The following is a 57671-nucleotide window of genomic DNA, read 5'->3' on the forward strand; positions in this document are numbered from 1 at the left end:
GCAATGCCTTTGCCCTGATCGGTCAATTCACAGCACAGCCACTCGCCCTGGCAACTGACGTTCAATTTGATCGTTGTATCAGGCGGGCTGTACTTGACCGCGTTTTCCAACAGGTTGAACAAGGCGCGGGTCAGCAGGCCTTGGTCAGCGTTGATCAGACGCTCCTGGGATTGTTCATCCATTTGATGAAGCAACTTGATGCTTTTCTGCTGGGCGATGGGCAACGCCTGATCCAGCACGTCCAGTACCAGCATCGCGAACAGACTGGGCTGGAACTGGTAAGCCTCAGACTCGGCCCGCGCCAACAGAACGAAACCGTCAGTCAGATCGAGCGCCCGGCGTACCTGGCGCTCGATCTGCTCGAACAGCGGTGAGTCCGCTCCGGCTTGATGGCGATGCACATCGAGCAGGGCCAAAATCGCCGAATGCGGGGCGCGCAGATCGTGAGATAGAAAACGCAGCAAGACCCCGCGCTGTTCTTCTGCGGCGCGTTCGGCGCTCAGATCGGTGAGGCTCAGCAGCCAGCCGATGGGAGTATCGCCATCCACCGGCAGCAATGCCGCGCGCTCCAGACGCAAGCTGCGTTCCTTGTGATCGCGAAACTCCAGCAGCGTCAGGTCCGACAGCGCCGGGCGTGGTTCTGTGGACAACTCCGGGTAACCAAGGCGGGCCAGTTGCTTGAGAACGTCGTCGCCAACCAGAGGATGATCGAACAATACGCGGGCCTTGCGGTTTCCCAGCAGAATCTGCCCCTTGGGATCGCTGATCAGCGTCGCCACCGGCAGGTATTCCAGACCGTCGGCAATGAAGCGTCGAGTATCGCGCGTGCGGCTCATGGCTTGCTCCAGTGCCATGATCTGGCGCTGCAGCTGATCAGCGCTGGTGAATTGCGCACGACGGCGCTCCGGAAATACTTTCGGCTCGCGGTCCAGTCGCGCCAGCTCCCAGCCAAAGTACGTCAGCACCACGCTCAGGCGCCGCCAGTTCCAGATCAGGTAACCGAACAACATGCCGAGCGCTGCTGGAGTCGGTGACCACCAGTGCCTGACTTCCGCCAGCCCGGCGCTGGTCAGCAGCACACAAGCCACACCGCACGATGTTACCCAGATCGCCCAGCGCGGGCGCCACAGCAGCAATCCGAGTACGCAGGCTACCAGCCCTACCGAAAGCAACGCACTCCACATCGGTACCACGTCGTGCAGATTGATCTGCGCGCGATACGACAACAAGGCAGTCAGCGGCAACAGCACTAGACTTATCCACACCCACTCACGCACCAGCCGTCGAAACAGGCGCTGGACCTGACTCGGCTCGCGGCTTTCGCGTCGACGCGGGCTATTCATGGCAAACAGGGAGGTGGGCAGTGAATGGTTTCATGGACCACAGGTCTGAGGACGTAGATCCGAAGAATCATAGCGGACGTCGACCGATGATGGACGGCTTACTTTTACCGCACAGGCCAGACCGTTATGGTTGCCGGCCACTGCCCAAGCAACAAGGAACCCACGCGTATGCGCGTTGCGATACTGGACGATGAACCTGCCGAACTGCGGCGGGTCGAGCAAACCCTGCAGCAAATGGCTGCGGAGGGAGATCAACCTTGGTCGTTGCACAGCTTTGAACGGGGCGAGGACCTGCTGCGCCAATTGCGCCGGGACACTTTCGACCTGCTGATCCTCGACTGGCAACTGCCCGACCTGACCGGCCTGGCGCTGCTGCGCTGGACCCGCGAACACATGGAGTCGCCGCCCGCCGCTATCATGCTGACCAGCCGCGACGGCGAAAGCGATATCGTCCAGGCGCTGAACGCCGGTGCCGACGATTACGTCAGCAAACCGTTCCGCCCCAACGAGCTGAAAGCCCGAGTCGCCGCTGTACTGCGCCGGCACAGCCAGCAACGCAATAGCGCTGCCGAAGTCCTGAGCTTCAATGACCTGACCTTCGACGACGCCGAACTGAGCGTCACCCGCGAGGGCAAGGCCGTGGTCATGACGGAGCGTGAATACCGCCTGGCGCGCTGCCTGTTCAGTAACCTGGGTCGGCCGTTGTCGCGAGAGTACTTATACGAACGCTTCTGGCCCCACGAAGAAGTCGCTTCGTCGCGGCCGCTGGATACGCACATCTACCGCCTGCGCAACAAACTGGGGCTGACGGCGGATCGGGGTTGGCAGTTGCTGACGATTTATGGGTATGGGTATCGGTTGGAGAGTGTATCTGCGACAGCTGCTGACAGCATGATGCAGTCGTAAGGTGAATCGACCAGTCAAACTGGTCGATATTTGGCAGCCCGAGAGTGTCAGTTGACCAAAGGTGCACGCCAGTCATCTGAACCCGTCGTGCCGCAAATTTCATGCGTCCAGATGATTTTACGATACGTGAAATGTACGTCTTCCAACTGTGTGAAGTGCGCCATATTCATATCTTGGCAATTCGGCATTCTGGAATTCACTTCCACAATAACGGCGTCTACCAATTCAATACTGAAAAAATGTTCTTGTTTACCTGAAGCGGAAGTTCGATACCAGGCAATATGACAATTGTCCAAGACTTCGCCACTGGTCAAGGCGCTGAATATCAACGGGGATGCCTTGTCGAAAACCTTGGTAACCATGAGCGGCTTATGCACCCGCTGACCGGTGGGTTGGCCGGATTGAGGGTCACGTGGAATGATGATTTGATGGCTGAAAGCTTGTACCAAAATCTGATCTTCGTGCCCTTCCTGGTAGGTATTACCCACTGAATCTGCTGTAAAAGCTCCAGCACTGATTAAACCTTGTCGATTACCATTGATCGTCAAATACGCAGGTGTTGGCATAACTAAGTTCCCTGTTTGATTCTAGACACTGACAATGCTTCACCTGTGCCGTAGGGCAGTTAGCGAAGCGGCTGTAAGATAAATAGAACCGATCCAGATATATGTAGGAAGAGTCTCTCCTCTACGAAGGGATAGTCTTAAAATTTGCAGGATTTAATCCAACAAGAAAGAACCAAAAAAAAGCCAGCGCATAGCGCTGGCTTTTTTTTCGTGCGTTAGCGATGGGACGATGGATCAGAAATCCAGATTCGAAACCGCCAGAGCGTTGCTCTCGATGAAGTCACGGCGAGGTTCGACCGCATCACCCATCAGGGTGTTGAAGATCTGATCCGCGCCAATGGCGTCTTCGATGGTGACTTTCAGCATGCGGCGCACGCTTGGGTCCATGGTGGTTTCCCACAGCTGATCCGGGTTCATTTCGCCCAGACCTTTGTAGCGCTGGATGGTGTGGCGCTTGGTGCTTTCGGCCATCAGCCAGTCGAGGGCTTCCTTGAACTCGGTGACCGCTTTCTTGCGCTCGCCACGCTGGATGTACGCGCCTTCGTCGAGCAGGGTGCTCAGTTGAGCGCCGAGGGTGACGACGGTCTTGTAGTCGTTGCTGCCGAAGAAGTCGCGGTTGAAGGTGACGTAGTTCGACAAGCCGTGGGAGATCAACTCCACCTCTGGCAGCCACACGCCACGTTCACGGTCTTCACGCAGGCTGGCCTTGTAGACCAGGCCCGACTTCTCGACGGTGCGCAGACGCACTTCGTACTGGGCCAGCCAGTCCTGCATCTTGGCGTGGTCGCCGAGCATTTCCAAGCTCACGGCCGGCAGGTAGATGAAGTGTTCGGTCAGCTCCTGCGGGTACAGGCGGGACAGACGCTTGAGGGTCTTCATCACCATGCGGAAGTCGTTCACCAGACGCTCGAGTGCTTCACCGGAAATGCCCGGGGCCTCTTCGTTCAGGTGCAGGCTCGCATCTTCCAGGGCCGACTGCGTCATGTACTCTTCCATGGCATCGTCGTCTTTGATGTATTGCTCTTGCTTGCCTTTCTTGACCTTGTACAGCGGCGGCTGGGCGATGTAGATGTAGCCGCGCTCGATCAGCTCCGGCAACTGACGGAAGAAGAAGGTCAGCAGCAGGGTACGGATGTGCGAACCGTCGACGTCAGCATCGGTCATGATGATGATGTTGTGATAGCGCAGCTTGTCGATGTTGTACTCTTCGCGACCGATACCGCAGCCGAGTGCAGTGATCAGCGTGCCCACTTCCTGGGACGAGATCATCTTGTCGAAGCGTGCTTTCTCGACGTTGAGGATCTTGCCCTTCAGCGGCAGGATCGCCTGGGTCTTGCGGTTACGTCCCTGCTTGGCAGAGCCGCCCGCGGAGTCACCTTCCACGAGGTACAGTTCGGACAGCGCAGGATCTTTTTCCTGGCAGTCAGCGAGCTTGCCCGGCAGGCCGGCGATGTCCAGCGCGCCTTTGCGGCGGGTCATCTCACGGGCCTTGCGCGCCGCTTCACGGGCACGGGCCGCGTCGATCATCTTGCCGACGACCAGCTTGGCTTCGTTCGGGTTTTCCAAAAGGAAGTCGGAGAAGTACTTGCCCATCTCCTGCTCGACCGCGGTCTTCACTTCGGAAGACACCAGCTTGTCTTTGGTCTGCGAGCTGAACTTCGGATCCGGCACTTTCACCGAGATGATCGCGGTCAGACCTTCGCGGGCATCGTCACCGGTAGTCGCGACTTTGTGCTTCTTCGCCAGACCTTCCTGCTCGATGTAATTGTTCAGGTTGCGCGTCAGCGCGGAACGGAAACCCACCAGGTGAGTACCGCCGTCGCGCTGTGGAATGTTGTTGGTGAAGCACAACAGGTTCTCGTTGAAGCTGTCGTTCCACTGCAGGGCGATTTCCACGCCGATGCCGTCTTCACGCTGGATGTTGAAGTGGAACACCTGGTTGACCGCAGTCTTGTTGGTGTTCAGGTATTCAACGAACGCACGCAGGCCGCCTTCGTATTTGAACAGCTCTTCCTTGCCGCTGCGCTCATCCTTGAGGACGATGCCGACACCGGAGTTGAGGAAGGATAGTTCACGAATGCGTTTGGCCAGGATGTCCCAGCTGAAGTGAATGTTCTTGAAGGTTTCGCTGGAAGCCTTGAAGTGGATCTGGGTGCCGGTGGTTTCGCTGTCGCCAACGATGGCCATCGGTGCCTGAGGTACGCCGTGGACGTAGGTCTGTTCCCAGATCTTGCCGCTGCGGCGTACGGTCAATACCAGCTCTTCGGACAGAGCGTTCACTACCGATACACCTACACCGTGCAGACCGCCGGATACCTTGTAGGAGTTATCGTCGAACTTACCGCCAGCGTGGAGGACGGTCATGATGACCTCGGCGGCGGAAACGCCTTCCTCTTTGTGCACGTCTACCGGGATGCCACGGCCGTTGTCTTTAACGGTGATGGACTCATCCGGGTGGATGATGATGCTGATGTCGTCGCAGTGGCCGGCGAGGGCTTCGTCGATCGAGTTGTCGACCACCTCGAACACCATGTGGTGCAGACCGCTGCCATCGTCGGTGTCACCAATGTACATACCGGGACGTTTGCGTACGGCATCCAGGCCTTTCAGCACTTTAATGCTCGTTGAGTCGTACGTATTTTCTTCGCTCAATGCCTTCACTCCCGATGGTCGTGGGTCTGGGTGATACGGCCCTGTTCCACGTGGAACAGAGCGACTGGCGTTTCCGTCTGCCAGCCTTCCCTCAATAATTCGTGATCTACACAGGTAATGAAAACCTGGCAGCGTAAGTCTTCCAGCAAGCGGCACAGCGCGCGACGGTGGCTCTCGTCCAGCTCGGACGGCAAGTCATCCACCAGATAAATACACTGGCCGCGTCGGGCCTGGCTCACCAGATGCCCTTGGGCAATTCGCAAGGCACAGACCACTAGCTTCTGCTGACCCCGGGACAAGATGTCCGCGGCGTTGTGCGCGCCCAATCTAAGGCGCAAGTCAGCGCGTTGCGGTCCGGCCTGGGTATGACCCATTTGCTGGTCCCGGTGCACGGACCCAGCCAATACGGCACTCAATTCCCGGTCCTTGTCCCAGCCTCGGTAATAGCTGAGCGTCAAACCTTCAAGCTCAACCAGTTCGCTCAAGGTTTGTTCAAAGACTGGTTTCAAGGCTTTGATGTAAGCGCGGCGGTATTCATCGATTTCAGCGCTGGCCTGGCACAGTTCCCTGTCCCAAACCGCTTGCGAAACGGCGTCAAGTGTACCATGCCGCAGCCAGGAGTTTCTCTGGCGCAAGGCCTTCTGCAAACGCTGCCAGGTCGCCATGAAACGCGGTTCGACGTGGAACACACCCCAATCGAGAAACTGCCGGCGAATCTTCGGCGCACCTTCGAGCAGGCGGAAGCTGTCGGGGTTGATCAGTTGCAACGGCAGGATCTCGGCCAGTTGCGCAGCGCTGCGGGCGTTCTGCCCGTCGATGCGGATCTGGAACTCGCCCTGACGGTCGCGAGATATCCCCAGTGCACTGTGGCCACCCTCGGCCAGTTCGACCTGACCGAATACGGTGCAGGCAAGTTGCTCGTACTGGATAACCGGCAACAGCCGCGTGCTACGAAACGAACGGGCAAGCCCCAGCAGATGAATGGCTTCCAGAACACTGGTTTTGCCGCTGCCGTTGGCGCCGTAAAGAATGTTGATGCGGGGGGAGGGGGAGAAGGTCACCGGGTGCAGATTGCGCACCGCGGTGACCGAAACACGACTTAAGGACATCCAGAATCAGCTGATTACAGACGCATCGGCATGACAACATAAGCCGAGTCGTCATTGTCGGACTCTTGCACCAGCGCACTGCTGTTGGAGTCGGACAGGATCAGGCGAACCTGTTCGGTGGTCATCACGCCCAGCACGTCGAGCAGGTAGCTCACGTTGAAGCCGATTTCCAGCGAACCGCCGTTGTATTCAACGCCCACTTCTTCTTCCGCTTCTTCCTGCTCCGGGTTGTTGGCCTGGATCTTCAACTGACCGTTGGCCAGTTGCAGACGGATGCCGCGGTATTTCTCGTTGGACAGGATCGCAGTACGGCTGAACGCTTCACGCAGGGCCTGACGATCGCCCAGTACCAGCTTGTCGCCACCCTTCGGCAGAACGCGCTCATAGTCCGGGAACTTGCCGTCGACCAGCTTCGAGGTGAAGGTGAATTCGCCGGTGGTGGCGCGGATGTGGTGCTGACCCAGAACGATGCTGACGTTGCCATCCGGCTCGGTGAGCAGCCGCGCCAGTTCCAGAATGCCTTTGCGCGGCACGATCACCTGGTGACGATCCGGCTGACCGATATCGGCCTGCATCGAGCACATGGCCAGACGGTGACCGTCGGTAGCCACGGCGCGGATCACACCGGCCGAGACTTCCAGGAGCATGCCGTTGAGGTAGTAGCGCACGTCCTGCTGGGCCATGGCGAAGCTGGTGCGTTCGATCAAACGACGCAGCTTGCTTTGCTCCAGGCTGCAGGTCAGGGAACCCGGGCCTTCTTCAACCGTCGGGAAATCGTTGGCCGGCAGGGTCGACAGGGTGAAACGGCTGCGACCGGCCTTCACGACCAGCTTCTGCTCGTCGACCTTGATGTCGATCAGCGCGTCGTTGGGCAGGCTCTTGCAGATGTCCATCAGCTTGCGCGCAGGCACGGTAATGGAACCGGTTTCGGCCGGCTCTTCGAGTTGCACGCGACCGACCAGTTCGACTTCCAGGTCGGTACCGGTCAGCGACAGTTGCTGGCCATCGACGACCAGCAGCACGTTGGACAGTACCGGCAAGGTCTGTCGGCGCTCGACGACGCCTGCGACCAGTTGCAGGGGTTTCAACAGGGCTTCGCGTTGAATGGTGAAATGCATGGTCTAGTCCCTTGCCTTAATAAGCTGCGCTGGTGTTCATCAAGTGGTCAGTGTACGCAGCAGGTTCTTGTAGTCCTCGCGGATGTCCGCGTCGGATTCCTTAAGTTCGTTGATCTTGCGGCAAGCGTGCAACACCGTCGTGTGGTCACGACCACCAAACACATCGCCGATTTCCGGCAGGCTATGGTTGGTCAGCTCCTTGGACAGCGCCATGGCCACCTGACGCGGACGTGCCACCGAGCGCGAACGGCGCTTGGACAGCAGGTCGGAGATCTTGATCTTGTAGTACTCGGCGACGGTGCGCTGAATGTTATCCACAGAGACCAGTTTGTCCTGCAGTGCCAACAAGTCTTTCAGGGATTCGCGGATCAACTCGATGGTGATGTCGCGGCCCATGAAGTGCGAGTGGGCGATCACGCGTTTCAGCGCGCCTTCCAGCTCACGGACGTTGGAACGAATTCGCTGGGCAATGAAGAACGCCGCGTCGTGAGGCAACTCGACTTTGGCCTGGTCGGCCTTTTTCATCAAGATCGCCACGCGGGTTTCCAGCTCCGGCGGCTCGACGGCAACCGTCAGGCCCCAGCCGAAGCGGGATTTGAGGCGCTCTTCAAGGCCTTCGATTTCTTTAGGGTAGCGGTCACTGGTAAGAATGACCTGCTGGCCCCCTTCAAGCAGGGCATTGAAGGTGTGGAAAAACTCTTCCTGGGAACGCTCTTTACGGGCGAAGAACTGAATGTCGTCGATCAGCAGAGCGTCCACCGAACGGTAGAAACGCTTGAACTCGTTGATCGCGTTCAGCTGCAACGCCTTGACCATGTCGGCCACGAAGCGCTCGGAATGCAGGTACACGACCTTGGCATTCGGGTTCTTCTTTAATAGATGGTTACCCACTGCGTGCATCAAGTGGGTTTTACCCAAGCCGACGCCGCCATAAAGGAACAGCGGGTTGTAGCCGTGCTTGGGATTGTCCGCCACCTGCCAGGCCGCCGCGCGGGCGAGCTGGTTGGACTTGCCTTCGACGAAATTCTCGAAGGTGAAGGTACGGTTCAGGTAACTGGTGTGCTTGAGCGCGCCTTCGACCTGAACGGTGCGCTGTTCGGCGCGAACCGGGGCCTGTTGCGAGGCCGCACCGGCCATCGGGTCAAAGCTGTCGCGGGACGGCTCTTCACTGACTTCCTCGGTTTTCTGCGTCGAGCGCTTGGCCGGGGCCGCACTTGGAGCGGGCGCTGGCGTACTGGCCGGCGCGGTATTGGCCTGAGCCTGGGACACCTGCGCAGCGGCCAACGGCGCATTCGGCGCGGCACGCGGTGCCGAACTGCGTTTGCTGCCTATTAATAAGGAAAGCGCTGGCGCCATGCCGTTGCCGTGCTCATCCAGCAGTTCAAGGACGCGACCGAGGTACTTTTCGTTGACCCAGTCCAGCACAAAACGGTTCGGTGCGTAGACGCGCAACTCGTCGCCTTCGGCTTCGACCTGTAGTGGACGGATCCAGGTGTTGAATTGTTGGGCAGGCAGCTCCTCGCGCAAAAGCTCCACGCACTGCTGCCAAAGTTCCACTGACACGGATATCCCCTAAGTTGAAAGCCGGTGAGGCAAAAACAAGCGGCCATTGTAGCGGCGAGCTGTCCACTTATCCACATGCAGGTTGTGTGGTGACCATGATTAATCAATGCGTTAACCGGAAAAAAGGCGACCAACGGCGTGTGCATAAGCTCTGTGGATAACCGCCTCTGAGGGCACTGGACAACTGGGGGTGGAACTCGATGGATAACCAGCCTGTGGATAACAGGCCATTCCACACACAGGTTATCCGACAGCGCAGCACAGGCTGAACACGGTTTTCCACTGTAGTTGTCATTCTCTGTACATCATGCTGTACAAGGGCTGAAGATGGTTATCCACAGAAGAGCGCGGCCCTAGCTTTTACAAGCTTTACAGAAAAGCTTTAAATAATTTCCTTCTTTATTTTTATGTCTGGCAAACAGGTTTTCGGTTCCGGAAGCTCCAGAGATCTATTTATAAGGAAACGCTGGTTGGAAATTGACCTGAAGGCTTGCTTTCTCTAGAATCCCCGGTCTCTTAAAACGGGGGCCATTCCGGCCCGTTGTGGACGAACCAGGTAACACGACATGAAACGTACTTTCCAACCAAGCACTATCAAACGCGCTCGTACCCACGGTTTCCGTGCTCGCATGGCTACCAAGAACGGTCGCGCTGTCCTGTCGCGTCGTCGCGCCAAAGGTCGTGCGCGTCTGGCAGTTTGATAATCCGGTACTGGAGGTGAGTCAGGACTTCAGTCGGGAAAAGCGTCTGCTTACCCCCCGGCATTTCAAGGCAGTCTTTGACTCCCCTACCGGCAAGGTTCCGGGGAAAAATCTCCTGCTCCTTGCGCGCAACAACGATCTTGATCACCCCCGTCTCGGGCTGGTTATCGGGAAAAAGAGCGTAAAGCTCTCCGTCGAGCGCAATCGCCTCAAACGTCTGATGCGCGAATCGTTCCGTCTGCACCAGGATGCTCTGGTCGGCTGGGATATCGTTATCGTCGCGCGCAAAGGTTTGGGCGACGTAGAAAACCCCGAATTGATTCAGCATTTCGGCAAGCTCTGGAAGCGTCTGGCCCGTAACAAGCCAGTTCCAGCGGTCAAAACCGAAACTGTAGGGGTAGACAGTCCAGATGCGTAAACTGGCACTCGTTCCGATCCAGTTTTATCGCTACGCCATTAGTCCTTTGATGGCCAGTCACTGTCGTTTCTACCCCAGTTGTTCTTGCTACGCGTATGAAGCCATCGAAAATCATGGCCTTCTGCGCGGTGGCTGGCTGGCCTTTCGTCGTTTAGGTCGCTGTCATCCGTGGAATCCCGGTGGTTATGACCCGGTTCCACCTATCCCTACCTCCCGTTCTTCTTCGATGGCCGAGTAATCATGGATATCAAACGCACGATCCTGATCGTCGCCCTGGCAATCGTGTCCTACGTTATGGTTCTTAAATGGAACCAGGACTATGGCCAGGCTGCCCTGCCGACTCAGAATGTTGCTTCCAGTACGACTGCATCCGGTTTGCCGGACACCGTTCCTGGCAATAACGCTTCCGCCAGTGACGATATTCCGCGTGCCGCCAGCGATACCAGCGCACCTGTGGAAACTCCGGTCGCTGCCAGCAAGGATCTGATCCAGGTCAAAACCGACGTGCTCGATCTGGCGATCGATCCACAGGGCGGTGACGTTGCTCAACTGACTTTGCCACTGTATCCACGTCGTCAGGATCGTCCTGATGTGCCGTTTCAGCTGTTCGACAACGGCGGCGAGCGTACTTATCTGGCACAAAGCGGCCTGATCGGCACCAACGGTCCGGACGCTAGCCCGGCCGGTCGTCCGGTTTACGCCTCGGAGAAGAAAAGTTATCAACTGGCTGACGGTCAGGACCAACTGGTCGTCGACCTGAAGTTCAGCAAGGACGGCGTCAACTACATCAAGCGTTTCACCCTGAAACGCGGCCTGTATGACGTGACCGTGACCTACCTTGTGGATAACCAGAGTGCTCAGCCTTGGTCGGGTTCGATGTTCGCCCAACTGAAGCGCGACGCCAGTGCCGATCCTTCGTCGACCACTGCCACCGGTACCGCGACTTACCTGGGCGCCGCCCTGTGGACAAGTTCCGAGCCGTACAAGAAAGTGTCCATGAAAGACATGGACAAAGGTCAGCTCAAGGAAACCGTCACCGGTGGCTGGGTAGCCTGGCTGCAACACTACTTCGTGACTGCATGGGTTGCGCCGAAGGGCGAAAACAACATCGTTCAGACGCGTAAGGACAGCAAGGGCAACTACATCATCGGTTACACCGGTCCTTCGCTGACCGCTGCACCGGGCGCGAAAGTTGAAACCAGCGCCATTCTGTACGCCGGTCCGAAAAGCCAGGCCGTACTGAAACAGTTGTCCCCAGGTCTGGAACTGACCGTCGACTACGGCATTCTGTGGTTCATCGCCCAGCCAATCTTCTGGTTGCTGCAACACATCCACGCGATTGTGGGTAACTGGGGCTGGTCGATCATCTTCCTGACCATGCTGATCAAAGGGATCTTCTTCCCGCTGTCGGCTGCCAGCTACAAATCCATGGCGCGCATGCGTGCCGTTGCGCCGAAACTGGCTGCACTGAAAGAGCAACATGGCGATGACCGGCAGAAAATGTCGCAAGCCATGATGGAGCTGTACAAGAAAGAGAAGATCAACCCGCTGGGCGGCTGCTTGCCGATCCTCGTGCAGATGCCGGTTTTCCTTTCGCTGTACTGGGTTCTGCTGGAAAGCGTGGAAATGCGCCAAGCGCCATTCATGCTGTGGATCACTGACCTGTCGATCAAAGATCCGTTCTTCATCCTGCCGATCATCATGGGCGCGACCATGTTCATCCAGCAGCGTCTGAACCCGACTCCACCGGATCCGATGCAGGCGAAGGTCATGAAAATGATGCCAATCATCTTCACCTTCTTCTTCCTCTGGTTCCCTGCAGGTCTGGTGCTGTACTGGGTTGTGAACAACTGCCTGTCGATTGCCCAACAGTGGTACATCACGCGTAAGATCGAAGCGGCGACGAAAAAAGCCGAGGCGTAACTTACTCTGTGGATAACACCACTCAAAACGCCCCCTAGTGGGGCGTTTTGCTATCTGCCACATTTGTCTGGATTCCGGTTTATGAGCGCACCTCGTGAAACCATCGCCGCTGTCGCCACCGCTCAAGGTCGCGGCGGTGTCGGCATCGTCCGTATTTCCGGGCCGTTGGCCAGCGCTGCGGCCAAAGCCATCAGCGGCCGTGAACTGAAACCGCGTTACGCGCATTACGGTCCGTTTTTCAGTGCTGATCAGCAGGTACTGGACGAAGGTCTGGCACTGTATTTCCCGGGGCCGAACTCGTTTACCGGCGAAGACGTGCTTGAACTGCAGGGGCACGGTGGCCCGATCGTTCTCGATATGCTGCTCAAGCGTTGCCTGGAACTGGGTTGCCGTCTGGCTCGCCCGGGTGAATTCAGCGAGCGCGCGTTCCTCAACGACAAACTGGACTTGGCTCAGGCCGAGGCAATCGCCGACCTGATCGAGGCCAGTTCTGCACAGGCTGCACGCAATGCTCTGCGCTCCTTGCAAGGCGCGTTTTCCCAGCGTGTGCATAATCTCACCGAACAACTGATCGGCCTGCGCATCTACGTCGAAGCCGCCATCGACTTCCCGGAAGAGGAAATCGACTTCCTCGCCGATGGCCACGTGCTGAGCATGCTCGACAAGGTACGTGAAGAGTTATCCACCGTGCTGCGTGAAGCCGGGCAGGGCGCGTTGTTGCGAGATGGCATGACGGTGGTGATCGCCGGTCGTCCAAATGCCGGCAAGTCCAGCCTGTTGAATGCCCTGGCTGGCCGCGAAGCCGCGATCGTGACCGAAATTGCCGGCACCACCCGGGATATCCTGCGCGAACATATCCACATCGACGGCATGCCGTTGCACGTGGTGGATACCGCCGGTCTTCGCGACACCGACGATCATGTGGAAAAGATCGGCGTCGAACGTGCATTGAAAGCGATCACTGAAGCGGATCGGGTGCTGCTGGTAGTCGATGCCACCGCGCCGGAAGCTGCAGATCCGTTTGCCCTATGGCCGGAATTCCTCGAGACCCGTCCGGATCCGGCGAAAGTTACCTTGATCCGCAACAAGGCGGACCTGACAGGTGAAGCGATTGCCCTGGAAGTCAGCGACGATGGTCACGTGACCATCAGCCTCAGTGCCAAAGCCGCCGGCGATGGTCTGGAGTTGCTGCGCGAACACCTCAAGGCCTGCATGGGCTATGAGCAAACCTCGGAAAGCAGCTTCAGTGCCCGTCGCCGTCATCTGGAGGCTCTGCGCCACGCCAGTGCAGCGCTGGAACATGGTCGCGCACAGCTGACGTTGGCCGGTGCCGGTGAACTACTGGCCGAGGATTTACGTCAGGCCCAGCAATCTCTGGGAGAAATCACCGGGGCTTTCAGTTCCGATGACCTGCTTGGCCGGATCTTTTCCAGCTTCTGCATCGGTAAATGACTAAAGGGGCTGTGGACAATTTATCCACAGCCTCTTTTCGTTTCACCAGTTGTAAGACACCGTACCGAGCAAAGTGCGATCTTCGCCCCAATAGCAGCGGCCGGCGTCGTTGCATCCCGACACATATTCCTTGTCGAACAGGTTCTTGGCATTCAGGTCGACGCTCCAGTGCGAATCGATTTGATAGCCGATCGCCGCATCTACCAACGTGACGTCGCCGGCATCCAGCTTCCCGTACAGCGAAGGCGCGGTGTAGGCAAAAGCACTGTCGAAGTAACGCACGCCACCACCCACGTACAAACCTTTCAAATCGCCATCGAGGAAACGGTACTTGGCCCAGACCGACGCCTGATTACGAGGCACGCCGGTCATCTGGTGGCCTTTGACCAACGAGGTCGCCGCGTCCTTGGTAATCCGCGCGTCGGTGTAGGTGTACGCCGCTGTCACATTGAGGTTCTGGGTCAGATCGCTGTTGAGTTCCAGTTCCACACCTTTGGAACGGCTTTCGCCGACCTGGCGATAGGTCGACGTGGTCGAGTCGAAATAGGTGTCGTCCTTTTTGCGCAGGTCATATACCGACGCGGTGAACGCGGTATCCCAGCCGATCGGTTCGTACTTGAGGCCCACTTCGTATTGGCTGCTGGTGATCGGATCGAGCGGCGCGCCGGCATTGGATATCTGCTGCACCGGTACGAATGAGGTGGAATAGCTGACATACGGCGTCATGCCGTTGTCGAACTGGTACATCACGCCGCTCTGGTAGGTGAACTTCTTGTCCTCGGAACTGATGTCACTGCCCTTGGCCACCTTGTCGCGGAAGTCACTGTCGACCCAGTCCTGACGACCGCCAAGCAGAAACAGCCAGTGGTCATACTTGCTCTGGAGCTGTGCATAAACACCTTTCATCTGCTGCTCAAGCAAGGTGTTCTGCACCGCAATCGGTGTAGTCGGATCGCGCAAGTAAACCGGGTTGTAGATATCGATCGGCCCGACGATGCCGGCATTCCAGTCCTGATTGAACGAAGTGCGGTCGTAGCTGGCGCCGAACAGCACGGTGTTTTCCAGCTCGCCGACCTGGAATTTGCCTTCCAGTTGGTTATCCAGCGAATACACCATGGATTTGTTGAAGCGATCGTACGCGGTCATGTTCAGGCGCGTGCCGAAGCCTGCGTTATTGAGGTTGCCCGGCCACGTTTCATGGCGGGTGATCCGCGACTGCATGTAGCGCGAGTTCTGGCGGAACTGCCAGTCATCGTTGAAGGAATGGCTGAACTCATAACCGGTGCTCCAGGTTTCCCGTTCGAAGGTGTTCCAGTCCGGATCGCCAAGCATGGTGCCTTTGGATAGCTTGCCGTTGGGATTGCTCAGCAATGTGCCGGCCGCCGGCAGACCCAGTTCCATATTGGTGTGATCTTTCTGGTAGTTGGCCAGCAGGGTCAGGGTGTTGAAGTCGTCGAAATTCAGCGTCAGCGACGGGGCGATGTAAATGCGGTCATCCGGTACGTGATCAGTCTGGGTGTCCGACTTGCGCCCGAGCATCACCACTCGCCCCAGCACATTGCCGCTGTCGTTGAGTGGCCCGGACACATCGACGCCGATCTGCCGGCGATTATTCGAGCCATAACCCAGTTGCACTTCGCCACGAGGAACTGCGGTCGGCCGCTTGCTCACCAGATTCACCAGGCCGCCCGGTGCGTTTTCCCCATAGAGCAAGGACGATGGTCCGCGGAAAATTTCCACGCGCTCCAAACCGTAAGGCTCGGTGCTGGTGTCATAACGGTTGCCCTGTACACGCAGTCCATCGCGCAACAGGCCGTAGCCGTAATCGGTGGCGTTGAAACCACGAATGAAAAACAGATCGCCGGCCAGGCTGTCGCCCGCTGCAAACGGTGGGGCGAAGATGCCGGGAACGTAGCCGAGTACCTCGGTGAGCGTCTGAGATTTCTGATCTTTCATGCGCTGGGCGGTCACCACCGATACCGAACGCGGCGTTTCCGACAACGGCGTGCTGGTTTTCGTACCGATCCGGCTGTTCTGCACCTTGTAGCCGACGTCGGCGGCGTAATCCAGATCCATCGGATTGGCCAATTGCCCGTTGATGTTGGTCGGGGCCAGCTCCAGCAAATCATCATTGGGCATCGCCTGCAGAATGTAGCTACCCGGCGCTTGCGGTACGGCTTGCAAACCTGAGCCTTGCAGCAGTTGGGCGAATCCCTGTTCGACGGTGAAGTTGCCGTTCAGTCCGGTACTGCGTAAACGGCTGGTCTGCTGCGGCGAGAACGACAGAATCACGTTTGCAGTGGAGGCGAATTGGCTCAAAGCACTGTCCAGCGGGCCGGCAGCAATGGTGTAGCGCTGCGCGACCGTTGCCGCGAAGGCGTTATGGGTCATTACCAGGCAGGACGCGGCACTGGTCATCAGTAGGCTGTAGGCAATGCAGTGGTGGGAAAAACGCTGACGGAACGTGGGAAGACGCATGTGTGGATAAGCCCTGAAGGTGGCGAAGAGCCGCGTTTATCGCGATTACCTGTAGGGCCGGGTCAGGACAAAAAAAGATAACCCTGCTTTCGATTTTTTTCCCCAGGAAATTTTCAATCAGACGCTATGACTGATCGAGACCCAGTAACGGGTGAAGTAGCGGACGTTGATCGGTAACGAGGCCTGAAGATTGGCCAGCACGGCATCAGTGGAATCGAGCCGAAAGGTGCCGGATACCCGTAGATCCCGGGCACGAATATCGCAGTGCAGAACACCGCTGCGATAACGCCCCAGCTCTTCGATTACCTCGCCCAGCCGCGCATCCAGCACAATCAGCTGGCCGTTGGTCCAGGCCACTGCCGAGGATTTAAAGGGGTAAAGGACCCCGATATGCCGACTATCGAAATCCGCACCTTCGCCTGCTTTCAGGATCATCGCGCTCGTTGATTGATCAGCGGGTTGCACGCTGACCCGATCTTCCAGCACGCCGACCCGCGTTGAGCCCGACAACTTATGCACAGAAAAACGGGTACCCAACGCTTGAATCCGACCGTCCCGGGTTTCGACCAAAAACGGCCGCTGATCGCCGAGCTTGCCTGTCTGAATGAGGATTTCACCCGAGCGCAAACGAATCAGCCGTTTCGTTGCGTCGAAAGACACATCGATGGCCGTATCGGTATTGAGCTGGATCTGGCTGCCATCCGCCAATGAGATGTTACGACGCTGGCCAACGCCGGTTTTGTAATCAGCCCAGGCATTTCCGAGGGAGGTATGTTGTTGGGCGTTCCAGCCAAGGATCCCCGTCCCTGTCGCGAGCAGCAACAATTTCAGGATCTGGCGCCTTTGTTGGCCGGTATTCAGTGCGCGACGTTTCAAATCCAGCGGCAAAGTGCCGAGCTGACGCTGCAATTGTTCCATCTGGTTCCAGGCCGCCAGATGCGCTGGATCGCTATCTATCCACAGCTGCCAGGCTTTTTGATCGGCGAGGGTCGGCGGATCGGCCTGAAACTGCACGTACCAACTGGCAGCCGCTTCGAAAACCTTGCGGTTCGGTGCAGTGGCCATCAACGCTGCGCCATGATCAGGGCACATTCCGTCAGGGCGCGGATCATGTGCTTCTTTACTGTGGTCAGGGAAACCTGCAACTGCGCAGTGATCTGTTGATAGGTCAGACCGTCGATCTGCGAAAGCATGAAGATCTTCTGGGTTCGCGCGCCCAGACCGGCCAAGGCTTTATCCACAGCAATCAGGGTTTCGATGATCAGCGCCTTGTCTTCTTCGCTGATGGCGGTGGCTTCTGGTCGAGCAGCCAAGGTCTGCAAGTAGGCAACTTCGATGGCCTGTCTTCGATAGCGATCAATGACGAGGCCGCGTGCAATGGTCGCCAGATAATCCCGTGGTTCGCGAATCTGCGACGCATTACGTGCCGCGAGGATCCGCACGAAAGTGTCATGCGCGACATCGGCAGCATCGCAGGCGTCGTGCAGCTTGCCTTTCAGCCATCCATACAGCCACGAATGGTGTTGCTCGTAGATTTGCTCGATCGAAGCATGATGGGCGGGTAGGGACATGGGAGAAACTGACGAGTTAATGATAATGGATATTATTAGCCTCTGTTACGTTCTCTCACAATAGCCCTGTCACCTCCCTCTATCGGCTTCCTGCTCGTCATCGATCTCTCGGGGGGCGTTTTATTGCGTCCTGAAAAAACCGTTTGGTTGAATTTCTGTGGATTAAGCCCTGTGAATAACCGCCTCTGAGGTCAGTTGATAACAGGGCCGCAAAACTGGATATAACTGCCCCTGTGGATAACCATCCCATTCATCCACAGGCTTAAACCGGTTATCCAAGGGCCTCATTGCCACCTGGCCACAGGGTTTTGAAACTCTGTACACACTGAATAATAAGGCCTGTAGCAATCTATCCACAGAAAGGTCGGTCAGTAAGAATAAGCATTAAAACAAAGGTTTTATAAATTTCTCTCTTTTTTATTCTTTTAACCTCGAGTTCTCCACAGCTGGTTAAATTTTGTGCAAAGGGTTCTTTAGGAAGGGCGAAGTCCCTATACTTGTCGACCAGGTCCAGAAACCTGATCTCAAACTATTCCTGAATACCTACTTAAGCAGGCACGAGGTGCGTGGTGGATTTCCCTTCCCGTTTTGAAGTGATCGTCATCGGCGGCGGTCATGCCGGTACCGAGGCAGCACTGGCCTCAGCACGTATGGGGGCAAAAACCCTGTTGCTGACGCATAACGTGGAAACCCTCGGTGCCATGAGCTGCAACCCGGCCATCGGTGGCATTGGCAAAAGCCATCTGGTCAAGGAAATCGACGCCCTCGGCGGTGCGATGGCCATGGCTACCGATCTGGGCGGTATCCAGTTTCGCGTGTTGAACAGCCGCAAAGGTCCAGCCGTACGAGCAACTCGTGCGCAAGCCGACCGTATTCTGTACAAGGCCGCTGTCCGCGAGATTCTGGAAAACCAGCCGAACCTGTGGATATTTCAACAGGCCGCTGACGACCTTATCGTCGAGCAAGAGCAGGTACGTGGTGTTGTCACGCAAATGGGTCTGCGGTTCTTCGCCGATTCCGTGGTGTTGACCACTGGTACCTTCCTCGGTGGACTTATCCACATCGGTTTGCAGAATTTTTCCGGTGGTCGCGCCGGTGATCCGCCATCGATTGCCCTGGCACATCGTCTGCGTGAACTGCCACTGCGTGTCGGTCGCCTGAAAACCGGTACGCCACCGCGCATCGACGGCAAGTCTGTGGATTTCTCGGTCATGACCGAGCAGCCAGGCGATACGCCGATCCCGGTCATGTCGTTCATGGGCAACAAGGAACAGCATCCACGCCAGGTCAGTTGCTGGATTACTCACACCAACGCCCGCACCCACGAAATCATCGCGGCGAATCTCGATCGTTCGCCGATGTATTCCGCTGCCGGCGAAATCGAGGGCATTGGTCCGCGTTATTGCCCGTCGATCGAAGACAAGATTCACCGCTTTGCCGACAAGGAAAGCCATCAGGTGTTCATCGAGCCGGAAGGCCTGACCACTCATGAGCTGTACCCGAACGGGATATCCACAAGTTTGCCGTTCGACGTGCAATTGCAGATCGTGCAATCGATCCGCGGCATGGAAAACGCGCACATCGTGCGTCCGGGTTATGCGATCGAGTACGACTACTTCGACCCGCGCGATTTGAAATACAGCCTGGAAACCAAGGTGATTGGCGGTCTGTTCTTCGCTGGTCAGATCAACGGCACCACCGGTTACGAAGAAGCCGGTGCCCAAGGTCTGCTCGCCGGGGCCAACGCCGCATTGCGTGCGAAGGGCAAAGAAGCCTGGTGCCCGCGTCGCGACGAGGCGTACATCGGCGTACTGGTCGACGACCTGATCACCCTCGGTACCCAAGAGCCGTACCGCATGTTCACTTCCCGTGCCGAGTACCGCCTGATCCTGCGTGAGGACAACGCCGACCTGCGTCTGACCGAAAAAGGTCGCGAACTGGGTCTGGTCGATGACGCGCGTTGGGCGGCGTTCTGCAAGAAACGCGAAAGCATTGAGCTCGAAGAGCAGCGCCTGAAAAGCACCTGGGTTCGCCCGGGCACTCAGCAAGGCGATGCGATTGCCGGGAAATTCGGCACGCCGCTGACCCACGAATACAACTTGCTCAACCTCTTGAGCCGTCCGGAAATCGACTACGCTGGTCTGGTCGAAGTAACCGGGCAGGGCGCCGAAGATCCACAGGTCGCCGAACAGGTTGAAATCAAGACCAAATACGCCGGTTACATCGACCGTCAACAGGACGAAATCGCCCGTCTGCGCGCCAGTGAAGACACGAAACTGCCTGTGGATATCGATTACACCAACATTTCCGGTCTCTCCAAGGAGATCCAGAGCAAGCTCGGTGCGACGCGTCCGGAGACGCTCGGCCAGGCTTCGCGGATCCCGGGCGTGACCCCGGCGGCGATTTCGCTGTTGATGATTCATTTGAAAAAACGCGGCGCGGGCCGTCAGTTGGAGCAAAGCGCTTGAGTTCTAAGGTCACTTCGCAACACGCCGAAGAGTTATCCACAGGAGCCCGCGCGCTCGGTGTCAATCTCACCGCAGCCCAGCACGAATTGTTGCTGGGCTACCTGGCCCTGTTGATCAAATGGAACCAGGCCTACAACCTGACTGCAGTGCGCGATCCTGATGAAATGGTTTCGCGGCATCTGCTCGATAGCTTAAGCGTGATGTCGTTCATCGAAAACGGTCGTTGGCTTGACGTTGGCAGCGGCGGCGGCATGCCCGGCATTCCGTTGGCGATCCTGTATCCGGACTCGCAAGTCACCTGTCTGGACAGCAACGGCAAGAAAACCCGCTTCCTGACTCAGGTCAAACTCGAACTCAAACTTGATAACCTGCAAGTTATCCACAGCCGCGTCGAAGCGTTCCAGCCTGCCCAGCCATTCAACGGGATCATTTCCCGGGCGTTCAGCAGCATGGAGAACTTCACCAACTGGACTCGCCACCTCGGCGATGCCGACACGCGCTGGCTGGCAATGAAGGGCGTTCATCCGGCCGATGAGCTGGTAGCATTACCGGCAGACTTCAAACTCGATAGCGAACACGCCCTGGCCGTACCCGGTTGCCAAGGCCAACGCCATCTGCTGATACTGCGCCGCACGGCATGATTGGGAACACAAGCAAGAATGGCTAAGGTATTCGCGATAGCGAACCAGAAGGGTGGTGTGGGCAAGACCACCACCTGCATCAACCTCGCAGCATCCCTGGTCGCGACCAAGCGCCGGGTGCTGTTGATCGATCTCGATCCACAGGGCAACGCCACCATGGGTAGCGGTGTGGATAAACATGGCCTGGAAAACTCGGTCTACGACCTGCTGATCGGCGAATGCGATCTGGCACAGGCCATGCACTACTCCGAGCACGGCGGTTATCAATTGCTACCGGCCAACCGCGACCTGACCGCGGCCGAAGTGGTGCTGCTGGAAATGCAGATGAAGGAAAGCCGTCTGCGCAGCGCGCTGGCGCCGATCCGTGAAAATTACGATTACATTCTGATCGACTGCCCGCCGTCGCTGTCGATGCTCACCCTGAACGCACTGGTTGCCGCTGACGGGGTGATTATCCCCATGCAGTGCGAGTACTTTGCGCTCGAAGGCTTGAGCGACCTTGTGGATAACATCAAGCGCATTGCCGAACTGCTGAACCCGAACCTCAAGGTCGAAGGTCTGCTGCGCACCATGTACGACCCGCGGCTGAGCCTGATGAACGATGTTTCGGCGCAGCTCAAGGAACACTTTGGCGAACAGCTGTACGACACGGTGATCCCGCGCAACATTCGTCTGGCCGAAGCGCCGAGCTACGGTATGCCGGCATTGGCCTACGACAAGCAATCGCGCGGCGCGCTGGCCTACCTGGCTCTGGCGGGCGAGATGGTTCGCCGTCAGCGCAAAAATTCACGCATCGCCGCTGCCCAGCCAACTTAAGGAATCCCCATGGCCGTCAAGAAACGAGGTCTCGGACGTGGACTGGATGCACTGCTGAGTGGTCCGACCGTCAGCGCGCTGGAAGAGCAGGCGGCGCAGGCCGATACCCGTGAACTGCAACACCTGCCGCTGGATCTGCTGCAGCGTGGCAAATACCAGCCACGCCGCGACATGGATCCACAGGCGCTGGAAGAGCTGGCGCAGTCGATCAAGGCGCAAGGCGTGATGCAGCCGATCGTGGTGCGCCCGATTGGCGGTGGCCGCTTCGAAATCATCGCCGGTGAACGCCGCTGGCGCGCCAGCCAGCAGGCCGGCCAGGAAACCATCCCGGCAATGGTCCGGGATGTGCCGGATGAAACCGCGATCGCCATTGCGCTGATCGAGAACATCCAGCGTGAAGACCTGAACCCGATCGAGGAAGCCGTCGCCTTGCAGCGTCTGCAGCAGGAATTCCAGCTCACTCAACAACAGGTTGCCGAGGCTGTGGGTAAGTCCCGGGTGACTGTGGCTAACCTGTTGCGACTTATTGCACTGCCGGAAGTCATCAAGACCATGCTGTCCCACGGCGACCTGGAAATGGGTCACGCCCGTGCTTTGCTCGGTCTGCCGGACAATCAGCAGGTGGAAGGGGCGCGACATGTTGTCGCACGCGGCCTGACTGTGCGCCAAACCGAGGCACTGGTTCGTCAGTGGTTGAGTGGCAAACCGGAGCCTGTGGAAGCGGCCAAACCCGACCCGGACATCGCCCGGCTTGAACAGCGTCTGGCCGAGCGCCTAGGCTCTGCGGTGCAGATTCGCCACGGCAAGAAGGGAAAAGGTCAGCTGGTGATCGGTTACAACTCCCTCGATGAGCTTCAAGGTGTGCTCGCACACATCCGCTGAAACATTTCCTCATGTAGCGCGCAGTCGGAAATCACTACCTGACAGTTGAATAGGGGCAGAACCGCCCCTATACTCTGCGCGCATTTTGTCGGCACAAATTATGCCAAGTTATTGAATTTCGGCAGCCGACCATTGGAGAGCAATCGTGATGGAAACCCGCAAGCCAAACCGCCTGCCGTTCCATCGCCTGGCGGTTTTTCCGGTGTTGATGGCTCAATTTGTCATTTTGCTCATTGCCGCTTTGGCGCTCTGGCAATGGCACGGAGTCGTTGCCGGATACTCGGGACTTTGCGGAGGCCTGATAGCCTTGCTGCCCAATGTTTATTTCGCTCACAAGGCATTTCGGTTTTCCGGCGCCCGAGCAGCCCAGTCCATCGTCCGGTCATTTTATGCCGGCGAGGCAGGCAAACTGATTTTGACGGCAGTGCTGTTTGCACTGGTGTTTGCAGGTGTGAAGCCATTGGCGCCGATCGCAGTATTCGGCGCTTTCGTGCTGACTCAGTCGGTCAGCTGGTTCGCTCCCCTGCTGATGAGAACAAGACTTTCGAGACCTTAGGGCGTTTGAGGCAACCATGGCAGAAACAACCGCTTCGGGCTATATCCAGCACCACTTGCAGAACCTGACCTTCGGTCAGTTACCCAACGGCGGCTGGGGCTTTGCCCATACCGCAGCAGAAGCCAAGGAAATGGGCTTCTGGGCTTTCCACGTCGATACCCTCGGCTGGTCGGTCGCGCTGGGTCTGATCTTCGTTTTCCTTTTCCGCATGGCGGCAAAGAAAGCGACATCGGGTCAGCCAGGTGCTTTGCAGAACTTCGTTGAAGTATTGGTCGAATTCGTCGATGGCAGCGTGAAAGACAGCTTCCATGGCCGTAGCCCGGTGATCGCACCGCTGGCACTGACCATCTTCGTCTGGGTGTTCCTGATGAACGCCGTCGACCTGGTACCGGTCGACTGGATTCCTCAGCTGGCCATCCTGATCACCGGCGACCACCACATCCCGTTCCGCGCCGTGTCGACTACCGACCCGAACGCGACCCTGGGCATGGCGTTCTCGGTTTTCGCACTGATCATTTTCTATAGCATCAAGGTCAAGGGCATCGGCGGCTTCATCGGCGAACTGACCCTGCACCCGTTCGGCAGCAAGAACATCTTCGTTCAGGCCCTGCTGATCCCGGTGAACTTCCTGCTGGAATTCGTGACCCTGATCGCCAAGCCGATCTCTCTGGCCCTGCGTCTGTTCGGCAACATGTATGCCGGCGAGCTGGTGTTCATTCTGATCGCTGTGATGTTCGGCAGTGGCCTGCTCTGGCTGAGCGGCCTGGGCGTTGTTCTGCAGTGGGCGTGGGCGGTGTTCCACATCCTGATCATCACCCTGCAGGCGTTCATCTTCATGATGCTGACCATCGTTTACCTGTCGATGGCGCACGAAGAAAACCATTAAGAGCAGCCTCGGCTGATCTGATGTCCCTCCCGGTCAAACGGGAGGGGGCTCTTAACCGGGCCTCTGAAACGATTTGTTTTACCGCTTTAATCTAAAAAACCTAAACCATACGACGTAAAAGTCGGGAGGAAAGATGGAAACTGTAGTTGGTCTAACCGCTATCGCTGTTGCACTGTTGATCGGCCTGGGCGCACTGGGTACCGCAATTGGTTTCGGCCTGCTGGGCGGCAAGTTCCTGGAAGGCGCAGCGCGTCAGCCAGAAATGGTTCCAATGCTGCAAGTTAAAATGTTCATCGTTGCCGGTCTGCTCGACGCCGTAACCATGATCGGTGTTGGTATCGCTCTGTTCTTCACCTTTGCGAACCCGTTCGTTGGTCAGATCGCTGGCTAATTACCCGGATTCTTCCGAGTAATTTGGTGTGATGGACAACGTAACTGCGAGGTGTTGGCGTGAACATTAATGCGACCCTGATTGGCCAGTCCGTTGCGTTCCTGATTTTTGTACTGTTCTGCATGAAGTTCGTATGGCCTCCGGTCATCGCTGCTCTGCACGAACGTCAAAAGAAGATCGCTGATGGTCTGGACGCTGCCAGCCGTGCAGCTCGCGACCTGGAGTTGGCCCAAGAGAAAGCGGGTCAGCAACTGCGCGAAGCGAAAGCTCAGGCAGCTGAAATCATCGAGCAAGCCAAGAAACGCGGTAACCAGATTGTCGAAGAGGCTGTTGAAAAAGCCCGTGTCGACGCTGACCGTGTGAAGGTTCAGGCTCAAGCCGAGATCGAACAGGAACTGAACAGTGTCAAAGACAAGCTGCGCGCCCAAGTGGGCTTGCTGGCTGTCGGCGGCGCCGAGAAGATCCTGGGTGCCACAATCGATCAAAACGCGCACGCAGAGCTGGTTAACCAACTGGCTGCTGAAATCTAAGCGAGGGCGATCATGGCAGAACTGACCACGTTGGCCCGACCTTACGCTAAGGCGGCCTTCGAGCACGCTCAGGCCCACCAGCAACTGGCCAATTGGTCAGCCATGCTCGGCCTGGCTGCAGCGGTGTCGCAAGACGACACCATGCAGCGCGTGCTCAAGGCCCCGCGACTGACGAGCGCAGAAAAGGCCGCCACGTTCATTGACGTGTGTGGCGACAAGTTTGATGCCAAGGCACAGAACTTCATCAATGTCGTTGCCGAAAACGACCGTCTCCCGCTTCTGCCGGAGATCGCCGCTCTTTTCGACCTGTACAAGGCCGAACAAGAGAAGTCGGTAGACGTTGAAGTGACCAGTGCTTTCGCATTGAACCAAGAACAGCAAGACAAACTCGCCAAGGTTCTCAGTGCACGACTCAACCGGGAAGTGCGCCTGCAAGTTGCGGAGGATGCTGCCCTTATAGGGGGTGTCGTTATCCGCGCCGGCGACCTGGTTATCGATGGCTCGATTCGCGGCAAAATCGCGAAACTTGCCGAAGCATTGAAATCTTGAGTTTGAAGGGGCAGCAGAGCAATGCAGCAACTCAATCCTTCCGAAATAAGTGAAATTATCAAGGGCCGCATCGACAAGCTCGATGTGACCTCCCAAGCCCGTAACGAAGGCACTGTCGTCAGCGTATCTGACGGTATCGTGCGGATTCACGGTCTGGCCGACGTCATGTACGGCGAGATGATCGAGTTTCCGGGCGGCGTCTACGGTATGGCCCTCAACCTGGAGCAAGACTCCGTAGGTGCCGTTGTATTGGGCTCCTACCAGTCTCTGGCTGAAGGCATGAGCGCCAAGTGCACCGGCCGCATCCTCGAAGTTCCGGTTGGTAAGGAACTGCTGGGTCGCGTAGTCGACGCACTGGGTAACCCTGTTGATGGCAAAGGTCCACTGGGCAACACCGAGACCGACGCGGTCGAGAAAGTTGCTCCAGGCGTGATCTGGCGTAAGTCGGTAGACCAGCCTGTACAGACTGGCTACAAGGCTGTCGATGCCATGATCCCTGTCGGCCGTGGCCAGCGTGAGCTGATCATCGGTGACCGTCAGATCGGTAAAACCGCTCTGGCGATCGACGCGATCATCAACCAGAAAGACAGCGGCATTTTCTGCGTCTACGTAGCCATCGGTCAGAAGCAATCGACCATCGCCAACGTGGTTCGCAAGCTGGAAGAAAACGGCGCCCTGGCCAACACGATCATCGTGGCTGCCAGTGCTTCGGAATCTCCTGCGCTGCAGTTCCTGGCACCGTACTCCGGTTGCACCATGGGTGAATTCTTCCGCGACCGCGGTGAAGACGCGCTGATCGTTTATGACGATCTGTCCAAGCAAGCAGTGGCTTACCGCCAGATTTCCCTGCTGCTGCGCCGTCCACCAGGCCGTGAAGCTTACCCAGGCGACGTGTTCTATCTCCACTCCCGTCTGCTGGAGCGCGCATCCCGCGTTTCGGAAGAGTACGTAGAGAAGTTCACCAACGGCGCAGTGACCGGCAAAACCGGTTCCCTGACCGCACTGCCGATCATCGAAACCCAGGCTGGCGACGTTTCCGCGTTCGTTCCGACCAACGTGATTTCCATCACCGACGGTCAGATCTTCCTGGAATCGGCCATGTTCAACTCGGGCATCCGCCCTGCAGTGAACGCCGGTGTTTCGGTATCCCGTGTGGGTGGTGCCGCTCAGACCAAGATCATCAAGAAGCTGTCCGGTGGTATCCGTACCGCTCTGGCTCAGTACCGTGAACTGGCGGCATTCGCCCAGTTCGCTTCTGACCTGGACGAAGCGACCCGCAAGCAACTTGAGCATGGTCAGCGCGTTACCGAGCTGATGAAGCAGAAGCAATACGCACCAATGTCGATCGCTGACATGGCGCTGTCGCTGTATGCCGCTGAGCGTGGGTTCCTGACTGACATTGAAATCGCCAAGATCGGCAGCTTCGAACAAGCGCTGATTGCTTTCTTCAACCGCGATCACGCCGATTTGATGGCCAAGATCAACGTTAAAGGTGACTTCAATGACGAAATCGACGCTGGCATGAAAGCCGGTATCGAGAAGTTCAAGGCCACCCAAACCTGGTAAGCCGCAGCGGGAGCCGTGAGGCTCCCGCTTGCTAACCTGATAGGTGTTACATGGCAGGCGCAAAAGAGATTCGCAGTAAGATTGCGAGCATCAAAAGCACGCAAAAAATTACCAGCGCCATGGAAAAAGTGGCGGTCAGCAAAATGCGCAAGGCACAAATGCGCATGGCTGCTAGCCGTCCTTATGCGGAGCGTATCCGCCAGGTAATTGGGCATCTGGCCAACGCCAACCCGGAATACCGCCACCCGTTCATGATCGACCGCGAAGTAAAGCGTGTCGGTTATGTCGTCGTGAGCAGTGACCGTGGTCTGTGCGGTGGCTTGAACACCAACCTGTTCAAGGCCCTGGTCAAGGACATGGCGGTAAACCGCGAAAACGGCGTCGAGATTGATCTGTGTGTCGTTGGTAGCAAGGGTGCGGCCTTTTTCCGCAACTTCGGCGGTAACGTCGTTGCAGCTATCAGCCACCTGGGTGAAGAGCCGTCGATCAATGATCTGATCGGCAGCGTCAAGGTGATGCTGGATGCCTACCTGGATGGCCGTATTGACCGCCTGTCCGTGGTGTCCAACAAGTTCATCAACACCATGACGCAACAGCCTACCGTGGAGCAGTTGATTCCACTGGTGGCAACCCCGGATCAGGATCTCAAGCACCACTGGGACTATCTCTACGAACCGGATGCCAAAGAGCTGCTTGACGGCTTGATGGTCCGTTACGTCGAGTCGCAGGTCTACCAGGCGGTGGTCGAGAACAACGCGGCTGAACAAGCTGCGCGGATGATCGCGATGAAGAACGCTACCGACAACGCCGGTGATTTGATCAGCGATTTGCAGCTGATCTACAACAAGGCGCGTCAGGCTGCGATCACCCAAGAGATCTCGGAAATCGTCGGCGGCGCTGCCGCGGTTTAACGGTTCAAATATTCAGAGGATCCAGCTATGAGTAGCGGACGTATCGTTCAAATCATCGGCGCCGTTATCGACGTGGAATTTCCACGCGACAGCGTACCGAGCATCTACAACGCGCTGAAAGTAGTCAGCGCGGCCGAAACCACTCTGGAAGTTCAGCAGCAGCTGGGCGACGGCGTGGTTCGCACCATTGCGATGGGTTCCACCGAGGGCTTGAAGCGCGGTCTGGAAGTTACCGATTCCGGCGCAGCCATCTCCGTACCGGTCGGTAAAGCGACCCTGGGCCGGATCATGGACGTTCTGGGTAACCCGATCGACGAAGCAGGTCCGATCGACACCGAAGAGCGTTGGGGCATTCACCGTCCAGCGCCGTCGTTCGCTGAACAGGCAGGCGGCAACGACCTGCTGGAAACCGGCATCAAGGTTATCGACCTGGTTTGCCCGTTTGCCAAAGGCGGTAAAGTCGGTCTGTTCGGTGGTGCCGGTGTAGGCAAAACCGTAAACATGATGGAACTGATCCGTAACATCGCCATCGAGCACAGCGGTTATTCCGTGTTCGCCGGTGTGGGTGAGCGTACTCGTGAGGGTAACGACTTCTACCACGAGATGAAGGATTCCAACGTTCTGGACAAAGTGGCACTGGTTTACGGTCAGATGAACGAGCCGCCGGGTAACCGTCTGCGCGTAGCACTGACCGGCCTGACCATGGCCGAGAAGTTCCGTGACGAAGGTAACGACGTTCTGCTGTTCGTCGACAACATCTATCGTTACACCCTGGCCGGTACCGAAGTATCCGCACTGCTGGGCCGTATGCCTTCGGCAGTAGGTTACCAGCCGACCCTGGCTGAAGAGATGGGCGTTCTGCAAGAACGTATCACTTCGACCAAGGAAGGTTCGATCACCTCGATCCAGGCGGTATACGTACCTGCGGACGACTTGACCGACCCGTCGCCAGCGACCACCTTCGCCCACCTGGACGCCACCGTCGTTCTGTCCCGTGACATCGCTTCCCTGGGTATCTACCCAGCGGTAGATCCACTGGATTCGACTTCGCGCCAGCTGGATCCGAACGTAATCGGCCAGGACCACTACGACACCGCTCGCGGCGTTCAGTACGTTCTGCAACGTTACAAAGAGCTGAAAGACATCATCGCGATCCTGGGTATGGACGAGCTGTCGGAAGCCGACAAACAGTTGGTTAACCGTGCTCGTAAGATCCAGCGCTTCTTGTCGCAGCCGTTCTTCGTGGCTGAAGTCTTCACCGGTGCTTCGGGTAAATACGTTTCCCTGAAAGACACCATTGCTGGCTTCAAAGGCATCCTCAACGGTGACTACGACCACCTGCCAGAACAAGCGTTCTACATGGTTGGCGGCATCGAAGAAGCGATCGAGAAAGCCAAGAAACTGTAATCCCGGCGCCCGGCAACGGGCGCTAATTTAGGTTGAGGCAATCAGATGGCTATGACAGTCCATTGCGATATCGTCAGCGCGGAAGGGGAAATCTTTTCCGGCCTGGTCGAGATGGTGATTGCGCACGGTGCACTGGGTGATCTTGGTATCGCTCTGGGTCACGCGCCGCTGATCACTAATCTGAAGCCAGGTCCGATCCGCCTGATCAAGCAAGGCGGGGAAGCCGAGGTGTTCTACATCTCCGGTGGTTTCCTCGAGGTTCAGCCGAACATGGTCAAGGTGCTTGCCGATACCGTGCAACGTGCCGCCGACCTGGATGAAGCTCAAGCCCAGGCAGCTCTCAAGGCTGCCGAAGCTGCTCTGCACGAGAAGAGCGCAGATTTCGACTACGGAGCTGCGTCCGCACGTCTGGCCGAGGCTGCAGCTCAGCTGCGCACCGTCCAGCAGATCCGCAAGAAGTTTGGCGGTTAATCCGTCAGCCACTTGTTGTGCGATTGATAAAAAAGGGTAGCCTCGGCTACCCTTTTTTCTTTTCCGATTTTAACAACCCGGTCGCAGTTGCTGACCACCCAGGATTGGTAGCCAGTCATGTCTCTCGAAATCGTTATCCTCGCGGCAGGTCAAGGTACCCGTATGCGTTCGGCGTTGCCGAAAGTGCTGCACCCGGTTGCCGGCAATTCCATGCTTGGGCATGTTATCCACAGCGCACGGCAGCTCGATCCACAACGCATTCATGTGGTGATCGGCCACGGTGCCGATGTGGTACGTGAGCGTCTGGCGGCGGACGATCTGAATTTCGTGCTGCAGGACCAGCAATTGGGCACTGGTCATGCAACCGCTCAGGCTGTGCCGTTCATCAGCGCCGACACCGTGCTGATTCTCTACGGCGACGTGCCGTTGATCGAAGTTGAAACCCTGCAGCGCCTGCTCAAGCACGTCGTACCGGGCCAGATGGGCCTGCTGACCGTCGAGCTGGAAGACCCGACCGGTTACGGCCGCATCGTGCGCAACGCTGACGGCAAGGTCGCTGCCATCGTCGAGCATAAAGATGCCAGCGAAGCCCAGCGCGCAATCACTGAAGGCAACACCGGCATTCTCGCGGTCCCGGCCAATCGCCTGGCCGACTGGATGAGCCGCCTGTCGAATAACAACGCACAGGGCGAGTACTACCTGACCGACGTGATCGAAATGGCGGTCAGCGATGGTTTGGTGGTGGCGACTGAACAACCGCACGACCCGATGGAAGTGCAGGGCGCCAACGATCGCAAGCAACTCTCCGAGCTGGAGCGGCATTACCAGTTGCGCGCCGGTCGCCGTCTGATGGCGCAAGGCGTGACCCTGCGTGACCCGGCGCGTTTCGATGTGCGCGGCGTAGTCACCGTCGGTCGTGATGTGCTGATCGACGTCAACGTGATTCTCGAAGGTAATGTTTTCATCGAGGACGATGTGGTGATCGGTCCGAACTGCGTGATCAAGGACAGTACCCTGCGCAAAGGCGTGGTGGTCAAAGCCAACAGTCACATCGAAGGCGCAGTTCTTGGCGAAGGCAGTGATGCCGGTCCATTTGCCCGTCTGCGCCCGGGCACGGTGCTCGAAGCACGTGCGCATGTGGGTAACTTTGTCGAACTGAAAAATGCCCGCATGGGCGAGGGCGCCAAGGCCGGGCATCTGACCTATCTGGGCGACGCGGAAATTGGCGCACGCACCAACATTGGCGCGGGCACCATTACCTGCAATTACGATGGCGCCAACAAATGGAAAACCGTGTTGGGCGAGGACGTGTTCATCGGCTCCAACAACTCGTTGGTCGCTCCTGTGGATATCTCGTCGGGGGCAACCACTGCGGCTGGCTCGACCATTACGCAGAATGTGGATAACGCGCAGTTGGCTGTTGGTCGGGCGCGGCAGAAAAATATCGACGGCTGGAAGCGTCCGGAGAAGATCAAGAAGAGCTGAGTTATCCACAGCGGGCTTTACGATCAAAAGATCGCAGCCTTCGGCAGCTCCTACAGGAGGGCCGGGGGGCTGCGATTTTTTATGACCTGAGCTTGACGATTGAAAGGCAATAGGTTTTGATTGCTTCCGTTATCTTTCGAATCGAAACTTAAGTCGCCATGTCGAAACGCAACACGCCCCAACGCCGGCACAACATCCTCGCCTTGCTCAATGAGCAGGGCGAAGTCAGTGTGGATGAACTGGCCAAGCGCTTCGAAACCTCGGAAGTTACGATCCGCAAGGATCTGGCTGCGCTGGAAAGCCATGGTCTGTTGCTGCGCCGTTACGGCGGGGCGATCACCATGCCGCAGGAACTGGTCGCAGAACTCGGCCAAAGCGTTTCGAAGTACAAACAGGCGATTGCCCGTGCTGCCGTCAAACGCATCCGCGAACACGCCCGCATCATCATCGACAGTGGCAGCACCACCGCTGCGATGATTCCCGAGCTTGGCCAGCAGCCGGGTCTGGTGGTCATGACCAACTCCCTGCATGTCGCCAACGCCTTGAGCGAACTCGAACACGAGCCGGTGCTGCTGATGACCGGCGGCACCTGGGATCCACATTCGGAGTCCTTTCAGGGCCAGGTCGCCGAGCAGGTACTACGCTCTTACGACTTCGACCAGTTGTTCATTGGCGCCGATGGTATCGATCTGGTGCGCGGCACCACCACGTTCAACGAGTTGCTCGGTCTGAGCCGGGTGATGGCCGACGTGGCGCGGGAAGTGATCGTGATGGTCGAGGCCGACAAGATCGGCCGCAAGATTCCCAACCTGGAGCTGCCGTGGAGCAGCGTTCATACCCTCATTACCGATGATCGCCTGCCTGAAGATGCGCGCGATCAGATTCAGGCCCGCGGTATCACCGTGATTTGCGCGGCTGTCAGTCAGGAGAAATAAGCATGTGTGGAATTGTCGGCGCAGTAGCTGAACGTAATATCACCGCCATCCTGCTTGAAGGCCTCAAGCGCCTTGAATATCGCGGCTATGACAGCGCCGGTGTGGCAGTTTTCACCAACGACGAAAAGCTCGAGCGCATGCGCCGTCCGGGCAAGGTCAGCGAGCTGGAAGCGGCGCTGGCCGCACAGCCGCTGGTTGGCCGTCTCGGTATCGCCCACACCCGTTGGGCGACCCACGGTGCACCTTGCGAGCGCAACGCGCACCCGCATTTCTCCGGTGATATCGCCGTGGTGCACAACGGCATCATCGAGAACCACGAAGCCCTGCGTGAGCAACTGAAAGCGCTGGGTTACGTGTTCACTTCGGACACTGACACCGAAGTCATCGCGCACCTGCTGAGCCATAAACTCAAGGATCAGCCTGACCTGACCGTCGCGCTGAAAGCCACGGTCAAGGAACTGCACGGTGCCTACGGTCTGGCCGTGATCAACGCACAACAGCCGGATCGCCTGGTTGCCGCGCGCAGTGGCAGCCCGTTGGTGATCGGTCTGGGCCTGGGCGAGAACTTCCTCGCCTCCGACCAATTGGCCCTGCGCCAGGTGACTGACCGCTTCATGTACCTGGAAGAAGGCGATATCGCTGAAATTCGCCGCGATAACGTGCAGATCTGGGACGTCAACGGCAACGCCGTCGAGCGCCAGACCGTACAGTACAGCGACGGTGCCGAAGCCGCCGACAAGGGCGAATTCCGTCACTACATGCTCAAGGAAATCCACGAACAGCCGGTCGTGGTGCAGCGTACCCTCGAAGGTCGCCTGAGCAACAATCAAGTACTGGTGCAGGCCTTCGGTCCACAGGCTGCCGAACTGTTCGCCAAAGTGCGCAACGTGCAGATCGTCGCCTGCGGTACCAGTTACCACGCCGGCATGGTTGCGCGTTACTGGCTCGAAGAACTGGCTGGTATTCCGTGCCAGGTCGAAGTCGCCAGCGAATTCCGCTACCGCAAGGTGGTGGTGCAGCCGGACACCCTGTTCGTCACCATCTCCCAGTCCGGCGAAACCGCCGACACCCTGGCTGCGCTGCGCAACGCCAGAGAGCTGGGCTTCCTCGCCAGCTTGGCGATCTGCAACGTCGGCATCAGCTCGCTGGTGCGTGAGTCCGACCTGACTTTGCTGACCCAAGCCGGTCGCGAAATCGGTGTGGCTTCGACCAAAGCCTTCACCACACAACTGGTCGGCCTGTTGCTGCTGACCCTGTCGCTGGGTCAGGTCCGCGGCACGCTCGGCGAAGACGTTGAAGCCACGCTGGTGGAAGAGTTGCGTCGTCTGCCGACCCGTCTGGGCGAAGCGCTGGCGATGGACAGCACCGTGGAAAAAATCGCCGAGCTGTTCGCCGAGAAGAACCACACCCTGTTCCTCGGCCGTGGCGCGCAGTTCCCGGTCGCAATGGAGGGTGCCTTGAAGCTCAAGGAAATCTCCTACATCCACGCCGAAGCCTATCCGGCTGGCGAATTGAAGCACGGCCCGCTGGCGCTTGTGGATAACGACATGCCGGTGGTCACCGTGGCGCCGAACAACGAACTGCTGGAGAAGCTCAAGTCCAACCTGCAGGAGGTTCGCGCCCGTGGTGGTGAACTGATCGTGTTCGCCGACGAGAAAGCCGGGATGACCAACGGCGAAGGCACCCACGTGGTGCAGATGCCGCACATCCACGACATCCTTTCGCCAATCCTCTACACCGTCCCGCTGCAGCTGCTGTCGTACTACGTCGCCGTGCTCAAGGGCACCGACGTCGACCAGCCACGCAACCTGGCGAAGTCGGTGACGGTGGAATAAGTTATCCACAGCTGACATTGACCGCAAAAATCGCAGCCTCGGCTGCGATTTTTGTATCTGACTCGAGGACCTCCATGGACCGCTTCCAGGAAATGCAGATCTTCGCCACCGTGGCCCAGGAGCAGGGCTTCTCGGCGGCGGCGCGGCGTCTTGGCTTGTCCGCGGCCAGTGTCACCCGCGCCGTGGCGGCGCTGGAGCAGCGCATTGGTACACAGTTGCTGATTCGCACCACGCGCACTGTGCACCTGAGTGAGGCTGGTCAGCGTTATCTGGAAGATTGTCGGAGAATTCTCGCCGAGGTGCAGGAAGCCGAGGATTCGGCGGCCGGCAGTCACGCCCAGCCCCGCGGGCAATTGACGGTGACTGCGCCGGTATTGTTCGGCGAGCTGTTTGTCACACCGCTGATGGCGGCTTATCTGACGCAATACCCGGACGTTTCGATCAATGCGCTGTTGGTCGATCGGGTGGTGAGCATGGTCGAGGAGGGCATCGATGTCGCAGTGCGCATCGGTGAGTTGCCGGACAGCAATCAGCACGCGATCCGGGTCGGCGAAGTACGGCGGGTGATCTGTGGTTCGCCGGCCTATCTGGCTCGACACGGCCGTCCCGCGCATCCGCAGGCACTGGCCGGTGCGCCGGTGGTGGCGACCTCGGCCATCGGCCAGTTACGCAACTGGCCGTTTATGGATCAGGGCGAAGCGCTCAGCGTGCGACCCGAGCCTCGGCTGGTGGTCACCGCCAACCAGGCGGCGATTGCCGCAGCCTGCCTGGGGTTGGGGCTGACGCGAGTGTTGTCCTATCAAGTCGCCGGCAAGGTGGCCTGCGGTGAACTGGAAATTGTCCTCGCCGATTTCGAACTGCCGCCGCTGCCGATTCACGTGGTGTATCAAGGCGGACGCAAGGCGCCGGCGCGGGTGCGCAGTTTTGTCGACCATGCGGTGAAGGTGCTGCGAGAACATCCGGCACTGCAGAATGCGGCGTTATTTCATCAGGTGAAATAATCGATTGCGATTGCTGGTGATTCTGTTGCTTCAAGGATGGGTGGAAGATGGCCTCCATCGGTGCTGCCATCCCGAACAGCGCCCCCTCCAGCGGAGTCGACCATGCAAGCGATCAAACTCTACAACTTCCCGCGTTCCGGCCACGCCCATCGGGTGGAGCTGATGTTGTCCCTGCTGCAATTGCCGACCGAATTGATCCTGGTCGATCTGGCCAAGGGTGAGCACAAGCAGCCGGCATATCTGGCGATCAACAGTTTCGGTCAGGTGCCGGCGATCGACGATGATGGAGTGGTGCTGGCCGACTCCAACGCGATTCTGGTGTATCTGGCGCAGAAGTACGGCCACGGTCGTTGGCTGCCAACCGATCCGGTCGGTGCGGCACGGGTGCAGCGCTGGTTGTCGGCCGCTGCCGGGCCGATTGCTTTCGGACCTGCTGCTGCACGATTGGTGACGGTGTTTGGCGCACAGTTGAATGCTGAAGAAGCGATTACCCGTGCGCACAACCTGCTCAAGGTGATGGAGCTGGAGCTGGGCAAAACCCCGTACCTGGCCGGCAGCGAACCCACCATCGCTGACGTGTCTGCCTACAGCTACATCGCCCATGCGCCGGAAGGCAACGTGTCGCTGAACGACTACGCCAATGTGCGTGCCTGGCTGGCACGTGTCGAAGCCTTGCCCGGTTTTGTCGGCATGCCGCGCACGGTCGCCGGTCTGCAGAAGACAGCCTGAAGGTTCGGCCCGATCCGATCGAGTTATCCACAGTGCGCCGGCGGCGCGGGGAGATGCGTGATGGAACGTTCACCGTGGCACGCTGGCGAGCAACAACTGCAGGCCCATGTCGGTGTTGCCGAGCGCATGGAGGCCTTCGGCCGAAAAGTGATTCGCGACTGGATGCCGGACCAGCACCGCGCATTTTATGCGCAATTACCGTTCATGCTGTACGGCGCGGTCGATGCTGACGGGCGTCCATGGGCCAGCGTGCTGGAAGGCGCACCGGGGTTTGCTCATTCGCCTGATCCCGAGCACCTGCATTTCGTCAGCCAACCCGCTGCCGATGATCCAGCGCAATTGCGCAATGGCGAACCGATCGGGTTGCTCGGCATTGAATTGCATACTCGCCGCCGCAATCGCCTCAACGGTCATGTCGATAATCTGACCGCGCGGGGTTTTGAGGTGAGCGTGGATCAGGCTTTTGGCAATTGTCCGCAATACATTCAACTGCGCCAGTTCCAGCGCGTGCCGCTGAGCGATCCGCAGACTCGGCCCGCGCAGCACGGCGACGGTCTTGATGACGCAGCCAGAGCGATGATCGAAGGTGCCGACACCTTTTTCGTCGCCAGTTACGTCGACGCGGACGGACAAGGTGCGGTAGATGTTTCCCATCGCGGTGGGCAGGCCGGGTTTGTCCGGGTCGAAGGTAATCGCCTGACCATCCCGGATTTTGCCGGCAATCTGCACTTCAATACGCTCGGCAATCTGCTGCTCAATCCCAAGGCGGGCCTGCTGTTCATCGACTTTTCCACAGGCGATGTGCTGCAACTGAGCGGGCGGACCGAGATCATCCTTGAAGGGCCGCAGATAGAAGCGTTCCAGGGCGCCGAGCGCCTGTGGACATTCGAGGTAGAGAGGCTGGTGCGGCGCCCGGCGGCGCTGGCTTTGCGCTGGCGCTTCGACGGCGTGTCGCCCACCAGCCTGTTGACCGGCACCTGGGCTCAGGCCGATGCACGCTTGCAGGCCAAGGCATTGGGTGACCGCTGGCGGCCGCTGCGGGTGACCCGCATCGAAAGGGAGAGCCAGCACATCCGCTCGATCTATCTGCAACCGGACGACGGCGCGGGGATGCCGGTGTTTCAGGCCGGGCAGCACCTGCCGCTGCGCTTCACCCTGAACGGTGAAACGCATATCCGTACTTACAGCCTGTCGAGTGCGCCATCGGATGATTTCCTGCGCATCAGTGTGAAACGCGAGGGCTTGATCTCAGGCCATTTGCACCAGCAGATCCGGGTCGGCGATATCCTCGAGGCGCGGGCGCCACAGGGGCACTTCACCGTGGCACCGCTGGAACAGCGGCCGCTGGTGCTGCTGGCGGCGGGGGTTGGCATCACGCCGTTGCTGTCGATGCTGCGCGAGGTGGTGTACCAAGGCCTGCGCACCCGGAGGATTCGGCCGACGTGGTTGCTGCAGAGTTCACGCAGCCTGGCCGATCAGCCGTTTCGCCAGGAGTTGGATCGTTTGCTGGAAACTGCTGGCGATTCGGTACGGGTGATTCGCCTGCTCAGCCAGCCGGAAGCCGATGTGCACGAGGGCGAGGATTTCGACCGCCATGGGCGCATTGATGGGGCCCTGCTGCGCGATCTGCTGGAGGTCGAGGATTACGACCAGATCGATTTTGCCGTCTGTGGCCCCGGCGCCTTTACCCAAAGCATCTACGACAGCCTGCGTGAGCTGGACATTCGCGACGCGCGGATCCACGCCGAAACCTTCGGCCCGTCGACGCTCAAGCGCCAGCCGGACCCGGATGCGCTGGTCATCGAGCAACCACCGGCAGCCATCACGTCAGTGCCGGTGATGTTCGAACGCTCTGCCAAGGAAGCGCGCTGGCAGCCGGACGGCGGCAGTCTGCTGGAGCTCGCAGAAAGCCGTGGCCTGCGCCCGGAGTTCAGTTGCCGTGGAGGTTCGTGCGGCACCTGCAAGACGCGGTTGGTCAGTGGCGCGGTGAATTATCCACAGCCCCCGGCAGACATGCCGGAAGCGGGGCAGGTGCTGATTTGCTGCGCGGTGCCGGCGCAGAGCAAGCGGCCGTTGGTGCTGGATCTGTAATGCCCCCCTGTAGGAGCTGCCGCAGGGGATCGGTGTTGTGGCGGGTCAGGCGTAGGACAGGGCCTTTTCTTCGAGCAGTTCCTGGTACAACTCGGTCCACTTGCGGCCCATTTCGTCGGCGGTGAACAGCTGCCGGTAGCGCGCCTCGGCCTTGACGCCCATGGCCGCCGCACGCTCGGGGTCTTCCCAGAGGGTGCGCATCGCCTCGCGAAACGCCTGTGGATTGCTCGGCGGCACCACCAGCCCGGTTTCGTTGTGGATATTGATGTAGCTGGTGCCGGTGCCGATTTCGCTGGAGATCATCGGTTTGCCGTACATCGCGCCTTCGAGCAGCGAAATGCCGAACGCTTCGGAACGCAGGTGCGACGGGAACACGATGGCGTAGCTCAGTTGCAGCAGGGCGACCTTGTCTTCATCGCCCAGGCGCCCGAGGAAGTGGATATTGCGCAAACCCAGCGCGGCAGCCTGGGCGTGCAACTCCAGCTCGAGCGGCCCGGCGCCGACGATCACCACCGGATAATCCACATCCGTCAACGCGTCGAGCAGGATATGCAGGCCCTTGTAATAACGCATGACCCCGACGAACAGGAAGAACTTATCCCCAAGCTGCTGGCGCCAGCGATTCATCCGCTCGCGGTCGGCCTGTGGATAACCGGCCTTGTTCAAACCGTACGGAATCACCCGGGTCTTGTCCTGGAACTGCTGCAACACATCGCTGGTGTGCAGATAGTTCGGTGAGGCCGCGACAATCCGGTCGGCGCTGGAGAGGAAGCGGTTCATCAGCGGCCGGTAGAGTTTGAGCAGATGCTTCTGGCGAATGATGTCCGAGTGATAGGTCACCACGCTCGGTTTGTTCATGCCACTGGCGAAATGCACCAAGTCCATGAACGGCCACGGGAAGTGGTAGTTGACCACATCGGCTTCGGCGGCCAGTTCGCGAAACTGTTTGAACACGCTCCAGGAAAAACCGGTGGAGGCGAACTGGATGTCGAGTCTGGCGCGATGCACTTCGTGTTGACCCAGTTGCACCACCGGCGGGGACGGGTCAGCGCTGAGGGTCAGCACCTGGCCGTCGATGCCGTGATGCGCGCCGCTTTCGCAGAGCTGGAAAATCACTTGTTCGATGCCGCCGACCGAATCTGGCAGGTACGTCTTGAAGAAATGAAGAACTCGCATTCAGCCTCCCATGGCCTGGCGGTAGGCACTGGCGGTGGCCTGTGCGCAACGTTCCCAGGAAAATAGCCGCGTCCGGTGCAATCCGGCTTCTCGGCAGGCCTGCCAATGCGCTTGATCGTCGATCAGGCGGTTCAGCGCATCGCGCAAGCCGTGTGCATCGTCTGACTCAATGTAGTTGCCTGCCGGGCCGGCGACTTCCGGCATGGCTGAAGAACGGGTGAGAATCACCGGGGTGCCACTGGCCATGGCTTCCAGTACCGGTAACCCGAAGCCTTCATACAGCGACGGAAACACCAGCGCACGGGCGCCGGCCAGCAGTTGTGCGACCTGTTCATCCGGCAGATAGCCGAGCAGGCAAACGTGCCCTGAGGCCAGGGCCTGGCGCAGTTCGTCGCTGAACTGGGCCTGTTGCCAACCGGCCATGCCGACGATCAGCAACGGAAAACGCTGGCGCACGGCCTCCGGTAGCAGGGCGTGGGCACGCAGCGCCAGGCTCAGATTCTTGCGTGGCTCCAGGGTACCGACACACAGGAAGTATTCGCGCGCGGCGACGGCATGCGCCTTGAGCACTGCCTCGATGGCATGCGACTCCCGTGGATGAAAACGCTCGGCTACCCCCAGTGGCGCCACTACGAAACGCTCGGCCGGCAGACCAAAACAAGCCTGCGCCTCGTCGGCTATCGCCTGCGAGTCGGTGATGATCCGTTGCGCCTGTTGCACGCCAGCCGCCAGGCGCCGTTCGATTTCCTTGAGACGCGCCGCCGGTTGGCTGTCAGGAAAGTGCAGGTGGGTCAGGTCGTGCAGAGTGATCACGGTCGGGCCGTCGAAGGCCAGCGGCCACAGGCTTGGCTCGTGATACAGATCGATGCCTTGCGCACGGCCCTGATCGAAACGTTTCTGCTCCAGCCAGCGCCGTGCCTGATAGGCCCCGGGGATCTGCCGCAACAGTGGCGTCAGGCGCGAGTAGCCGGGCATGGCCGCTTCCGGCAAGGCCGAGCTCCAGCCCCAGCCGTGGAACAACGCCACCTCGACATCGGTTGTGTCGCGCAAGGCGCGGACCAGTTCGGCGACGTAATGGCCGATGCCGGTGCGTGGCGCCTGAAGAATCCGCGCGTTAAGAGCAATGCGCATGCTGGCCTTCGGATGCGGGCAGTGGATGGTTCAGGTTGCGCTCGATGCGCTGCACCAGTTGCGCGCTTGCTTCGCGCCAGCTCAGCCAGCGCCATTGGTCCAGGCTCATGGGCGCCGGAAACTGCCCCGAGCGCTCCATCCCGAGCACCAGGTCGGTAAGGCTCTGCGGGTTGTGCAGATCGAAATACGCCATGTAATCGCCGCCGATTTCGCGAAACACCGGGATGTCGCTGGCCATCGCCGGCAGCCCGCGCTGCATGGCTTCCACCAGGGGCAGGCCGAACCCTTCGACATGCGACGGGAATACCAGCGCCGTGGCGTGGGAATAGGCGTGCTCAAGGCTTTTGTCCGAGAGCGAGTTGAACATGAACAGGCGACGGTTCAGTTGTGGATGCTGGCGGATTCGCTCGATCAGCGCCTCGCACTTCCAGCCGATTTTCCCGGCAATGCACAAGCGCGCCCTGGAGCCGGCAGCCCAGGCCTGTTCGAAGGCATCGAGCAGGTAGGCGTGATTCTTGCGCGGCTCGATGGTGCTGACCATCAGGAATACCGGTTCAGGGGTCTTGAACAGGTTCAGCAGGTTGCGATCGACCTCCGCTGCGGCGTCGGTCAGGTCCAGTTCGGAACCGAGGTGGAAATAATCGAACCAGCGCTGCTGCACCTGTTGCGTGCCGATCCGGCGCAGCATCTCCTGGCGCACCTGATCGCGGATGGTGGTCGAGATCGCGACATAGCCATCAGCCGTGCGCGCGATCCAGTCGAACCAGTCGTTGAACACCTTGACCAGACCCGCGTCGCAAAACTGTGGATGGGTCAGCGGGATCAGGTCGTAGATCACCGAAACGATACCGACGCCGTCGCGTTTGAGTTGTTCGGCCAAGGGGAAAAAGTTGGCGTGCCAGGACGAGTCGAGCAATACCAGTTGATCGCCGGCCTGATGTTGCAATGGCACGCAGCGCTCGGGCACCGGCTTGCCCTTGAGCAGGCGCCCGAGCACGCGCATCGGCAGGCTGAAACAGGCGAACGCGGTGAGTCGGCAGAGTACGTACAACACTCGCCGGGTGAAATGTGACCGGCTGAAAGGCCAGCGTCGTTCCAGAGCGCGATGGCGCAGCCAGAAGCCGTTGGCCCATTGTTCGAGCTTCACCCGCAGGCTGGTCAGATTGATTTTCGGGGTTTTGATCGGCGCCAGGCTTTTAACCTGATACAGAGCGCCGTCGAGCATCACCACCGGGATACATTCACGCTCGCGGTCGGCGTCGGGCAACTGTTGAATGACGTTGCGCACTACCCGTTGAATGCCCGAGTTGGCGGACGGGTGTTCGAAAACGTAGGTGCACTCCACCAACAGTCGTGTCATTGCGAGATTTCCCTGTCAGGTAGTTGCTCGGTGTTTTCACTGGAGCGGCTGATCTCGGTCCGGGCTTGCAGCCACGAGCAGCCGACGAAGTCTTCCTGACGATTGTTGATGACGTGGAAGACCAGACCGTAATCGCGCCATTCGAAGTTGCGATCCAGATGCGAATCCAGGCGCGACAGGCTCAGCGCCACCGAATAGCTGCCCTTGCCCAGGCGCATGTCGAAGGCGAAGCGGAACGTCACCTGCTCACCGGCGCTCAGGTCGCTGATTGCCTGGTCCTGGCGATGGGTATTGATGCCGTAGATCGCCTGGCCGAGGCGGTCCTTGATCAGAAAGCCCAGCACCAGCCGTTCGATGTCCTCGCGCACTGCGGTCTGAACTTCCAGCACCACCGGCTGGCCGACTTCCGCCACTTCCAGACTGCGCCCTTGAGCGTCGAGCAGACGCACACTGACAATCCCCGCCTCACCCGTCCCGGAAATGGTCTGCACCTGGCCGTTGGCGAGCATTTCCTGGCGCACGATCTGGCCTTCGCGCTGGGCAAGCATGGCGTTGTAGTAGTCCATGACCTCTTCGGGTTTGCCGCGCATGGCCAGGCGGCCGTTCTCCAGGAGGATCGCGGTGTCGCAGATCGACTGAATCGCCGAGCGGTCGTGGGACACGATCAGCAACGTGGTACCGGCCTTGCGGAAGTTGCGGATGCGCTCGAAGCTTTTGTGCTGGAAGTAGGCGTCGCCCACCGACAGTGCTTCATCGACGATCAGGATGTCTGGACGTCGGGCGGTGGCAACGCTGAAGGCCAGGCGCATTTGCATGCCACTGGAGTAGGTGCGCACCGGGTGATCGATGGCTTCGCCGATTTCGGCAAAACTCTCGATTTGCGGCATCAGCGCTTCGATCTCTTCGACCTGCATGCCCAACAACTGGCCGGCCATGAACGCGTTCTGGCGGCCGGTGAAGTCCGGGTGAAACCCCATGCCCAGTTCCAGCAGGGCGGCGACGCGGCCTTGCAGTTGAATCTGCCCGCAACTCGGTTGCGTGGTGCCGGTGATCATCTTCAGCAGCGTGCTTTTGCCCGCGCCGTTGACCCCGACGATGCCGACCGCTTCACCGGGTTGAATCTCGAAATCGATGTCCTGCAGAACCCAGTGCAAGTGGTGTCGGGTGCCGGAAAACGGCACCAGCCACTCGAACAACCGGCTCCAGCGATTGGGATATTGCTTGTAGGCCTTGCCCAGGCCGCTGACGCGTATATGTCCCATCAGAGTTCATCCACCATTTCGCCGACACGTTGCCGGAACAGGAGCAGGGCCATGGCGCAGAACAGCAGGCCGAGGATCAGCAACGGCAGCAGTGACGGCCAGTCCGGCCACTGGTTGTAGAGGAACACGTTCTGGTAACTGGTCATCAGTGCCGTCATCGGGTTGAGGCTGATCAGGTGCTGGATGCCCGGCGGCAGGATCGAGAGCGGGTAAACGATCGGTGTCAGCCAGAACCAGAACTGCAGGCAGATGCCGAACATCTGCCCGACATCGCGGAAGAACACGTTGAGAATGCCGAGGATCATCCCCAGCCCGGCGGCGAAGATCACCTGCACCAGCAACAGCGGAATCAGCGCCAGCAAGGCCATGCCGGGCAGGCGTCCACTGATCAGCAGAAAACCGAAGAACAGCGCGAGAATGATCGCGAAGTTGATCCCGGCGTTGAGCAGCGCAATCACCGGCAGGCAGATGCGCGGGAAGCTGATTTTCTTCAGCAGATTGGCGTTTTCCAGAAACATGCTCTGGCTGCGCGAAGTGATTTCCGCGAACAGTCCCCAGGTCAGCAGACCGGCGCACAGGTACACGCTGTAAGCCAGGCCGTCTTCGACCCCCGGCAGGCGCGCGCGCATGATCTGGGAAAAGATCACCGTGTACACGACGATCATCGACAACGGGTTGAGCACGGTCCACAGCGCGCCGAACAGCGAATTGCGATAACGCGCCTGAAACTCCCGCTTGACGCTGCCGAGGATGAATCCGCGGTAGCTGCGCAGCGAGCGGTACAGGGAAAGCAGCATCAAACCGTCCTGCCGTATTGGTCTTCGAAGCGCACGATGTCGTCTTCACCGAGGTATTCGCCGCTTTGCACCTCGATGATCACCAGGTCGATCACCCCGGGGTTTTCCAGGCGATGCCGGTGTCCGGCGGCAATGAATGTCGATTCGTTTTTGGCCACCAGATGCGTGCCGCTGCCGTTGTTGGTGACTTTGGCCATGCCCTCGACCACCACCCAGTGTTCGTTGCGGTGATGGTGCATTTGCAGTGACAGCTTGCCGCCGGGCTTGACCACGATGCGCTTGATCTTGAAGCGCGGGCCTTCCTCGAGCACGGTGTAGGTGCCCCATGGACGGCTGACCGTGCGATGCAGGCGATAGGCTTCGTGGGATTTGTCCTTGAGATGTTTGGCGACGCGTCGCACATCCTGGGCGCGATCAGCATGGGCCACCAGCACCGCGTCGGCGGTGTCGACGATGATCAGGTCATCTACACCCACCGTTGCCACCAGTCGGCCTTCGCTCTGCACAAAGTTGTTGTGGCTGTCGATGAAGACTGCTTCGCCGCTGGCGCGATTGTTGTCGGCATCGGCCGGCACCAGCGCCGCCACCGCGCCCCACGAACCGATGTCGCTCCAGTCGAAACCGGCGGGCACCACCACGACTTTTTCTGAACGTTCCATCAACGCGTAATCGATGGAGATGTCGGTGATCTCAGCGAACAGTGTCGGCGACAGTTCCTGTTGCAGGCAGCCGACGGTTTCCACCGCGGCACTGGCGTCCATGCAGGCGCGGGTCTGTTCCAGCAACTCTGGCGCGTGCAATTGCAGTTCGTTGATCAGGGTCGCGGTGGTGAAGCAGAACATGCCCGAGTTCCACAGGAAGTTGCCGCTTTCCAGGTAATGGGAGGCGGTTTGCAGGTCGGGTTTTTCCACGAAACGCTGCACTTTCGCTGCGCCTTTGGCGTCCAGCGGTGCGCCGGTCTCGATGTAGCCGAAGCCGGTTTCCGGGGCGGTCGGCAGCACGCCGAAGGTCACCAGATAACCGTCCTTCGCCAGGTTGACCGCGTGTTCGACGGCGCTCTTGAGGGCTTGCTGATTAACGATCAAATGGTCGGCGGGCATCACCACCATGATCGCGTCGTCACCGTGCAGCGCCTGCAGCGACAGGGCGGCGGCGGCAATCGCCGGGGCGGTGTTGCGCCCGGTCGGCTCCAGCAGGAAGTGCCCGCGATGCCTCGACACATGGGCGGCGCAATAGTGATCCTTGCTCTGGAAGTAATATTCGCGGTTGGTCACCGTGACAATGTCACCCCAGCCTTCAAGCAATGCCGCCGCCCGCTGGTAGGTCTTGCCCAGCAGCGACTGGCCGTCGGGCAAGGTCATGAACGGTTTGGGATGGCCCTCGCGGGACACCGGCCACAGACGAGTACCGGCACCGCCGGACAGAATCACGGGGATCAGCATGACCTACTCCTTGGCGACGCGTTTCATGTCCGCATCCATCATCATGCGGATCAGGGTGTCCAGATCGGTTTTCGGCTTCCAGCCCAGTACGCGCTGCGCCTTGGCCGGGTTGCCGAGCAGCACTTCGACTTCGGCCGGGCGGAAGAACGCCGGGTCGATCTTCACGTAGTCGCGGTAGTTCAAACCGACGTGATCGAAAGCGATGCGGCACATCTCGCGCACGGTAGTGGTGACGCCAGTGGCGACCACGAAATCGTCAGGCTTGTCCTGCTGCAGCATCAGCCACATGGCTTCGACGTAGTCGCCGGCAAAGCCCCAGTCGCGCTTGGCGTCGATGTTGCCCAGGGCCAGTTCGTGCTGCTTGCCCTGTTTGATGCGGGCGGCGGCGTCGGTGACCTTGCGAGTGACGAATTCGATGCCGCGCAGTGGCGATTCATGATTGAACAGAATGCCGCTGCTGGCGTGCAGGTCGAAACTTTCGCGATAGTTGACGGTGATCCAGTGGCCGTAGAGTTTGGCCACACCGTAGGGGCTGCGCGGGTAGAACGGGGTGTTCTCGTCCTGCTGCTCGGCCTGGATCAGACCGAACATTTCGCTGGTGGAGGCCTGATAGAAACGCGTGTGCGGGCTGAACTGGCGGATCGCTTCGAGCAGGTGGGTCACGCCCAGGCCATCGACGATGCCGGTGGTCACCGGCTGATTCCAGGAAGCGGCGACGAAGCTTTGCGCAGCCAGATTGTAGACTTCGTCCGGCGCCGACTTGATCACCGCGCGCTGCACCGAGCAGGCATCGGCCATGTCACCGTCCAGATAGACGATGTCGCCTTCGACGCCCATCTCGCGCAGGCGCCAGCGCGAATCGCTGCTGCGCCGTGCGACCAGACCGTGAACCTTGTAGCCCTTGTCGAGCAGCAGTCTGGCCAGATAAGCGCCGTCCTGGCCGGTGATCCCTGTGATCAGTGCACTTTTCATTCTTGTCGTACTCGCTGCTCCCAGTCGGACAGGATCGCCCGCAGGGATTGTTGTGTTGAAATTTTCGGCGTCCATCCCGTGATCTGGGCGAGCCTTGCGTGACTGCCGCAAACGCGGCGCTGATCCGCACGGCGCATGCGCGCCGGATCCTGCACCAGTTGCAGGTCGATCTCGGCCAGGTCGCCCAGCTGTTCGATCAGACTGCGGATGCTTTGCTCGCGGCCCGAGCAAATGTTGTAGACCTGCCCCGGCGTGCCCTTTTCCAGCAGAGCGAAATACGCCGAGATCACATCGCCGACATCGAGGAAGTCGCGCGTGACGTCAATGTCGCCGACTTCCAGTTGCGCGGCTTGTAGGCCCTGTTTGATGCGGTTGATCTGGCGTGCAGCACTGGCGATGACAAAGTTGTCTTTCTGCCCGCTGCCGATATGGTTGAACGGCCGCGCCACCAGCACCGGCCAGCCTTCGCTCAGGCCCCATTGCAGGCAGAGAAATTCCGCCGACAGTTTGCTCACGGCGTAGGGATTGCGCGGGCAGGGCGGTTGCAGTTCGGTGATGGGCAGGGCGCTTTCGGCAACCTGACCATAAACGTCGCCGGAGCTGACATACAGGAAAGTCCCCTGGAAACCGCGCGCCTTGAGCGCCTGTAACAGATTGAGGGTGCCGAGCAGATTGATTTCGAGGGTGCGGGCCGGATCGCGAAAGGCTTCGGGAACGAAGGTCTGGCCGGCCAGATGAATCACCGCGTCGGGCAATTGTGGCCACAGGTCGACGAGACTGGCAGGTGCCGTGAGATCGTAGGGTGCAGCGGCAGGCAGCAGCTCCCATGTCGAGTCCGGCTGAGCCAGACGCGACTGGAGATGTTGTCCCACGAATCCACTGAGGCCCGTGATGAACAGACGCTTTTTCAAACAGCGACCCCTTGGTCTTTAACTTTCGCCACTTTCCCACAGGCTTTGAGGAGAAGTCTGTCAGGCCGGATGAAAAGACCGACATGACGGCAGGCGAAGTCGTTGTTGTAGTTGTTTGTTACCAATCTGTGCCAAATGCGCAGCAATTTCAACAGCGCAAACCGTGACCGGTCAGTTCTCGTCAGCGTAGCCTGATTTATTCTCGTCGGGCGGTTCCCGGATTCGCGACGGATGTGTTTAGAATGGCCATCGTCGCCATCTCCCCAGGTTCGCCGGGGTTGTTGCGCAACAGGGTGAAACCAGCCACTAAAACAAGAACGAAGACGAGCTCCATGACGAAGGACGAGCAGCGGTGATCCCGACTCGCTCCAGCGCTTGGCCGTCATAGCGTGAAACCGCCGGGATGGTGGTTGCACCGTGGGATGCCATGAATTTCATTCTTTACTCGGACGTCAACGACCGCTCCATCAGCCAGAGCCTGGGGCGTCCGGAATACAGCTATTACTTCGTGCTCAAGGCCTACCGTCCTGTGCTGGAAAGCCTTGGGCAAGTGCACGTGGTGTCGTCGGCGGCGGAAGTCGACCCGCTGTACCGCCAGTTGCAACTGGCCGGTCAGGATTGTCTCTTCCTTTCGTTCGCTCCGCCGCATAAAACCCCGACCGACCTGCAATGTCCGGTGGTCTGCGTGATTGCGTGGGAGTACGACTCGATCCCGGTCGACCCTCATCAAGAAGATGCCCGTCATGACTGGAGCCGGATCCTGGCCCGTCACGGTCGGGCGATCACCTTGTCCAGCCACACCGCAGAGGCCATTCGCCGGACCATGGGCGAAGATTTCCCGGTCCTGGTGTTGCCGACGCCTTTGTGGGAAGGCTTCGCCGGGGTGCGTCGGCAGTTCCCGCCGGCTGCGGTGAACCCAGGGGCGGTGTTGCAGATCAAGGGCTGCATCATCGACAGCCGAGCCCTCGGCTTGTCCGCCGATGGGTTGATTGCACCCACGCCCAACGAGCCGGCAGTGGAGGCCAGCGAGCCGGTCGACGTCGCTGCGCCGTCCGAACCTGTCCCACCACCACCGGAACTGACCCTGCGCCGGCGCGCATTCATCACCAAGCATTACTTGCGCGAAGGCTGGCGAGCGACAGCGGCCTCCAACGAACACCGACCGCTGTTTCTGCTCAAGCACAACCTGCTGCAGTGGTATCGCGAAGCCGTTCGCGATTTGCTGCCGGTCGCTCTGCGCCGCCAGCTCTTCCGGTTGCGTACGCCAGCCCCTGAACCGTTGCCGCCAGCGGTCACTGTCGAAGCACCGACGGTGGCCGAGCACCCACAGGCCTGCTTGCCGGACACCAGCGCCACGCTGCAGGCCGAGGTCAGCGGCGTGGTGTACGTGAGCGTGTTCAATCCCGAAGACGGGCGCAAGAACTGGCATCACCTGATCACGGCTTTCTGCTGGGCCATGCGCGACGTCGAAGATGCCACGCTGGTGCTGAAGATGACGCAGAACGATCTGGCGACCTATTACGTGCACCTGATCACCTTGTTGTCGCAGCTGTCGCCGTTCTCATGCCGGGTGCTGGTCATGCACGGCTATCTGGAAGACGAAGAGTTCGCCAGGCTTTACGGAGCGGCCAGTTTCTACGTCAACGCGTCGCGCTGCGAAGGGCTGTGCCTGCCGCTGATGGAGTTCATGTCCTGCGCGCGTCCGGTGATTGCGCCGGACCATACGGCGATGCATGACTACATCGACGAGCGTGTCGGTTTCATCGTCAAGTCCAGCCGTGAGCCGACCATCTGGCCGGACGATGTGCGGATCCTCTACCGCACCCTGCGCCATCGCCCGGACTGGGGCTCGTTGAAAACCGCCTATGAAAACAGTTACGCCATGGCCAAGAACGATCCACAGGCCTATCAGGCCATGGCCTTGGCGGCCAATGAACGCATGCGCGAGTACTGCAGTTTTGCTCCAGTGCAGCAGCGTCTGGCGCAGTTTTTTCAACTGACGCCGAGTGCAAGCCCAGAGCTGATCGCCGAGGCGGGGGCTGCATCATGCTGATCATCATTCATTCCGAAACCAACAAGAGCAACATCCAGCAGAACCTTGGCCGGCCCGAATACAGCTACTACTTTGTCCTCAAGGAATTCCGCCCGGTGCTGGAGCGCCTCGGGCAAGTGATAGAAGTGAGTAACCCGGACGAGTTGGTCGATCGCCTGTACTTCGATTGCCTGAGCCGTGGCGAGGCATGCGTGTTTCTGTCGTTCTCGCCGCCGCATCGCACGCCGATTCATTACGCCTGCCCGACCATCCCGGTATTTGCCTGGGAGTTCAGCACCATCCCCACCGAGAGCTGGCACGGCGAACCGCGTCACGACTGGCGCGTGGTGTTGAACGCCTGCGGCATGGCGATTACCCATTCGAGTTTTACCGTTGACGCCGTGTGTGAGGTGATGGGCGCGGACTATCCGATCTGCGCGATTCCCGCGCCGGTGTGGGATCGCTTCGCCGCCCGCGGTGCGCAGTTACGCAAGCAGCCAGTGGTCGAAGCGGTGCAGTTGAAGCTGCGCGGTCTGCTGCTCGACAGCCGCACGGTGGATCTGCGCCCCTACGGTCCGCCCGGGTTGTGCGAAGGCACGCCGCTGTCGTTTGCCGGGCCGCCGCAGGACTGCCAGTTGCAACTGGACGGCGTGGTCTACACCTCGGTGTTCAACCCGTATGACGGGCGCAAGAACTGGCAGGACATGCTCAGTGCCTTCTGCACCACGTTCCGTGAGGTCGCCGATGCGACCCTGGTGCTCAAGCTCACGCACCATGACATCGCCAATGCCCTGAGCGACATGCTGCATCACCTGTACAAGAACCAGTCCTACCAGTGCCGGATCGTGCTGATTCACGGGTATCTGGCGGACGCCGATTACGAGGCACTGGTGCAGGCCACCAGCTATGTGGTCAACAGCTCCTATGGCGAAGGCCAGTGCCTGCCGCTGATGGAGTTCATGTCCTGTGGCAAACCGGCAATTGCGCCGCTGAACACGGCGATGGCCGATTACGTCGACAGCGACAACGCGTTCATCGTCGCTTCCACCGAGGAGCTGACGGCTTGGCCCCATGACCCACGGGCGGCCTATCGCACCTTGCGCTACATGACCGATTGGGACTCACTGTGCGCGGCGTATCGCGACAGTTATGCGGTGGCGAAAAACGATGTCGAGCGCTACGCGCGGATGTCCGAACATGCCGTGCACAACCTGCAGAAATTCTGCAGTCAGGCGAGCGCTGAGGAGCGTCTGCGGACGTTTTTTGCCCAGCGTGCGCAAGCCATCAAAGCGTTGTCCGTGGAAGCCGCGAGCGCATGATCCGGCGTCTGCTTGCACGCCTGCGTCCCGCGCCCTTGCCTGTTGCACCTGAGCCGCCCGGCCAGGTTTCGCCACGGGATGTGGGGTTGCATGACGCGATCCTCGACGGCTGGTTTTTGCCCGACAGTGGTGAATTGCTCAAGGGCTTCGCGATCACCGCTGACGACACCTTGCTCGACGTCGGTTGTGGCGAGGGCGTGGCGACGCTGTTCGCGGTGCGACAGGGCGCCTCGGTAATCTTCACCGACAGCGAACATGACAAAGTTCGTGATCTGGCGCAGCAGGTTGAGGCGCAGAGCACCAAGCCGAATCTGGGGCTGGTCAGCAACAGCCTGCCATTGCCGCTGGCCGCCGGTTGCGCGAGCAAAGTGGTGTGCATGGAAGTGCTGGAACACATTGATCAGCCGGAACCGTTCATGGCCGAACTGGTGCGCATGGGCCGCCCGGGCGCGCAGTACCTGCTGAGTGTGCCGGCACCGGTGGGTGAGCACCTGCAACAGGGCATCGCCCCGGCCAGTTATTACCAGACGCCTAATCATGTGCAGATTTTCACCGAGCAGCGCTTTGCCGAACTGGTGGAGAACGCCGGGCTGGTGATCGAGCATCGACAGGCCAGCGGGTTCTTCTGGGTGATGGGCATGATCTTCTTCTGGGCCAGCGAGCGCGCTGCCGGCCGTGACCTCGGTGGCGCGGTGCGCGACCGGATTCAGGCGCCGTACCCGCCGCTGATGGAGAGCTGGGCGCGTACCTGGCAAGACCTGCTGGCGCAGCCCGATGGCCTGGCAATCAAGCAGATGCTCGACCGCTTCATGCCCAAAAGTCAGGTGATCATCGCCCGCAAACCACTGGCTGGCGAAGCACGCGCCGGGAGTCAGCCATGAGTGCCAGGCGAATCATGGACATCGAGGTGCTGCGCGCGGTCGCCGTCCTCGGCGTGTTGTTCCATCACTTGCAGGGCAGCCTGTTCACTGACAGCGTGCCGCTGCTGGAAAACATCCACGGCTGGGCGCAACCGTGGTGGGGCGTCGATCTGTTTTTCGCGATCTCCGGCTTTGTCATTGCGCGCAGTCTGATTCCTGCGCTGCAAGGCTGCACGACGCGTCAGGAGTGCTGGCAGCAGACGCGCAATTTCTGGCTGCGGCGGGTGTTTCGCCTGTTGCCGTCGGCCTGGTTGTGGCTGGCGCTGATTCTCCTGGCGTGTGTGTTTCTCAACCGCTCCGGTGCCTTTGGCAGCTTGCACGCCAACCTGCAGGCGACGCTGGCGGGGGTGTTGCAGTACGCCAACTTCCGTTTTGCCGACAGCTTCTTTCATTACGAATACGGCAGCAGTTTCGTTTACTGGAGCCTGGCGCTGGAGGAGCAGTTTTACCTGCTGTTCCCGCTGCTGATTGTGCTGTGCCGCAAGCATCTGGTCTGGGCCTTGCTGGCGCTGGTCGCGGTGCAACTGTTCACCCTGCGCACGCCGTTGCTGATGGTGGTGCGCACTGATGCGCTGGCGCTCGGCGTGCTGCTGGCGCTGTGGAGTGCGCAACCTTCTTACCAGCGCTGGCAGCCGACGTTTCTGCGGCGACCGTGGGCCGGGGTGTCAGTGCTGATCGGCGTGGCACTGCTGATGAGTTTCATGGCCACCGACCGTTTCACTTTCGCGCCTTATCGCATCGGCTCGATCGCCGTACTCGGTGCGCTGCTGGTGTGGATCGCCTCGTACAACCGCGATTACCTGCTGCCGGCAGGCCACCTGCAACGGCTGATGGCGTGGATCGGCAGTCGCTCCTACGGCATTTACCTGATTCATATCCCGGCCTACCTGCTGGTGCGGGAGCTGATTTTCCGCTTGCAGGCTGCCGGTCTGCCGAGCCCGGCCGGGCACCCGATTCTCACCTTGCTGATCGCCTGCGGCCTGATCGTGCTGCTCAGCGAGCTGAACTACCGCGTCATCGAAATGCCGATGCGTAATCGCGGTGCTGCTCTGGTGCGGCGCCTCGATACGTCCCGAACCGCCGTTTCAACTCCCGGAGCCACCTCATGCTGAGCATCTTGAAAAAACTCACGGCGGCGACGCCTGCACCGGCCCCCGCGCAACCTGCCGCCCCGGTGGCGGACAAGGTCGATCCGTACATGCTCGGCCTCTACGATGCCAAGCTCAGCGGCTGGTTCAATCAGGAGACCGGTGAGCTGTTCAAGGGCTTCCCGGTGACCGCCGATGACACCTTGCTCGATGTCGGCTGTGGTGACGGCGGCAACGTGCATTTCTGCGGCATGCGCGGGGCGAAGATCATCATTGCCGACATCGATGGCGCCAAGGTCGAGGCGACTCGCCAGCGCCTGAGCGATACCCCGGCGCGCAGCGTCGAGTGCCATGTCACCGACTGCAATCCGTTGCCGATTGCCGACGGCACCGCCACCCGGGTGGTCTCCACCGAAGTCATCGAACACGTCGACGACCCGGCGCAGTTTCTTGCCGAGCTGGTGCGGGTCGGCCAGTCCGGTGCTCTGTACCTGTTGAGCGTGCCGCACCCAAGCTCTGAAGATTTGCAGAAGGACATTGCGGCGCCGGAGTATTTCCGGAAGCCCAACCACATTCGCATCATCAGTGAAGAGCAGTTCAAGACGATGGTCAGCGACGCCGGGCTGGAGATCATCAGCCACAGCCAGTACGGGTTTTACTGGTCGATGTGGATGCTGCTGTTCTGGGAAGCCAAGGTCGATTTCAGCAACCCGGATCACCCGTTACTCGAGCATTGGGCCAACACCTGGCAAGCGGTGCTCGATTCGCCCCGGGGTGCGCAGATCAAGCAGGCGCTGGACGCGGTGGTGGCGAAGAGTCAGGTGATCATTGCCCGCAAGCCCTGAGTCACTCCTACAGGGATTTGTGTACCCTGCATTTTTGTACCGGCAGGGAATAGGCATTTGATGCGGTTCGGCTTTTCGATTTTGATCGCGGCGCTGCTGCTCGCTGCTTGCGAGCGGCATGACGCCCCCGCCCTCGATCAGCAACTTTACGTCTGGCAACGCCAGTGGACGTCCGCCCATGAGCTCGCGCTGAAAGACAGCCGCGAGGACTTCTCGACCTTGCGTGTGCTGGCCTTGCAGGCGTTCCCTAATGACGGCTGGCATCGTGCGCGTATCGATGCGCCGTTGCTCCAGCACGATGGCCGGCCACTGATTGCGGTGATTCGCCTCGATGGTCAGCTCAAGGGGCTGGATCAGGCACAGGTCACGGATCGGATTTTTCAGGTTGTCGCCAACTGGCAGGCGCAGGGGCTGACCCTGGGTGGCGTCGAGATCGACCATGATGCGGGTAATGCGCGTCTGCCGGAATACATCGAATTCCTGACACATCTGCGCTCCGCGTTGCCCGCATCGTTGCCGCTGAGCATCACCGCGCTGCCGGCGTGGCTCGGCAGTTCACAGCTGCCGGCGTTGTTGGCCACAGTCGACAGCAGCGTGCTGCAGGTGCACGCCGTCAGCGATCCGCGACGCGGCTTGTTCGACCCCGAGCAGGCTCGGCGCTGGGCCAGCGCCTGGGGCAAAATCAGCAGCAAACCGTTCTATCTGGCGCTGCCGGCCTATGGCGTGGCGCTGCTGCCGGATGCCGACGGTGCCCCGGTGGTGGAAAGCGAAGTACCGATCGAACGTGAAGGGCAACGCCGGGAACTGCTCGCCGATCCGTTGCAACTGAGCCGACTTGCAAAAGCGCTGCGCGAGGACCCGCCGGAACATCTGGCCGGGCTGATCTGGTTTCGCCTGCCGCTGGCCAATGATCGTCGGGCCTGGAGCCTGGCCACGTTGAGCGCCGTGGCCCGTGGCGATGCGTTGAGCAGCCGGCTCGGCCTGACGTTCAGCGACCACGATGGCCTGCAAGACATTGCCCTGCGCAATGTCGGAAACCTCGACAGTGCCTGGCCCACGCGCATCACCGTCAAGGCCAGCGCTTGCGAAGGCGCCGATGCGCTCGCCGGTTACTCGTTGCAACAGAGCGCGGATCTGCTTACCTTCACCCGCCTGCGCGACGGTCGTCTGCCGGCGGGTGGCCAGCGCGCCATCGGTTGGGCGCGCTGTGCATCTATTGATCAAGGAGGTTCGCATGTTGACCCGTAACTGGCCCCGCCATCTGCTCTGCCTGAGCCTCAGCCTGCCGCTGGGTTCGGCGCTGGCCTGCGGCCCGGACTTCCCGATGCGCCTGCTCGACAATCGCGGGCAAAGCCTGGCCGAGCTGCCGGAGGGCAACTTCAACTTCGAGATCAGCCGCCTGGGCAAGACCATTGCCGGGCTGAAGAACGTGACGGCGGCGACGCACAATCCCGACGATCTGTACGGCGACGAGAACGAGCCTGCTGCGGTGCGCGAAAAAGCCGAGCAGTTCGGTCTGAGCGCCGAGCAACAGGCGCTGGTCAAACAGCTGCGCGGTCTGACTGATGCGCGTCAGGTCGAGGCGCAAGGCGCCAGTCTGCCAGCGGAAATCCGCTTGTACGTGGCCGGCGCGGTGGCGTTTGCCACCGGCGATCATCCGCTGGCGATCGAATATTTCAACAAAGTGCTGGCCCTGCCGGCCGATCAGCGTCCGCTGCGCAGTACCTGGACGGCGTATTCCCTCGGGCGTGCCTGGTTTGCCATGAGTGCCGAGGCGGGCGATGTCATCGAAGTGCTGGAGGACGCACGCGCAGCCTTCCGTCAGGCCCGACAACTGAGCATCGATGGCTTCAGCGATCCGCTGGAACTCGGTGTGGCCAGCCTCGGTGAAGAGGCGCGGGTGCTGCGCAACGCCGGCGACTGGAGCGGCGCCATCGAACTGTATGAGGCGCAGAACCTGCACGGCTCGGCCGTGGGTTACACCTCGCTGAAACAACTGATGAATGAGCTGGCCGAACTGCCTGAGCCGCAACTGGCCAAGCTGCTTGAGCGCAAAGCCGTGCAGCAACTGGTTACCGCTTCGTTGATCAGCCGCATGGGCTGGTCATTCGACGAGCAGCCGCCGAACGAGAAAAAACTGATCAAGCTGCTCCAGAACAGCACCCGTGGCAGCCTGGAAAACGCCGATCGACTGGCGGCGATGAACTATCAACAGGGTGATTACGCCAGCGCCAAGGCCTTTCTTGAAAACGCCGGTGACGGCGGACTGGCGTGGTGGCTGCGGGCCAAACTGGCCGTGCGTGACGGCGATAAAAATGCCGCGGCGGCCGCTTATGCCAAAGCCGCGCAGGCTTTCCCGCAGAGCGAAGATTGGGGCTACCGGCGTACTCCGGACTGGGACTTTGAAACCGTTCAGCCGAAATGCCGGGTCGAGGGTGAGAGCGCGATTCTCGCGCTGCAACGCGGTGAATACCTGCAAGCGTTCGTGCAGTTGTATCGCAGCAACAGCATCTATTGGTTCGACGCAGCGACGGTGGCCGAGCGCGTGCTGACGGTCGATGAACTCAAGCGCTACGTCGATGACAACGTGCCGGCGCCACCGGCGCTGACTCAGCAGCAACGCGACAACTACGTGCCGCTACCGGTCGCCGCCAGCCTGCGCAATCTACTGGGCCGGCGCTTGCTGCGCGAGGGTCATTACGAGGAAGCGGTCGGCTATTTCGACAATCCCGATCTGCAGCACAAGGCCCGTCTGTACGGCGAGCAACGGATGAAGGCCGACGCTGCGTGGTGGCCGACCAGACGCGCCAGCGCCTTGTACAACGCGGCGTGGACCGCACGCGAGTGGGGCATGGATATTCTCGGCTACGAGATGGCGCCGGACTACGCCACGTTTGGCGGCAACTACAGCCTGGAAAACACCGAGCTGAAAGTCGGGCCGCTGGTGGCCGAGGACGAAGTGAAGCGCCAGAAAGCCAGTGAAGCGCAGCCGGACGAGCGTTATCACTACCGTTTTGTCGCGACCGCGCTGGCCAGTCGGGCCGCTGATAATCTACCGCACACCAGCCAGGCGTTTGCTGCGGTGTTGTGTAACGCCGCCGGTTTCAACAGCAGCCTGGAAGAGCAGAGCGCGCTGTATCGACGCTACGTCAATGAAGGCCCGTACGTGCCGTGGGCGGTGGACTTTGGTAATCAGTGCCCCTATCCGGATTTTGAAAACGCCGACAAGCGTTACGTGACCCAGGTGACCGACGCGGTGCGCGATTCGTTGCGTCCGTACAAGTGGCCGGTGGTCGGTGTCCTGTTGTTGATCAGTGCTGGCGCGCTGGTGTTGTTCAGTCGTCGGCGCAAGACTCGCAAACCCTAAGCCTGCTGAATAAACGTCAGGCGTACGGCGAAGCCGATCAGCAGGCTGCCGAACAGCCATTGCTGAACGCGTTGGGCGGTTGGACTGTGTTGCAGCCAACGGCCCAGCGCCGCGCCGGTCAGGGCATAGGCACTGTCGAACAGCAGCCCGATGCCCACCAGCAACCCGCCGAGGGTGGCAAACTGGGTCAGCACCGCTGCGCCGTCATTGACGATGAATTGCGGCAACAGCACCGAGCAGAACAGCAAGGCCTTGGGGTTGAGCAGATTGGTCAGCAGGCCACGGCGAATCGCCTCGCGCCATTGTCCCTGGGTGTCCGTCACGGCAGTTGCAGTGAGGTTCGGCAACAACGTGCTGCGCAGGCATTGAACGCCGATCCACAGCAAGTACGCCGCGCCCGCCAGACGCACCAGATCAAACGTCCACGGCGCTGCCTTGAACAGCGCGGCCAGACCCAACGCCGCCAACGCCACATGACAGCCCCGGGCAATCGCCAGACCCACGGCAGTCGCCAGTGCCGCGCCACGACCCTGACGGGCACCGGTTTGCAGCAGCAGGATCATGTCCGGCCCGGGCAACAGGAAGACCACCGCCAGTGCCAGAAAAAACAACCCGATATTTGCCATGTCGCCGCCCTTTCGTTATCGATTCGGTGAGCCAAGTCTATGACGCAAGGTCAGGGCAGGTGCTTGCGAAGTCAGCTTCAAAAAGCATTGTGATTGGCATAACCTGCTTTCTTTTTACGCCTTGACCATCAGGATCTGCCAACCATGAAACTCGACGCCTTTGATCGCAAGATTCTCGCCGCCCTGCAGCGCAACGGACGGTTGAGCAACGTCGAGTTGGCGGACGAGATCGGCCTGTCGGCGTCACCGTGCCTGCGCCGGGTGCGGATGCTGGAGGAGGCCGGGGTGATTCGCGGTTACCAGGCCAACCTGGATCGCGATGAGGTAGGGTTGGGGCTGACGGTGTTTGTCGGGGTCAAGGTCGAACGCCACAACGATGAACAGGCCGAAGCCTTTTACGCAGCGGTCACGGCGCTGCCGGAGGTGATCTCGGCCTTCCTGGTGTCGGGGGAGTCGGACTTTCTGTTGCAGGT

Annotated in this window: 51 protein-coding genes (2 of these 51 running past the window's edge); 33 read left to right on the forward strand and 18 right to left on the reverse strand. The window is 59.7% G+C overall.

Annotated elements, in window-relative coordinates:
• A protein-coding gene (locus ACU680_RS23480) for a sensor histidine kinase (RefSeq protein ID WP_448180630.1) crosses the window boundary here: on the reverse strand, nucleotides 1-1343 show its 5' portion. Its footprint begins 190 nt before the window's first position; only the first 1343 of its 1533 coding nucleotides appear in the window; its start codon is at nucleotides 1341-1343; the stop codon falls past the left edge of the window.
• A 168-nt stretch (nucleotides 1344-1511) separates the two neighbouring features.
• Between ACU680_RS23480 and ACU680_RS23485 the strand changes: the two genes are divergently transcribed.
• Complete coding sequence (locus ACU680_RS23485; protein ID WP_367082213.1) at nucleotides 1512-2249, forward strand: response regulator transcription factor; 738 nt, start codon at nucleotides 1512-1514, stop codon at nucleotides 2247-2249.
• A gap of 47 nt (nucleotides 2250-2296) precedes the next feature.
• Here ACU680_RS23485 and ACU680_RS23490 read toward each other — a convergent pair whose 3' ends face one another.
• The 5 genes from ACU680_RS23490 to dnaA all read right to left on the reverse strand — a co-directional run bounded on the left by ACU680_RS23490 (nucleotide 2297) and on the right by dnaA (nucleotide 9257).
• Nucleotides 2297-2815: an Hcp family type VI secretion system effector gene (locus tag ACU680_RS23490; RefSeq protein WP_007960762.1), complete on the reverse strand. Its 519-nt coding sequence runs from the start codon at nucleotides 2813-2815 to the stop codon at nucleotides 2297-2299.
• A gap of 234 nt (nucleotides 2816-3049) precedes the next feature.
• Nucleotides 3050-5467, reverse strand: coding sequence for a DNA topoisomerase (ATP-hydrolyzing) subunit B (gene gyrB, locus ACU680_RS23495; RefSeq protein WP_007960764.1), 2418 nt, complete (start codon nucleotides 5465-5467; stop codon nucleotides 3050-3052).
• Between the two features lie 5 nt (nucleotides 5468-5472).
• Nucleotides 5473-6576 carry a DNA replication/repair protein RecF gene (gene recF / locus ACU680_RS23500; RefSeq protein WP_400764831.1) on the reverse strand — a complete coding sequence of 368 codons (1104 nt, stop codon included), beginning with the start codon at nucleotides 6574-6576 and terminating at the stop codon, nucleotides 5473-5475.
• Nucleotides 6577-6590: 14 nt separating this feature from the next.
• Nucleotides 6591-7694 (reverse strand): DNA polymerase III subunit beta, encoded by a 1104-nt coding sequence (gene dnaN, locus ACU680_RS23505; RefSeq protein ID WP_003220202.1) that lies wholly within the window; start codon nucleotides 7692-7694, stop codon nucleotides 6591-6593.
• Between the two features lie 39 nt (nucleotides 7695-7733).
• The gene (dnaA, locus tag ACU680_RS23510; RefSeq protein WP_367082210.1) at nucleotides 7734-9257 is read right to left on the reverse strand and encodes a chromosomal replication initiator protein DnaA; all 1524 of its coding nucleotides are present in this window, start codon (nucleotides 9255-9257) and stop codon (nucleotides 7734-7736) included.
• A gap of 566 nt (nucleotides 9258-9823) precedes the next feature.
• On the opposite strand from dnaA, the gene rpmH reads away from it, so the two are divergent.
• The 5 genes from rpmH (at nucleotide 9824) to mnmE (ending at nucleotide 13751) form a co-directional block, all read left to right on the forward strand.
• Nucleotides 9824-9958, forward strand: a complete 135-nt coding sequence (gene rpmH, locus ACU680_RS23515) for a 50S ribosomal protein L34 (protein WP_003213577.1) — start codon at nucleotides 9824-9826, stop codon at nucleotides 9956-9958.
• A gap of 16 nt (nucleotides 9959-9974) precedes the next feature.
• Complete coding sequence (rnpA, locus tag ACU680_RS23520; RefSeq protein ID WP_202962695.1) at nucleotides 9975-10376, forward strand: ribonuclease P protein component; 402 nt, start codon at nucleotides 9975-9977, stop codon at nucleotides 10374-10376.
• The gene (gene yidD, locus ACU680_RS23525) at nucleotides 10369-10614 is read left to right on the forward strand and encodes a membrane protein insertion efficiency factor YidD (protein ID WP_080761984.1); all 246 of its coding nucleotides are present in this window, start codon (nucleotides 10369-10371) and stop codon (nucleotides 10612-10614) included. The genes rnpA and yidD overlap by 8 nt, the downstream gene beginning before the upstream one ends.
• Before the next feature lie 2 nt (nucleotides 10615-10616).
• The gene (gene yidC / locus ACU680_RS23530; RefSeq protein WP_027610285.1) at nucleotides 10617-12299 is read left to right on the forward strand and encodes a membrane protein insertase YidC; all 1683 of its coding nucleotides are present in this window, start codon (nucleotides 10617-10619) and stop codon (nucleotides 12297-12299) included.
• 81 nt (nucleotides 12300-12380) lie between these two features.
• Nucleotides 12381-13751, forward strand: coding sequence for a tRNA uridine-5-carboxymethylaminomethyl(34) synthesis GTPase MnmE (mnmE, locus tag ACU680_RS23535; protein ID WP_448180631.1), 1371 nt, complete (start codon nucleotides 12381-12383; stop codon nucleotides 13749-13751).
• A 42-nt stretch (nucleotides 13752-13793) separates the two neighbouring features.
• On the opposite strand, the gene ACU680_RS23540 is transcribed toward mnmE, so the two are convergent.
• The 3 genes from ACU680_RS23540 to ACU680_RS23550 all read right to left on the reverse strand — a co-directional run bounded on the left by ACU680_RS23540 (nucleotide 13794) and on the right by ACU680_RS23550 (nucleotide 17800).
• Nucleotides 13794-16229, reverse strand: coding sequence for a TonB-dependent siderophore receptor (locus ACU680_RS23540; RefSeq protein ID WP_448180632.1), 2436 nt, complete (start codon nucleotides 16227-16229; stop codon nucleotides 13794-13796).
• Nucleotides 16230-16346: 117 nt separating this feature from the next.
• Entirely contained in the window at nucleotides 16347-17294 is a 948-nt protein-coding gene (locus tag ACU680_RS23545) for a FecR domain-containing protein (RefSeq protein WP_448180633.1), read from the reverse strand.
• Complete coding sequence (locus ACU680_RS23550; protein ID WP_448180634.1) at nucleotides 17294-17800, reverse strand: sigma-70 family RNA polymerase sigma factor; 507 nt, start codon at nucleotides 17798-17800, stop codon at nucleotides 17294-17296. The genes ACU680_RS23545 and ACU680_RS23550 overlap by 1 nt, the downstream gene beginning before the upstream one ends.
• 569 nt (nucleotides 17801-18369) lie before the next feature.
• On the opposite strand from ACU680_RS23550, the gene mnmG reads away from it, so the two are divergent.
• From mnmG to ACU680_RS23645, 19 genes are all read left to right on the forward strand, one after another.
• The gene (gene mnmG / locus ACU680_RS23555) at nucleotides 18370-20268 is read left to right on the forward strand and encodes a tRNA uridine-5-carboxymethylaminomethyl(34) synthesis enzyme MnmG (RefSeq protein WP_367082203.1); all 1899 of its coding nucleotides are present in this window, start codon (nucleotides 18370-18372) and stop codon (nucleotides 20266-20268) included.
• On the forward strand, nucleotides 20265-20909 hold the full coding sequence (rsmG, locus tag ACU680_RS23560; protein ID WP_367082201.1) for a 16S rRNA (guanine(527)-N(7))-methyltransferase RsmG: 645 nt from the start codon (nucleotides 20265-20267) through the stop codon (nucleotides 20907-20909). The genes mnmG and rsmG overlap by 4 nt, the downstream gene beginning before the upstream one ends.
• 18 nt (nucleotides 20910-20927) lie before the next feature.
• Complete coding sequence (locus ACU680_RS23565; protein ID WP_003229787.1) at nucleotides 20928-21725, forward strand: ParA family protein; 798 nt, start codon at nucleotides 20928-20930, stop codon at nucleotides 21723-21725.
• A gap of 9 nt (nucleotides 21726-21734) precedes the next feature.
• Nucleotides 21735-22607: a ParB/RepB/Spo0J family partition protein gene (locus tag ACU680_RS23570; RefSeq protein ID WP_007960777.1), complete on the forward strand. Its 873-nt coding sequence runs from the start codon at nucleotides 21735-21737 to the stop codon at nucleotides 22605-22607.
• Between the two features lie 148 nt (nucleotides 22608-22755).
• Complete coding sequence (locus tag ACU680_RS23575; RefSeq protein WP_003229783.1) at nucleotides 22756-23163, forward strand: F0F1 ATP synthase subunit I; 408 nt, start codon at nucleotides 22756-22758, stop codon at nucleotides 23161-23163.
• Nucleotides 23164-23179: 16 nt separating this feature from the next.
• Entirely contained in the window at nucleotides 23180-24049 is an 870-nt protein-coding gene (gene atpB, locus ACU680_RS23580; protein WP_007960779.1) for a F0F1 ATP synthase subunit A, read from the forward strand.
• A 133-nt stretch (nucleotides 24050-24182) separates the two neighbouring features.
• The gene (atpE, locus tag ACU680_RS23585) at nucleotides 24183-24440 is read left to right on the forward strand and encodes a F0F1 ATP synthase subunit C (protein WP_003097235.1); all 258 of its coding nucleotides are present in this window, start codon (nucleotides 24183-24185) and stop codon (nucleotides 24438-24440) included.
• A gap of 59 nt (nucleotides 24441-24499) precedes the next feature.
• Entirely contained in the window at nucleotides 24500-24970 is a 471-nt protein-coding gene (locus ACU680_RS23590) for a F0F1 ATP synthase subunit B (protein WP_007954149.1), read from the forward strand.
• Nucleotides 24971-24982: 12 nt separating this feature from the next.
• Nucleotides 24983-25519, forward strand: coding sequence for a F0F1 ATP synthase subunit delta (locus ACU680_RS23595; protein WP_007911956.1), 537 nt, complete (start codon nucleotides 24983-24985; stop codon nucleotides 25517-25519).
• A gap of 21 nt (nucleotides 25520-25540) precedes the next feature.
• Complete coding sequence (gene atpA / locus ACU680_RS23600) at nucleotides 25541-27085, forward strand: F0F1 ATP synthase subunit alpha (protein WP_103302851.1); 1545 nt, start codon at nucleotides 25541-25543, stop codon at nucleotides 27083-27085.
• A gap of 50 nt (nucleotides 27086-27135) precedes the next feature.
• Entirely contained in the window at nucleotides 27136-27996 is an 861-nt protein-coding gene (atpG, locus tag ACU680_RS23605; protein WP_007960781.1) for a F0F1 ATP synthase subunit gamma, read from the forward strand.
• Nucleotides 27997-28023: 27 nt separating this feature from the next.
• On the forward strand, nucleotides 28024-29403 hold the full coding sequence (atpD, locus tag ACU680_RS23610) for a F0F1 ATP synthase subunit beta (protein ID WP_007911961.1): 1380 nt from the start codon (nucleotides 28024-28026) through the stop codon (nucleotides 29401-29403).
• Nucleotides 29404-29448: 45 nt separating this feature from the next.
• Nucleotides 29449-29874: a F0F1 ATP synthase subunit epsilon gene (locus tag ACU680_RS23615; RefSeq protein WP_007954164.1), complete on the forward strand. Its 426-nt coding sequence runs from the start codon at nucleotides 29449-29451 to the stop codon at nucleotides 29872-29874.
• A 117-nt stretch (nucleotides 29875-29991) separates the two neighbouring features.
• Complete coding sequence (gene glmU, locus ACU680_RS23620; RefSeq protein WP_448180635.1) at nucleotides 29992-31359, forward strand: bifunctional UDP-N-acetylglucosamine diphosphorylase/glucosamine-1-phosphate N-acetyltransferase GlmU; 1368 nt, start codon at nucleotides 29992-29994, stop codon at nucleotides 31357-31359.
• A gap of 158 nt (nucleotides 31360-31517) precedes the next feature.
• Nucleotides 31518-32294: a DeoR/GlpR family DNA-binding transcription regulator gene (locus ACU680_RS23625; RefSeq protein WP_448180636.1), complete on the forward strand. Its 777-nt coding sequence runs from the start codon at nucleotides 31518-31520 to the stop codon at nucleotides 32292-32294.
• A 2-nt stretch (nucleotides 32295-32296) separates the two neighbouring features.
• A complete protein-coding gene (glmS, locus tag ACU680_RS23630) occupies nucleotides 32297-34129 on the forward strand; it encodes a glutamine--fructose-6-phosphate transaminase (isomerizing) (RefSeq protein ID WP_448180637.1) in 1833 nt (610 codons plus the stop codon).
• Nucleotides 34130-34203: 74 nt separating this feature from the next.
• The gene (locus ACU680_RS23635) at nucleotides 34204-35130 is read left to right on the forward strand and encodes a LysR family transcriptional regulator (protein WP_448180638.1); all 927 of its coding nucleotides are present in this window, start codon (nucleotides 34204-34206) and stop codon (nucleotides 35128-35130) included.
• A 102-nt stretch (nucleotides 35131-35232) separates the two neighbouring features.
• Nucleotides 35233-35859, forward strand: coding sequence for a glutathione S-transferase family protein (locus ACU680_RS23640; protein ID WP_448180639.1), 627 nt, complete (start codon nucleotides 35233-35235; stop codon nucleotides 35857-35859).
• Between the two features lie 60 nt (nucleotides 35860-35919).
• Nucleotides 35920-37950, forward strand: a complete 2031-nt coding sequence (locus tag ACU680_RS23645; RefSeq protein WP_448180640.1) for a pyridoxamine 5'-phosphate oxidase family protein — start codon at nucleotides 35920-35922, stop codon at nucleotides 37948-37950.
• A 45-nt stretch (nucleotides 37951-37995) separates the two neighbouring features.
• Here the strand turns inward: ACU680_RS23645 and ACU680_RS23650 are convergent, their stop codons facing one another.
• Genes ACU680_RS23650 through ACU680_RS23685 form a run of 8 tightly spaced genes read right to left on the reverse strand, consistent with a single transcriptional unit; the run spans nucleotide 37996 to nucleotide 47001 of the window.
• Nucleotides 37996-39126, reverse strand: a complete 1131-nt coding sequence (locus ACU680_RS23650; protein ID WP_448180641.1) for a glycosyltransferase family 4 protein — start codon at nucleotides 39124-39126, stop codon at nucleotides 37996-37998.
• Complete coding sequence (locus ACU680_RS23655; RefSeq protein WP_448180642.1) at nucleotides 39127-40257, reverse strand: glycosyltransferase family 4 protein; 1131 nt, start codon at nucleotides 40255-40257, stop codon at nucleotides 39127-39129.
• Entirely contained in the window at nucleotides 40241-41617 is a 1377-nt protein-coding gene (locus ACU680_RS23660) for a glycosyltransferase family 4 protein (RefSeq protein ID WP_007960799.1), read from the reverse strand. The genes ACU680_RS23655 and ACU680_RS23660 overlap by 17 nt, the downstream gene beginning before the upstream one ends.
• Nucleotides 41614-42879 carry an ABC transporter ATP-binding protein gene (locus ACU680_RS23665; protein ID WP_367082189.1) on the reverse strand — a complete coding sequence of 422 codons (1266 nt, stop codon included), beginning with the start codon at nucleotides 42877-42879 and terminating at the stop codon, nucleotides 41614-41616. The genes ACU680_RS23660 and ACU680_RS23665 overlap by 4 nt, the downstream gene beginning before the upstream one ends.
• The gene (locus tag ACU680_RS23670) at nucleotides 42879-43676 is read right to left on the reverse strand and encodes an ABC transporter permease (protein ID WP_448180643.1); all 798 of its coding nucleotides are present in this window, start codon (nucleotides 43674-43676) and stop codon (nucleotides 42879-42881) included. Before ACU680_RS23670 ends, ACU680_RS23665 begins: the two co-directional genes overlap by 1 nt.
• Complete coding sequence (locus ACU680_RS23675; protein ID WP_367082187.1) at nucleotides 43676-45118, reverse strand: mannose-1-phosphate guanylyltransferase/mannose-6-phosphate isomerase; 1443 nt, start codon at nucleotides 45116-45118, stop codon at nucleotides 43676-43678. Before ACU680_RS23675 ends, ACU680_RS23670 begins: the two co-directional genes overlap by 1 nt.
• 3 nt (nucleotides 45119-45121) lie before the next feature.
• Nucleotides 45122-46090: a GDP-mannose 4,6-dehydratase gene (gmd, locus tag ACU680_RS23680; protein WP_367082185.1), complete on the reverse strand. Its 969-nt coding sequence runs from the start codon at nucleotides 46088-46090 to the stop codon at nucleotides 45122-45124.
• Nucleotides 46087-47001, reverse strand: coding sequence for a GDP-mannose 4,6-dehydratase (locus tag ACU680_RS23685; RefSeq protein ID WP_448180644.1), 915 nt, complete (start codon nucleotides 46999-47001; stop codon nucleotides 46087-46089). Before ACU680_RS23685 ends, gmd begins: the two co-directional genes overlap by 4 nt.
• 427 nt (nucleotides 47002-47428) lie before the next feature.
• Here ACU680_RS23685 and ACU680_RS23690 point away from each other — a divergent pair, with 427 nt between their 5' ends.
• From ACU680_RS23690 to ACU680_RS23720, 7 genes are read left to right on the forward strand one after another with little or no spacing between them, the layout of a single operon-like run.
• A complete protein-coding gene (locus tag ACU680_RS23690) occupies nucleotides 47429-49054 on the forward strand; it encodes a glycosyltransferase (RefSeq protein WP_400761908.1) in 1626 nt (541 codons plus the stop codon).
• On the forward strand, nucleotides 49048-50352 hold the full coding sequence (locus tag ACU680_RS23695) for a glycosyltransferase (protein WP_007960812.1): 1305 nt from the start codon (nucleotides 49048-49050) through the stop codon (nucleotides 50350-50352). Before ACU680_RS23690 ends, ACU680_RS23695 begins: the two co-directional genes overlap by 7 nt.
• Nucleotides 50349-51233, forward strand: a complete 885-nt coding sequence (locus ACU680_RS23700) for a class I SAM-dependent methyltransferase (RefSeq protein WP_448180645.1) — start codon at nucleotides 50349-50351, stop codon at nucleotides 51231-51233. The genes ACU680_RS23695 and ACU680_RS23700 overlap by 4 nt, the downstream gene beginning before the upstream one ends.
• Nucleotides 51230-52384, forward strand: a complete 1155-nt coding sequence (locus ACU680_RS23705) for an acyltransferase family protein (protein ID WP_448180646.1) — start codon at nucleotides 51230-51232, stop codon at nucleotides 52382-52384. Before ACU680_RS23700 ends, ACU680_RS23705 begins: the two co-directional genes overlap by 4 nt.
• Nucleotides 52378-53205 (forward strand): class I SAM-dependent methyltransferase, encoded by an 828-nt coding sequence (locus ACU680_RS23710; protein WP_448180647.1) that lies wholly within the window; start codon nucleotides 52378-52380, stop codon nucleotides 53203-53205. The genes ACU680_RS23705 and ACU680_RS23710 overlap by 7 nt, the downstream gene beginning before the upstream one ends.
• Before the next feature lie 60 nt (nucleotides 53206-53265).
• Nucleotides 53266-54453 carry a DUF3142 domain-containing protein gene (locus ACU680_RS23715; protein ID WP_448180648.1) on the forward strand — a complete coding sequence of 396 codons (1188 nt, stop codon included), beginning with the start codon at nucleotides 53266-53268 and terminating at the stop codon, nucleotides 54451-54453.
• The gene (locus ACU680_RS23720) at nucleotides 54440-56572 is read left to right on the forward strand and encodes a hypothetical protein (RefSeq protein ID WP_448180649.1); all 2133 of its coding nucleotides are present in this window, start codon (nucleotides 54440-54442) and stop codon (nucleotides 56570-56572) included. Before ACU680_RS23715 ends, ACU680_RS23720 begins: the two co-directional genes overlap by 14 nt.
• On the opposite strand, the gene ACU680_RS23725 is transcribed toward ACU680_RS23720, so the two are convergent.
• Nucleotides 56569-57198, reverse strand: a complete 630-nt coding sequence (locus ACU680_RS23725; protein ID WP_448180650.1) for a LysE family translocator — start codon at nucleotides 57196-57198, stop codon at nucleotides 56569-56571. The genes ACU680_RS23720 and ACU680_RS23725 overlap by 4 nt on opposite strands.
• Before the next feature lie 144 nt (nucleotides 57199-57342).
• On the opposite strand from ACU680_RS23725, the gene ACU680_RS23730 reads away from it, so the two are divergent.
• Nucleotides 57343-57671 carry the 5' portion of an Lrp/AsnC family transcriptional regulator gene (locus tag ACU680_RS23730; RefSeq protein WP_007960832.1) on the forward strand. The gene runs 145 nt beyond the window's last position, so 329 of the gene's 474 nt are visible here — the first part of the coding sequence; the start codon lies at nucleotides 57343-57345; the stop codon falls past the right edge of the window.

The organism is Pseudomonas sp. LF020, from assembly GCF_053456425.1.

Coding starts and splice junctions, on each gene's coding strand:
- glmU (WP_448180635.1), top strand. CDS start 29,992: ATGTCTCTCGAAATCGTTATCCTCGCGGCAGGTCAAGGTACCCGTATG.
- ACU680_RS23715 (WP_448180648.1), top strand. CDS start 53,266: ATGCGGTTCGGCTTTTCGATTTTGATCGCGGCGCTGCTGCTCGCTGCT.
- gmd (WP_367082185.1), bottom strand. CDS start 46,090: ATGAAAAGTGCACTGATCACAGGGATCACCGGCCAGGACGGCGCTTAT.
- mnmE (WP_448180631.1), top strand. CDS start 12,381: ATGAGCGCACCTCGTGAAACCATCGCCGCTGTCGCCACCGCTCAAGGT.
- recF (WP_400764831.1), bottom strand. CDS start 6,576: ATGTCCTTAAGTCGTGTTTCGGTCACCGCGGTGCGCAATCTGCACCCG.
- ACU680_RS23595 (WP_007911956.1), top strand. CDS start 24,983: ATGGCAGAACTGACCACGTTGGCCCGACCTTACGCTAAGGCGGCCTTC.
- ACU680_RS23540 (WP_448180632.1), bottom strand. CDS start 16,229: ATGCGTCTTCCCACGTTCCGTCAGCGTTTTTCCCACCACTGCATTGCC.
- rpmH (WP_003213577.1), top strand. CDS start 9,824: ATGAAACGTACTTTCCAACCAAGCACTATCAAACGCGCTCGTACCCAC.
- ACU680_RS23725 (WP_448180650.1), bottom strand. CDS start 57,198: ATGGCAAATATCGGGTTGTTTTTTCTGGCACTGGCGGTGGTCTTCCTG.
- dnaN (WP_003220202.1), bottom strand. CDS start 7,694: ATGCATTTCACCATTCAACGCGAAGCCCTGTTGAAACCCCTGCAACTG.
- atpG (WP_007960781.1), top strand. CDS start 27,136: ATGGCAGGCGCAAAAGAGATTCGCAGTAAGATTGCGAGCATCAAAAGC.
- atpB (WP_007960779.1), top strand. CDS start 23,180: ATGGCAGAAACAACCGCTTCGGGCTATATCCAGCACCACTTGCAGAAC.
- atpD (WP_007911961.1), top strand. CDS start 28,024: ATGAGTAGCGGACGTATCGTTCAAATCATCGGCGCCGTTATCGACGTG.
- ACU680_RS23625 (WP_448180636.1), top strand. CDS start 31,518: ATGTCGAAACGCAACACGCCCCAACGCCGGCACAACATCCTCGCCTTG.
- ACU680_RS23490 (WP_007960762.1), bottom strand. CDS start 2,815: ATGCCAACACCTGCGTATTTGACGATCAATGGTAATCGACAAGGTTTA.
- ACU680_RS23695 (WP_007960812.1), top strand. CDS start 49,048: ATGCTGATCATCATTCATTCCGAAACCAACAAGAGCAACATCCAGCAG.
- ACU680_RS23655 (WP_448180642.1), bottom strand. CDS start 40,257: ATGCGCATTGCTCTTAACGCGCGGATTCTTCAGGCGCCACGCACCGGC.
- ACU680_RS23485 (WP_367082213.1), top strand. CDS start 1,512: ATGCGCGTTGCGATACTGGACGATGAACCTGCCGAACTGCGGCGGGTC.
- atpA (WP_103302851.1), top strand. CDS start 25,541: ATGCAGCAACTCAATCCTTCCGAAATAAGTGAAATTATCAAGGGCCGC.
- yidD (WP_080761984.1), top strand. CDS start 10,369: ATGCGTAAACTGGCACTCGTTCCGATCCAGTTTTATCGCTACGCCATT.
- ACU680_RS23710 (WP_448180647.1), top strand. CDS start 52,378: ATGCTGAGCATCTTGAAAAAACTCACGGCGGCGACGCCTGCACCGGCC.
- ACU680_RS23570 (WP_007960777.1), top strand. CDS start 21,735: ATGGCCGTCAAGAAACGAGGTCTCGGACGTGGACTGGATGCACTGCTG.
- ACU680_RS23660 (WP_007960799.1), bottom strand. CDS start 41,617: ATGACACGACTGTTGGTGGAGTGCACCTACGTTTTCGAACACCCGTCC.
- ACU680_RS23575 (WP_003229783.1), top strand. CDS start 22,756: ATGGAAACCCGCAAGCCAAACCGCCTGCCGTTCCATCGCCTGGCGGTT.
- glmS (WP_448180637.1), top strand. CDS start 32,297: ATGTGTGGAATTGTCGGCGCAGTAGCTGAACGTAATATCACCGCCATC.
- ACU680_RS23670 (WP_448180643.1), bottom strand. CDS start 43,676: ATGCTGCTTTCCCTGTACCGCTCGCTGCGCAGCTACCGCGGATTCATC.
- ACU680_RS23665 (WP_367082189.1), bottom strand. CDS start 42,879: ATGGGACATATACGCGTCAGCGGCCTGGGCAAGGCCTACAAGCAATAT.
- ACU680_RS23705 (WP_448180646.1), top strand. CDS start 51,230: ATGAGTGCCAGGCGAATCATGGACATCGAGGTGCTGCGCGCGGTCGCC.
- ACU680_RS23700 (WP_448180645.1), top strand. CDS start 50,349: ATGATCCGGCGTCTGCTTGCACGCCTGCGTCCCGCGCCCTTGCCTGTT.
- ACU680_RS23650 (WP_448180641.1), bottom strand. CDS start 39,126: ATGCGAGTTCTTCATTTCTTCAAGACGTACCTGCCAGATTCGGTCGGC.
- ACU680_RS23615 (WP_007954164.1), top strand. CDS start 29,449: ATGGCTATGACAGTCCATTGCGATATCGTCAGCGCGGAAGGGGAAATC.
- ACU680_RS23635 (WP_448180638.1), top strand. CDS start 34,204: ATGGACCGCTTCCAGGAAATGCAGATCTTCGCCACCGTGGCCCAGGAG.
- ACU680_RS23690 (WP_400761908.1), top strand. CDS start 47,429: ATGAATTTCATTCTTTACTCGGACGTCAACGACCGCTCCATCAGCCAG.
- ACU680_RS23640 (WP_448180639.1), top strand. CDS start 35,233: ATGCAAGCGATCAAACTCTACAACTTCCCGCGTTCCGGCCACGCCCAT.
- yidC (WP_027610285.1), top strand. CDS start 10,617: ATGGATATCAAACGCACGATCCTGATCGTCGCCCTGGCAATCGTGTCC.
- ACU680_RS23675 (WP_367082187.1), bottom strand. CDS start 45,118: ATGCTGATCCCCGTGATTCTGTCCGGCGGTGCCGGTACTCGTCTGTGG.
- ACU680_RS23565 (WP_003229787.1), top strand. CDS start 20,928: ATGGCTAAGGTATTCGCGATAGCGAACCAGAAGGGTGGTGTGGGCAAG.
- ACU680_RS23645 (WP_448180640.1), top strand. CDS start 35,920: ATGGAACGTTCACCGTGGCACGCTGGCGAGCAACAACTGCAGGCCCAT.
- atpE (WP_003097235.1), top strand. CDS start 24,183: ATGGAAACTGTAGTTGGTCTAACCGCTATCGCTGTTGCACTGTTGATC.
- ACU680_RS23720 (WP_448180649.1), top strand. CDS start 54,440: ATGTTGACCCGTAACTGGCCCCGCCATCTGCTCTGCCTGAGCCTCAGC.
- ACU680_RS23545 (WP_448180633.1), bottom strand. CDS start 17,294: ATGGCCACTGCACCGAACCGCAAGGTTTTCGAAGCGGCTGCCAGTTGG.
- ACU680_RS23550 (WP_448180634.1), bottom strand. CDS start 17,800: ATGTCCCTACCCGCCCATCATGCTTCGATCGAGCAAATCTACGAGCAA.